The sequence below is a fragment of the Paracoccus sp. TRP genome (assembly GCF_000185925.1).
Taxonomy (GTDB): Bacteria; Pseudomonadota; Alphaproteobacteria; order Rhodobacterales; family Rhodobacteraceae; genus Paracoccus; species Paracoccus kondratievae.
Genome location: NZ_AEPN01000009.1, coordinates 1 through 56,130, shown reverse-complemented (window position 1 = coordinate 56,130; position 56,130 = coordinate 1). Strand labels below are relative to the sequence as shown.

At 62.6% G+C, this 56,130-nt stretch carries 50 protein-coding genes and 1 pseudogene (1 of these 51 only partly in view); 25 read left to right on the top strand and 26 right to left on the bottom strand.

Annotated elements, in window-relative coordinates:
• Nucleotides 1–78, bottom strand: partial view of a glycosyltransferase gene (locus PARACOCCUSGL_RS0107615; RefSeq protein WP_010394874.1) — the beginning only. The gene continues 762 nt to the left of window position 1, outside the view; the window shows 78 of its 840 coding nt (coding positions 1–78); its start codon is at nt 76–78; the stop codon falls past the left edge of the window.
• Nucleotides 79–339: 261 nt separating this feature from the next.
• Here PARACOCCUSGL_RS0107615 and PARACOCCUSGL_RS0107610 point away from each other — a divergent pair, with 261 nt between their 5' ends.
• The 8 genes from PARACOCCUSGL_RS0107610 to PARACOCCUSGL_RS0107575 all read left to right on the top strand — a co-directional run bounded on the left by PARACOCCUSGL_RS0107610 (nt 340) and on the right by PARACOCCUSGL_RS0107575 (nt 9,554).
• Nucleotides 340–1,374 (top strand): rod shape-determining protein, encoded by a 1,035-nt coding sequence (locus tag PARACOCCUSGL_RS0107610; RefSeq protein ID WP_010394872.1) that lies wholly within the window; start codon nt 340–342, stop codon nt 1,372–1,374.
• A 14-nt stretch (nt 1,375–1,388) separates the two neighbouring features.
• The gene (gene mreC / locus PARACOCCUSGL_RS0107605) at nt 1,389–2,336 is read left to right on the top strand and encodes a rod shape-determining protein MreC (RefSeq protein WP_010394870.1); all 948 of its coding nucleotides are present in this window, start codon (nt 1,389–1,391) and stop codon (nt 2,334–2,336) included.
• Nucleotides 2,329–2,859 (top strand): rod shape-determining protein MreD, encoded by a 531-nt coding sequence (locus tag PARACOCCUSGL_RS0107600; protein WP_010394868.1) that lies wholly within the window; start codon nt 2,329–2,331, stop codon nt 2,857–2,859. Before mreC ends, PARACOCCUSGL_RS0107600 begins: the two co-directional genes overlap by 8 nt.
• 3 nt (nt 2,860–2,862) lie before the next feature.
• Nucleotides 2,863–4,806 (top strand): penicillin-binding protein 2, encoded by a 1,944-nt coding sequence (gene mrdA, locus PARACOCCUSGL_RS0107595; RefSeq protein ID WP_010394866.1) that lies wholly within the window; start codon nt 2,863–2,865, stop codon nt 4,804–4,806.
• A gap of 3 nt (nt 4,807–4,809) precedes the next feature.
• Entirely contained in the window at nt 4,810–5,952 is a 1,143-nt protein-coding gene (rodA, locus tag PARACOCCUSGL_RS0107590; protein ID WP_010394864.1) for a rod shape-determining protein RodA, read from the top strand.
• Nucleotides 5,953–5,956: 4 nt separating this feature from the next.
• The gene (locus PARACOCCUSGL_RS0107585; protein ID WP_010394859.1) at nt 5,957–6,877 is read left to right on the top strand and encodes a glyoxylate/hydroxypyruvate reductase A; all 921 of its coding nucleotides are present in this window, start codon (nt 5,957–5,959) and stop codon (nt 6,875–6,877) included.
• Between the two features lie 154 nt (nt 6,878–7,031).
• Nucleotides 7,032–8,453 carry a mannose-1-phosphate guanylyltransferase/mannose-6-phosphate isomerase gene (locus tag PARACOCCUSGL_RS0107580; RefSeq protein WP_010394858.1) on the top strand — a complete coding sequence of 474 codons (1,422 nt, stop codon included), beginning with the start codon at nt 7,032–7,034 and terminating at the stop codon, nt 8,451–8,453.
• 84 nt (nt 8,454–8,537) lie between these two features.
• Nucleotides 8,538–9,554, top strand: a complete 1,017-nt coding sequence (locus PARACOCCUSGL_RS0107575; RefSeq protein WP_010394855.1) for an ABC transporter substrate-binding protein — start codon at nt 8,538–8,540, stop codon at nt 9,552–9,554.
• Between the two features lie 18 nt (nt 9,555–9,572).
• On the opposite strand, the gene PARACOCCUSGL_RS0107570 is transcribed toward PARACOCCUSGL_RS0107575, so the two are convergent.
• Together PARACOCCUSGL_RS0107570 and PARACOCCUSGL_RS0107565 are read right to left on the bottom strand one after the other, a co-directional pair.
• Entirely contained in the window at nt 9,573–9,917 is a 345-nt protein-coding gene (locus PARACOCCUSGL_RS0107570) for an arsenate reductase family protein (protein WP_040601853.1), read from the bottom strand.
• Nucleotides 9,918–10,007: 90 nt separating this feature from the next.
• Nucleotides 10,008–11,303, bottom strand: a complete 1,296-nt coding sequence (locus PARACOCCUSGL_RS0107565; RefSeq protein ID WP_029371764.1) for a DUF3422 family protein — start codon at nt 11,301–11,303, stop codon at nt 10,008–10,010.
• 179 nt (nt 11,304–11,482) lie between these two features.
• Here PARACOCCUSGL_RS0107565 and PARACOCCUSGL_RS0107560 point away from each other — a divergent pair, with 179 nt between their 5' ends.
• Together PARACOCCUSGL_RS0107560 and PARACOCCUSGL_RS0107555 are read left to right on the top strand one after the other, a co-directional pair.
• Entirely contained in the window at nt 11,483–11,992 is a 510-nt protein-coding gene (locus tag PARACOCCUSGL_RS0107560; protein WP_010394850.1) for a murein L,D-transpeptidase family protein, read from the top strand.
• 148 nt (nt 11,993–12,140) lie between these two features.
• Complete coding sequence (locus tag PARACOCCUSGL_RS0107555) at nt 12,141–12,410, top strand: hypothetical protein (RefSeq protein WP_010394847.1); 270 nt, start codon at nt 12,141–12,143, stop codon at nt 12,408–12,410.
• 79 nt (nt 12,411–12,489) lie between these two features.
• Here the strand turns inward: PARACOCCUSGL_RS0107555 and PARACOCCUSGL_RS0107550 are convergent, their stop codons facing one another.
• The 4 genes from PARACOCCUSGL_RS0107550 to PARACOCCUSGL_RS0107535 all read right to left on the bottom strand — a co-directional run bounded on the left by PARACOCCUSGL_RS0107550 (nt 12,490) and on the right by PARACOCCUSGL_RS0107535 (nt 18,812).
• Entirely contained in the window at nt 12,490–13,929 is a 1,440-nt protein-coding gene (locus tag PARACOCCUSGL_RS0107550) for an NAD(P)(+) transhydrogenase (Re/Si-specific) subunit beta (RefSeq protein ID WP_010394844.1), read from the bottom strand.
• 13 nt (nt 13,930–13,942) lie between these two features.
• Nucleotides 13,943–15,517: a Re/Si-specific NAD(P)(+) transhydrogenase subunit alpha gene (locus tag PARACOCCUSGL_RS0107545; protein ID WP_010394842.1), complete on the bottom strand. Its 1,575-nt coding sequence runs from the start codon at nt 15,515–15,517 to the stop codon at nt 13,943–13,945.
• A gap of 280 nt (nt 15,518–15,797) precedes the next feature.
• Nucleotides 15,798–17,948, bottom strand: coding sequence for a malate synthase G (locus PARACOCCUSGL_RS0107540; RefSeq protein WP_010394841.1), 2,151 nt, complete (start codon nt 17,946–17,948; stop codon nt 15,798–15,800).
• A gap of 174 nt (nt 17,949–18,122) precedes the next feature.
• Nucleotides 18,123–18,812, bottom strand: coding sequence for a hypothetical protein (locus tag PARACOCCUSGL_RS0107535; protein WP_010394839.1), 690 nt, complete (start codon nt 18,810–18,812; stop codon nt 18,123–18,125).
• Between the two features lie 152 nt (nt 18,813–18,964).
• On the opposite strand from PARACOCCUSGL_RS0107535, the gene pepN reads away from it, so the two are divergent.
• Both pepN and PARACOCCUSGL_RS0107525 read left to right on the top strand, forming a co-directional pair.
• Entirely contained in the window at nt 18,965–21,514 is a 2,550-nt protein-coding gene (gene pepN, locus PARACOCCUSGL_RS0107530) for an aminopeptidase N (protein ID WP_010394837.1), read from the top strand.
• A gap of 53 nt (nt 21,515–21,567) precedes the next feature.
• Nucleotides 21,568–22,473, top strand: a complete 906-nt coding sequence (locus tag PARACOCCUSGL_RS0107525; protein ID WP_010394834.1) for a 1-acyl-sn-glycerol-3-phosphate acyltransferase — start codon at nt 21,568–21,570, stop codon at nt 22,471–22,473.
• 56 nt (nt 22,474–22,529) lie between these two features.
• On the opposite strand, the gene proB is transcribed toward PARACOCCUSGL_RS0107525, so the two are convergent.
• Nucleotides 22,530–23,633 carry a glutamate 5-kinase gene (proB, locus tag PARACOCCUSGL_RS0107520; protein WP_010394831.1) on the bottom strand — a complete coding sequence of 368 codons (1,104 nt, stop codon included), beginning with the start codon at nt 23,631–23,633 and terminating at the stop codon, nt 22,530–22,532.
• A complete protein-coding gene (gene obgE, locus PARACOCCUSGL_RS0107515; RefSeq protein WP_010394829.1) occupies nt 23,630–24,661 on the bottom strand; it encodes a GTPase ObgE in 1,032 nt (343 codons plus the stop codon). The genes proB and obgE overlap by 4 nt, the downstream gene beginning before the upstream one ends.
• Nucleotides 24,662–24,788: 127 nt before the next feature.
• Between obgE and PARACOCCUSGL_RS0107510 the strand changes: the two genes are divergently transcribed.
• From PARACOCCUSGL_RS0107510 to eno, 4 genes are all read left to right on the top strand, one after another.
• Complete coding sequence (locus PARACOCCUSGL_RS0107510; RefSeq protein ID WP_010394827.1) at nt 24,789–25,127, top strand: multidrug efflux SMR transporter; 339 nt, start codon at nt 24,789–24,791, stop codon at nt 25,125–25,127.
• A gap of 63 nt (nt 25,128–25,190) precedes the next feature.
• Nucleotides 25,191–26,606 (top strand): YdiU family protein, encoded by a 1,416-nt coding sequence (locus PARACOCCUSGL_RS0107505; RefSeq protein ID WP_010394825.1) that lies wholly within the window; start codon nt 25,191–25,193, stop codon nt 26,604–26,606.
• A gap of 17 nt (nt 26,607–26,623) precedes the next feature.
• Nucleotides 26,624–27,406 (top strand): endonuclease/exonuclease/phosphatase family protein, encoded by a 783-nt coding sequence (locus PARACOCCUSGL_RS0107500; RefSeq protein WP_029371755.1) that lies wholly within the window; start codon nt 26,624–26,626, stop codon nt 27,404–27,406.
• Nucleotides 27,407–27,471: 65 nt separating this feature from the next.
• Nucleotides 27,472–28,749 (top strand): phosphopyruvate hydratase, encoded by a 1,278-nt coding sequence (eno, locus tag PARACOCCUSGL_RS0107495; protein ID WP_010394821.1) that lies wholly within the window; start codon nt 27,472–27,474, stop codon nt 28,747–28,749.
• A gap of 51 nt (nt 28,750–28,800) precedes the next feature.
• Here eno and PARACOCCUSGL_RS0107490 read toward each other — a convergent pair whose 3' ends face one another.
• From PARACOCCUSGL_RS0107490 to cysS, 3 genes are read right to left on the bottom strand one after another with little or no spacing between them, the layout of a single operon-like run.
• Complete coding sequence (locus PARACOCCUSGL_RS0107490; protein WP_010394818.1) at nt 28,801–29,580, bottom strand: squalene/phytoene synthase family protein; 780 nt, start codon at nt 29,578–29,580, stop codon at nt 28,801–28,803.
• The gene (cimA, locus tag PARACOCCUSGL_RS0107485; protein WP_029371753.1) at nt 29,577–31,199 is read right to left on the bottom strand and encodes a citramalate synthase; all 1,623 of its coding nucleotides are present in this window, start codon (nt 31,197–31,199) and stop codon (nt 29,577–29,579) included. The genes PARACOCCUSGL_RS0107490 and cimA overlap by 4 nt, the downstream gene beginning before the upstream one ends.
• A gap of 29 nt (nt 31,200–31,228) precedes the next feature.
• A complete protein-coding gene (gene cysS / locus PARACOCCUSGL_RS0107480; protein ID WP_010394815.1) occupies nt 31,229–32,617 on the bottom strand; it encodes a cysteine--tRNA ligase in 1,389 nt (462 codons plus the stop codon).
• Between the two features lie 155 nt (nt 32,618–32,772).
• Here cysS and PARACOCCUSGL_RS0107475 point away from each other — a divergent pair, with 155 nt between their 5' ends.
• Nucleotides 32,773–33,114, top strand: coding sequence for an MmcQ/YjbR family DNA-binding protein (locus PARACOCCUSGL_RS0107475; RefSeq protein WP_010394813.1), 342 nt, complete (start codon nt 32,773–32,775; stop codon nt 33,112–33,114).
• 88 nt (nt 33,115–33,202) lie between these two features.
• On the opposite strand, the gene PARACOCCUSGL_RS0107470 is transcribed toward PARACOCCUSGL_RS0107475, so the two are convergent.
• The 6 genes from PARACOCCUSGL_RS0107470 to rmuC all read right to left on the bottom strand — a co-directional run bounded on the left by PARACOCCUSGL_RS0107470 (nt 33,203) and on the right by rmuC (nt 38,539).
• Nucleotides 33,203–33,622: a pore-forming ESAT-6 family protein gene (locus PARACOCCUSGL_RS0107470; RefSeq protein ID WP_010394812.1), complete on the bottom strand. Its 420-nt coding sequence runs from the start codon at nt 33,620–33,622 to the stop codon at nt 33,203–33,205.
• A gap of 96 nt (nt 33,623–33,718) precedes the next feature.
• Nucleotides 33,719–34,816 carry an ABC transporter ATP-binding protein gene (locus PARACOCCUSGL_RS0107465; protein ID WP_029371751.1) on the bottom strand — a complete coding sequence of 366 codons (1,098 nt, stop codon included), beginning with the start codon at nt 34,814–34,816 and terminating at the stop codon, nt 33,719–33,721.
• A gap of 53 nt (nt 34,817–34,869) precedes the next feature.
• Complete coding sequence (locus tag PARACOCCUSGL_RS0107460) at nt 34,870–35,676, bottom strand: ABC transporter permease (protein ID WP_010394807.1); 807 nt, start codon at nt 35,674–35,676, stop codon at nt 34,870–34,872.
• Nucleotides 35,673–36,542, bottom strand: a complete 870-nt coding sequence (locus PARACOCCUSGL_RS0107455) for an ABC transporter permease (RefSeq protein WP_010394805.1) — start codon at nt 36,540–36,542, stop codon at nt 35,673–35,675. The genes PARACOCCUSGL_RS0107460 and PARACOCCUSGL_RS0107455 overlap by 4 nt, the downstream gene beginning before the upstream one ends.
• 114 nt (nt 36,543–36,656) lie before the next feature.
• The gene (locus PARACOCCUSGL_RS0107450; RefSeq protein ID WP_010394803.1) at nt 36,657–37,082 is read right to left on the bottom strand and encodes a secondary thiamine-phosphate synthase enzyme YjbQ; all 426 of its coding nucleotides are present in this window, start codon (nt 37,080–37,082) and stop codon (nt 36,657–36,659) included.
• Complete coding sequence (gene rmuC, locus PARACOCCUSGL_RS0107445; protein ID WP_010394801.1) at nt 37,079–38,539, bottom strand: DNA recombination protein RmuC; 1,461 nt, start codon at nt 38,537–38,539, stop codon at nt 37,079–37,081. Before rmuC ends, PARACOCCUSGL_RS0107450 begins: the two co-directional genes overlap by 4 nt.
• Before the next feature lie 148 nt (nt 38,540–38,687).
• On the opposite strand from rmuC, the gene PARACOCCUSGL_RS0107440 reads away from it, so the two are divergent.
• A complete protein-coding gene (locus PARACOCCUSGL_RS0107440; RefSeq protein ID WP_010394799.1) occupies nt 38,688–39,236 on the top strand; it encodes an NADPH-dependent FMN reductase in 549 nt (182 codons plus the stop codon).
• A 66-nt stretch (nt 39,237–39,302) separates the two neighbouring features.
• Here the strand turns inward: PARACOCCUSGL_RS0107440 and rpoD are convergent, their stop codons facing one another.
• From rpoD to PARACOCCUSGL_RS0107425, 3 genes are all read right to left on the bottom strand, one after another.
• The gene (gene rpoD / locus PARACOCCUSGL_RS0107435; protein ID WP_010394797.1) at nt 39,303–41,285 is read right to left on the bottom strand and encodes an RNA polymerase sigma factor RpoD; all 1,983 of its coding nucleotides are present in this window, start codon (nt 41,283–41,285) and stop codon (nt 39,303–39,305) included.
• Between the two features lie 139 nt (nt 41,286–41,424).
• On the bottom strand, nt 41,425–43,350 hold the full coding sequence (dnaG, locus tag PARACOCCUSGL_RS0107430; RefSeq protein ID WP_010394795.1) for a DNA primase: 1,926 nt from the start codon (nt 43,348–43,350) through the stop codon (nt 41,425–41,427).
• Between the two features lie 16 nt (nt 43,351–43,366).
• Nucleotides 43,367–43,975: a TetR/AcrR family transcriptional regulator gene (locus PARACOCCUSGL_RS0107425; RefSeq protein ID WP_010394793.1), complete on the bottom strand. Its 609-nt coding sequence runs from the start codon at nt 43,973–43,975 to the stop codon at nt 43,367–43,369.
• 101 nt (nt 43,976–44,076) lie between these two features.
• On the opposite strand from PARACOCCUSGL_RS0107425, the gene PARACOCCUSGL_RS0107420 reads away from it, so the two are divergent.
• Nucleotides 44,077–44,412, top strand: a complete 336-nt coding sequence (locus tag PARACOCCUSGL_RS0107420) for a hypothetical protein (protein ID WP_010394790.1) — start codon at nt 44,077–44,079, stop codon at nt 44,410–44,412.
• A 10-nt stretch (nt 44,413–44,422) separates the two neighbouring features.
• On the top strand, nt 44,423–45,586 hold the full coding sequence (locus PARACOCCUSGL_RS0107415; RefSeq protein WP_010394788.1) for an alpha-hydroxy acid oxidase: 1,164 nt from the start codon (nt 44,423–44,425) through the stop codon (nt 45,584–45,586).
• Between the two features lie 9 nt (nt 45,587–45,595).
• Here PARACOCCUSGL_RS0107415 and PARACOCCUSGL_RS0107410 read toward each other — a convergent pair whose 3' ends face one another.
• The gene (locus PARACOCCUSGL_RS0107410; RefSeq protein WP_010394786.1) at nt 45,596–46,597 is read right to left on the bottom strand and encodes an acyltransferase family protein; all 1,002 of its coding nucleotides are present in this window, start codon (nt 46,595–46,597) and stop codon (nt 45,596–45,598) included.
• A gap of 184 nt (nt 46,598–46,781) precedes the next feature.
• On the opposite strand from PARACOCCUSGL_RS0107410, the gene PARACOCCUSGL_RS0107400 reads away from it, so the two are divergent.
• From PARACOCCUSGL_RS0107400 to gluQRS, 3 genes are all read left to right on the top strand, one after another.
• A complete protein-coding gene (locus PARACOCCUSGL_RS0107400; protein WP_010394783.1) occupies nt 46,782–47,405 on the top strand; it encodes a 50S ribosomal protein L25/general stress protein Ctc in 624 nt (207 codons plus the stop codon).
• A gap of 115 nt (nt 47,406–47,520) precedes the next feature.
• Nucleotides 47,521–48,879 carry a methylenetetrahydrofolate--tRNA-(uracil(54)-C(5))-methyltransferase (FADH(2)-oxidizing) TrmFO gene (gene trmFO, locus PARACOCCUSGL_RS0107395; protein ID WP_010394780.1) on the top strand — a complete coding sequence of 453 codons (1,359 nt, stop codon included), beginning with the start codon at nt 47,521–47,523 and terminating at the stop codon, nt 48,877–48,879.
• Nucleotides 48,876–49,721: a tRNA glutamyl-Q(34) synthetase GluQRS gene (gluQRS, locus tag PARACOCCUSGL_RS0107390; RefSeq protein WP_010394778.1), complete on the top strand. Its 846-nt coding sequence runs from the start codon at nt 48,876–48,878 to the stop codon at nt 49,719–49,721. Before trmFO ends, gluQRS begins: the two co-directional genes overlap by 4 nt.
• Here the strand turns inward: gluQRS and hisI are convergent.
• The gene (gene hisI / locus PARACOCCUSGL_RS0107385; RefSeq protein ID WP_029371747.1) at nt 49,703–50,071 is read right to left on the bottom strand and encodes a phosphoribosyl-AMP cyclohydrolase; all 369 of its coding nucleotides are present in this window, start codon (nt 50,069–50,071) and stop codon (nt 49,703–49,705) included. The two genes, gluQRS and hisI, sit on opposite strands and share 19 nt — an antisense overlap.
• 57 nt (nt 50,072–50,128) lie before the next feature.
• On the opposite strand from hisI, the gene PARACOCCUSGL_RS0107380 reads away from it, so the two are divergent.
• Nucleotides 50,129–50,566 (top strand): iron-sulfur cluster assembly scaffold protein, encoded by a 438-nt coding sequence (locus tag PARACOCCUSGL_RS0107380; protein WP_010394774.1) that lies wholly within the window; start codon nt 50,129–50,131, stop codon nt 50,564–50,566.
• Nucleotides 50,567–50,871: 305 nt separating this feature from the next.
• Here PARACOCCUSGL_RS0107380 and recG read toward each other — a convergent pair whose 3' ends face one another.
• From recG to PARACOCCUSGL_RS0107360, 3 genes and pseudogenes are all read right to left on the bottom strand, one after another.
• Nucleotides 50,872–52,986: an ATP-dependent DNA helicase RecG gene (recG, locus tag PARACOCCUSGL_RS0107370; RefSeq protein ID WP_029371802.1), complete on the bottom strand. Its 2,115-nt coding sequence runs from the start codon at nt 52,984–52,986 to the stop codon at nt 50,872–50,874.
• Nucleotides 52,962–55,415 carry an NAD-dependent DNA ligase LigA gene (gene ligA / locus PARACOCCUSGL_RS0107365; protein WP_010394767.1) on the bottom strand — a complete coding sequence of 818 codons (2,454 nt, stop codon included), beginning with the start codon at nt 55,413–55,415 and terminating at the stop codon, nt 52,962–52,964. Before ligA ends, recG begins: the two co-directional genes overlap by 25 nt.
• 160 nt (nt 55,416–55,575) lie before the next feature.
• Nucleotides 55,576–55,773: pseudogene (locus tag PARACOCCUSGL_RS0107360) on the bottom strand (helix-turn-helix domain-containing protein); the annotation flags it as partial.
• Between the two features lie 107 nt (nt 55,774–55,880).
• Here PARACOCCUSGL_RS0107360 and PARACOCCUSGL_RS20395 point away from each other — a divergent pair.
• A partial coding sequence (locus PARACOCCUSGL_RS20395) for a hypothetical protein (RefSeq protein WP_010394763.1) occupies nt 55,881–56,130 on the top strand: 250 nt, incomplete at its 3' end.

The following is a 56,130-nucleotide window of genomic DNA, read 5'->3' as shown; positions in this document are numbered from 1 at the left end:
CTTTTTCCCGGCAGTCTCGGCCCAGTCACAGCGGCCAAGAAAGGAAAAGCGGCAGATCCCCACGATATCGTCCCGCAAAATCCTGCCCCTTTTCTGTCGGTCGTATCCGCGCGGAGCCTAACAACCTGCACGGTCGGGTCAAGCCGCACCGAGCGGATTGCGGATTGCCGCCCAACGCCTCATATGCAACGCAATTTTCGGGTTCCCCCGCGCGGGGTCAGGGCCTATATCTCCGACACCTTCGCCGGGGCGACTCGGCGGGGCAATCGGGCAATGACCGTCTGTATGGGACGGCAAGAACGGCCGTCATGGCAGGGACGGCAGAAGGGGTAAGCTGACATGGCCTTTGGCGGCTTGTTTTCCACCGATATCGCGATTGACCTCGGGACCGCAAACACCCTTGTCTATGTGAAGGGCAAGGGGATCATTCTGAACGAACCCTCGGTCGTCGCCTATCACGTCAAGGACGGCAAAAAGCAGGTCCTGGCAGTGGGCGAGGATGCCAAGCTGATGCTCGGCCGTACGCCCGGCAGCATCGAGGCCATCCGCCCGATGCGTGAAGGTGTCATCGCCGATTTCGACAGCGCCGAAGAAATGATCAAGCACTTCATCAAGAAGGTCTTCCGGCGCACGACCTTTTCCAAGCCCAAGATCATCGTCTGTGTGCCCCATGGTGCCACCCCGGTTGAAAAGCGCGCTATCCGCCAGTCGGTCCTTTCTGCTGGCGCCCGGCGCGCCGGGCTGATTGCCGAGCCAATCGCGGCAGCCATCGGCGCAGGGATGCCGATCACCGAGCCGACTGGCAGCATGGTCGTGGATATCGGCGGCGGAACAACCGAGGTTGCAGTGCTGTCCCTTGGCGACGTCGTCTATGCCCGCTCGGTCCGCATCGGCGGCGACCGCATGGATGATGCGCTGATCAACTACCTGCGCCGCAATCACAACCTGCTGATCGGTGAATCGACCGCTGAACGGGTCAAGACCCAGATCGGCACCGCACGCATGCCCGATGACGGACGCGGTGCCACGATCATGGTGCGCGGCCGCGACCTGCTCAACGGTATCCCAAAGGAAATGGAAATCACCCAGGCCATGGTCGCCGAGGCGCTGGCCGAGCCGGTGCAGCAGATCTGCGAGGCGGTGATGATCGCACTCGAAGCGACACCGCCCGATCTGGCCGCCGATATCGTCGACCGGGGCGTGATGCTGACCGGTGGCGGCGCCATGCTGGGCGAACTGGATCTGGCGCTGCGCGAGCAGACCGGGCTGATGATCAGCCTTGCAGACCAGCCGATGAGCTGCGTGGCTCTGGGAACCGGCAAGGCGCTGGAATACGAAAAGCAACTGCGCCACGTCATCGATTACGATAGCTGATCAGGATCAGGCCCATGGCGCGCAAGGGCCCAGATTACGCGGCTCCGGTCCGTCGCATCCTGGTTTCGCTGCTGGTGCTTGTGCTGCTGGGGCTGTTTCTGTTCTGGCAGATCGACAGCCCGCGCGCCGAGCGGATGCGCGCGGCCTTTATCGACCGCTTTGTCCCCAGCTTTGACTGGGTCATGGCCCCGGTGACCAAGCTGTCGCGCATGGTCGCGGGTTTCCAGTCCTATGCCCGGCTTTACGAGCAGAACCAGGAATTGCGCCGCGAGCTGCAAAAAATGGCCGCCTGGAAAGAGGCGGCCGTCCAGCTTGAACAGGAAAACGCCAAGCTGCTGGCCCAAAACAACGTGCGCATTGACCCTGCCCTGACCTCGGTTTCGGGGGTGGTTCTGACCGACAGCGGCACGGCCTTTCGGCAATCGGTGCTGCTGAATGTCGGTCAGCGCGACGGGATCGTCGATGGCTGGGCAACCATGGACGGGCTGGGGCTGGTCGGGCGCATCTCGGGCGTTGGTCAGACCACCAGCCGGGTCATTCTGCTGACCGATCCATCAAGCCGTATCCCGGTGACGATCCAGCCTTCGGGTCAGCATGCGTTGATGGTCGGGGACAATACCACCCTGCCCGCGCTTGATTTCATCGAAAGCCCCGAAAACCTGCGCCCCGGCGACCGGGTGGTCAGCTCGGGCGACGGGGGAGTGTTCCCGCCAGGCCTGCCGGTCGGTCAGGTGGCGCTGGCAAATGACGGGCGGCTGCGGGTGCGTCTGGCTGCCGACTATGGCCGGCTGGAATTCCTGCGCGTCTTGCGCAGCCATCCGGCCGAGCAGATCGCCGATTCAGGGTTGCTGATCCCCCCGCCTCCGGCTGATTTCATCGGGCCGCGGATGCCCTCGGTCGCCGATATGCCGCCTGACACGGAACCCGGCGCAGCGGCCGAAACCGGGGCCGGAGATGACTGAGCACGCCCGCCGCCTGCGGATATTCGGTCAGGTGCTGTTCATCCTGCTGTTTCTTGCCATTCTGTTCTGGCGGCTTTTACCGCTGTCACCGGGCAGTATTGGCTGGCCCGGCCCCGATCTTGCGCTTTGCCTGACGGTTTTCTGGGTACTGCGTCGTCCCGAACAGGTGCCGGTCCTGACCATCGCCGCCCTTTTTCTGATCGAGGACATCCTGCTGATGCGCCCCCTTGGTCTGAATGCGGCGCTGGTCGTGATCGCAACCGAGGCCGCACGAAAGCGCGAGCAGCGTTGGCGAGAGCTGCCGTTCATGATTGAATGGCTGCGTGTGAGCATGCTTCTGGCGCTGATGATGTTATCCTATCGTATCCTGCTGGCGGTATTTTTCTTGCCCCTGCCCCCATTGGGGCAGGTGATCTTGCAGTATATCGCCACGGTCGGTTCTTATCCCATTATCGCGGGGCTGGTTGGCTATACGTTTGGTCTGTCGCGCACCCGCGCCGAACGCGATCAGAGGCTTCGCTGAGCCATGCGCAAATCAGAACGCGAAGTCGTCGAAAGCAGCCGTCTGATCACCCGCAGGGTGTTGATGCTTGGGGTAATCCAGGCAGGGATCGTCTCGGCGCTGGGGCTTAAGCTGCGCTCGATGCAGATCGAACATGCCGATGAATATCGCATGCTCTCGGACGGCAACTCGATCAAGATCCGCCTGTTGCCGCCGGCGCGCGGACTGATCCTTGACCGCAACGGCACCATCATCGCCGGGAATGAGCAAAACTATCGCGTCACCCTGACACGTGAAGAGGCGGGCGACATCTCGGCCGTTATTGCCCGGCTGCGGCGCATCATTCCGATGTCGGACCGCCAGGCGGCCGATATCCTTGAAGAAATCCGCAAACGCAGCGCCGTGACCCCGGTCCTTGTCGCTGACCGGCTAAGCTGGGACGAGTTTTCCTCGATCGCGCTGAACGCGCCTGCGCTGCCAGGGGTCACGCCCGAATCCGGCCTGTCGCGCAGCTATCCGCGCGCCGGGGATTTCGCACATGTGCTGGGCTATGTCGGCCCGGTTTCGGACTATGACCTTTCAAAGATCGAAAACCCTGATCCAGTCCTGCGCCTGCCCGAGTTTCAGCTTGGCAAGGTCGGGCTTGAAGCCAAGATGGAAGAGGCTCTGCGCGGCAAGGCCGGTGCCCGCCGGGTCGAGGTGAACAGCGCCGGGCGCGAAATGCGCGAACTGTCCCGGCAAGAGGGACAGCAGGGCGCGACAGTCCAGACCACCCTGGACGCCGAACTGCAGAACTTTACCAGCCAAAGGCTTGGCAGCGAAAGTGCCGCCGCTGTGGTGCTGGATGTCACGAACGGCGATATCGTCGCGATCTGTTCATCGCCGACCTTTGACCCGAACAAATTCGTGCGCGGCATCTCGGCCCCCGATTACCGGGCATTGATGGAGCATGACCACCGCCCGCTGGCCGACAAAACCGTGCAGGGTGTCTATCCGCCCGGCTCGACCTTCAAGATGGTGACGATGCTCGCCGGACTAGAGGCAGGGGTGATCACCCCCGGTACGCGCTTTTATTGCCCGGGCTATGTTCAGGTCGCCGGGCGACGTTTCCACTGCTGGAGCCGGGGCGGCCATGGTATGATCGACGCCGTTCACAGCCTCGAACATTCCTGCGACGTTTACTATTACGAACTGGCACAGCGCGTAGGCATCGACCGTATCGCCGCGATGGCACGCAAGCTTGGGATCGGGGTCCGTCACGATCTGCCCATGTCCGCCATCGCAGAGGGCATCGCCCCCGACCGGGCATGGAAACGGGCGCGCTATGATCAGGAATGGCAGATCGGCGACTCGCTTAACGCCTCGATCGGTCAGGGTTATGTGCTGGCCTCTCCGCTGCAGCTTGCGGTGATGACGGCGCGGGTTGCGACAGGCCGGGCTGTCGCGCCGCGCCTTGTCCGCGCCATTGATGGTCAGGCCGAGGCGGTGCCGGACTGGCCGGAACTCGACATCAACCCGCTGCATCTGCGCACGGCCCGCGCAGGTATGGATGCGGTGATGAACAGCAGCCGCGGTACCGCAAGGCGCGCCCGTATTCTTGCTGCGGAGTGGCGGATGGCGGGCAAGACCGGCACCAGCCAGGTACGTAACATCACCGCCGCCGAGCGCGCGCGGGGCGTGATCTCGAACGACCAGTTGCCGTGGAGCCGACGCGACCACGCCCTGTTCGTCTGCTTCGCCCCTTACGAGATGCCGCGCTATGCCGTTTCCGTCGTGGTCGAACACGGCGGCGGCGGTTCAGCTGTGGCCGCCCCCATCGCCCGCGACATTCTGCTGTTCGCACTTGCTGGGGGGCTGCCCCCCCTGACCGCCTATCCCGAGGCCGAACGCGCCAAGGTCCAGGAGATCTGGTCGCGTATGAGCCTGACCCCCTCGGCCCGCAAGGGCGAGGGCCGTGCGAGGGCCTGAGCCATGGGCTATCTGAATTATCACGTTGTTCAGGTACCGACCGGCTGGCGCAAGATCCTGCATCTGAACTGGCCGCTGGTCTTTCTGATCACCGCCGTCAGCTGTATCGGCTTTCTGATGCTCTATTCCGTCTCGGGCGGCGATATCGACCGCTGGGCCGGCCCACAGATGGAGCGTTTTGCCATCGGCATGGTCGCGATGTTCGCGCTGTCCTTTGTGCCGATCTGGTTCTGGCGCTCGATCTCGGTCGTTTCTTACGTGATCTGTGTGCTGCTGCTGATCCTCGTCGAGCTGATGGGGCATGTCGGTATGGGGGCACAACGCTGGCTGGTGCTGGGTCCCATCCGCATTCAGCCCTCTGAGCTGACCAAGGTTGCCTTTGTGCTGACGCTTGCCGCCTATTACGACTGGCTGCCAGTTGAAAAGGTCTCGCGCCCGCTTTGGGTGCTGATCCCGGTGATCCTGATCCTGCTGCCGACCGGGCTGGTGTTGATGCAGCCCGACCTTGGCACCTCGATCATGCTGATCGCGGGCGGCGGTATTGTCATGTTCGCGGCCGGCGTCAGCCTGTGGTATTTCGGGGCAGTCATCGCCATCGTCGTGGCGGGTGTCACCGCCGTGATGGAAAGCCGCGGCACCGACTGGCAGTTGCTGCATGAATATCAGTTCAAGCGTATCGACACCTTTCTTGATCCCGGGTCAGACCCTCTTGGGGCGGGCTATAACATCGCCCAGGCGCAGATCGCGCTGGGGTCTGGCGGGTGGTCTGGGCGGGGCTTTATGCAGGGCACTCAGTCTCGGCTGAACTTTCTGCCCGAAAAGCACACGGACTTTATCTTTACCTCACTGGCCGAAGAGTTCGGCTTTGTCGGTGCCTTCAGCCTGCTGATGCTATATGTGCTGATCCTTGGCTTTTGCATGTATTCGGCGCTGACCAACCGCGACCGCTTTGCCAGCCTGTTGACCATCGGCATCGCCGGAACGTTCTTTTTGTATTTCTCGATCAACATGGCGACGGTGATGGGGATGCTGCCCGCCAAAGGCTCGCCGCTGCCGCTGGTCAGCTATGGCGGCACCTCGCTGATGATCCTGCTCATGGCCTTTGGGATCGTGCAATCGGCCCATGTCCACCGTCCCCGGAGCTGAGAAGATGAAGGTTCTCTTTGCTGCGCCTGCACATTATTGGCAGCCTTGGGCGCCACATCTTCGCGCCTCATGCCCCGAGATGGAGCTTGCGCGCGAGGGCGACCCCGCCGGTTTTGATGCGCTGATCTATGCCCCCGGTTACCCCGAAGGCGGCCAGGCGCTGGATTTTCGCCCCTTTACCCGCGCCCGGCTGGTGCAAAGTCTTTGGGCGGGCGTCGAGCGGATCGTTGCAAATTCGACCCTGACGCAGCCCCTGTGCCGGATGGTGGATCCGGGGCTGGCCGAAGGCATGGCGGATTATTGCACCGGCTGGGCGTTGCGGGCGCATCTGGGCATGGACCACTACGCACAGGACGGTGTCTGGCGTCATGACCAGACCCCGCCCCTTGCCCGTGATCGCAACGTTGTGGTGCTGGGGATGGGAGAGCTGGGCCGCGCGGTCGCAACCGCACTGGCGGGGTTGGGCTTTCGGGTGACCGGCTGGTCGCAATCTGGCCGTCCGCATCCCGGGATCGAGGTTCTGGCCGGTCCCGCCCTGCCCAAGGTGCTGGCCCGGGCGGAAATCCTTGTCAGCCTGTTGCCCGACACGACCGGGACCCGCGATCTTTTGAATGCCGCGCGACTCGCGCTCTTGCCCCGAGGCTCGACGATCATCAACGCCGGGCGCGGCACCCTGATTGATGAGGCCGCGTTGATCTCTGCCTTGGATCAGGGGCAGGTCGGCCATGCGGTGCTGGACGTCTTTCGTACCGAACCTTTGCCGCCCGAACATCCCTTTTGGGCACATCCTGGGATCACGGTCACACCGCATGTCGCGGCCGAGACGCGTCCCGCGACCGCCTCGCCGGTGGTGGCCGAAAACCTGCGGCGCGCCATGCGGGGCGCGCCGCTTTTGCATGTCGTGGATCGGGCGCGCGGCTACTAAGACACCCGCCCGTGCGGGTTTGTCCGCCCCGATGCGCCATGCTATCTGGCACAAATGCCCGGACTCCTGTCGTTTTGCGCAGCTTGCGCAGGTAAGAGAGCGGGCAGATAACGAGAACGGATGAAAGCGGCCTCGTGCCGATGGAGCGATTTGCATGACGATCACCCCTGTTCTGCTGGCCGGAGGCTCGGGCACCCGGCTCTGGCCCGTCTCACGCAAAAGTTTTCCCAAGCAGTTCGCACCGCTGGTGGGCGAAGAAAGCCTGTTTCAGGCCTCGGCGCGCCGCCTGTCAGGGCCGCGCTACGCTGCCCCTCTGGTGATGACCAACGCCGATTTCCGTTTCATCGTCGCTGAACAGCTGGATCAGATCGGAGTCACTCCGGCGGCTATCCTGATCGAACCCGCGGGCAAGAACACCGCCCCCGCGATCCTTGCCGCCGCGCTGGCCGCAGTCGAAAACGACCCGGATGCAATCCTGCTGGTCGCGCCCTCGGACCATGTCGTCCCCGATGCCGAGGCCTTTGGCCGCGCCGTCGATCTGGGCCTGCCCGCTGCCCGCGCAGGGCACATCGTGACCTTTGGCATCGCGCCGACCCGCCCCGAGACCGGCTACGGCTATATGGAGGCCGAGGGTGAGGGCGAGGGGCCGCTGCTTTTGCGCCGCTTTGTAGAAAAACCCGATGCCGAGAATGCGGCGCGGATGATCGCTCAGGGCAATTATCTGTGGAACGCCGGCATCTTTCTGTTTGCCGCGCAAACCATGATCGAGGCGTTCCGCGCACATGCTCCCGAATATCTGGAACCCGTACAGGCGGCGCTGAACGAGGCACAGACTGACCTTGGCTTTCTGCGTCTGGCACCCGAGCCCTGGGACAGGCTGCCCGATCTTTCGGTCGACTATGCCGTGTTGGAAAAGGCCGACAACCTTTCGGTGGTACGCTATTCGGGCCATTGGTCCGACCTTGGCGGCTGGGATGCCGTCTGGCACGAAACCCAACGCGATGACCCCGCCGAGCGCGGCGCGGTGACCGACGCCCATTCGACCGCCATCGACTGTGACAACGTTCTTTTGCGGGCGCAGGACGAAGGGATGGAGGTCGTGGGTATCGGCCTTAAGGACGTGATGGTCGTGGCCACCCGAGACGCGGTTCTGGTCGCCGGGATGGACCGCGCGCAAGAGGTGCGTCGCGCCGTTTCGGCGCTAAAGGACAAGGGCGCGCGTCAGGCTGAACAGTTCCAGCGCGACCATCGCCCGTGGGGCTGGTTCGAGACGCTGGCGCTGGCAGACCGCTTTCAGGTCAAGCGCATCGTCGTGAACCCCGGTGCATCCCTGTCGCTGCAATCGCATTTCCACCGGTCCGAACACTGGATCGTCGTTTCGGGCACGGCACGGGTCACGGTCGATGACACCGTTACCCTGCTGACTGAAAACCAGTCGATCTACGTGCCCCTTGGCGCCGTGCACCGGCTCGAAAACCCCGGCAAGGTGCCAATGGTGCTGATCGAGGTTCAGACCGGCGCCTATCTGGGTGAAGACGATATCGTCCGCTACGAGGATATCTATTCACGCGACTGATTCCGGCTCGCGGTATCGTGTGTATCCCGGCGGCTTGCGGCACCGGTGCCAGCCGTCTAACCATGGCCAGCGATGAGGTGGATGATGAAATCGCTGATCCCGGCCGTGCTGATACAGGCCCTTGCCGCATTTGGGGCCGGGGCTGATGAGCTGACGGTGCAGTTGCGCGGCACGTCCCCCAGCACCTCTGCTGGCTTTCTGCTGGCCGAGGCACGGGGGTATTACGCCGATGAGGGGCTGACCGTCCGGCTGCTGCCAGCCGATGACGCGCCGCCCTTTGAAAGTATCGCCCGGGGCAATGCCGATCTGGCGGTGGAATGGATGCCTGTCGCGCTGGTTGCCCGCGAAAACGGCCTGCCGCTGGTTAATATCGGCCAGATCTTTGCCCGCCCGGCCCTGCGCCTGACCTGCCTTGCCGAGACAGGCGTGACCAGCGCAGCTGATCTGGGCGGCAAAACCATCGGCAGCTGGTTTCACGGCACGGAATATGCATTGCAGGCGTGGCTGAACCGGCTGAACCTGATCCCCGATGACAGCCTGTCGGGGGTAAGCCTGCTTTCTCAGTGGCCTGGGAGTGAGATGCTGAGCCACAAGCAGGCCGCCTGTATCAGCACGCTTAGCGACGATCCGGTGCCGGGCGACGGGCTGGTCGAGCTTGACCCGCAGGCGCAAGGCGCAGCAGTGCTTGAGGACGGGCTTTACGTCCTTTCATCCGCACTTACCAACGAAGATGCCGAGGAACGGCTGGCCGCCTTCCTGCGTGCCAGTATGAAGGGCTGGCGCGAGGCAACCTCTGCGCCCGATGAAAGCGCCCGCCTGCTGCTTGGCCCTGATCCCGACCCTGACGCGCTTAGGCGTCACGCGGAAATGCTGCGCCGGATGGGTGCGCGCCTGTCCGCAGACGGAGCTTTAGACGAGGCAGAGTATCGTCGCACGGTTGCTGCGCTGCGTGCGGGTGGTGCGCGGGCCGTGCTGCGTCACGATCCGCAAGATGCATATACGACCCGGATCAGTGCCCGTGCCAACCGGCCCGAACCTGCGCCACCTGCCCCCACCCCAGCCGCCAGCGGCGCAGCCGAGGCCGCCCCGCAACAGCAGTGAACCACGGGCGCGGCGGTCCTAGACCGCCACACCCAATGCGCGTTTTACATTTGCGGTCCAGCCAAGCAGGCGCTTGTCCTCCTCGATGATCGCAGGACGTTTCATGAGTGAAGGCTTGGCAGAAAGCATCTGCAGCGGGGTGCCGGCACGCTCGGCCTCGGACATGCCGCGCCAGGTCAGGCTGGCACGGTTCACCAGTTTTTCACCAAACTCGGCAATCATCTTTTTCCATTCGTCATCGGACAGCGGCGCTTTCGAGACATCGCGGAAATCAACCTGCCAACCGGCGGCCTCCAGCTCGGCCTGTGCCTTTTGGCAGGTCGAGCAATGGGCAAGCCCATACATGCTGAGTTGTCCTGCCATCAGACCCGCCCTCCGATCCGCGTATCGGCCAGGAAAAGGACATGTTTCATCAATCTGCTCCTTCTGTTCGGATATTCGCGGGCGTGGGCGTCAATGCCCGCCGTCATGCAGCCGGGCGCGGATGCGCCGCATGGCAATCCAGACAAGCAGGATCACGACCGGCGTCAGCCCCGCGCTCAGCAGCGCCTTGTCCACATGCAGCGCCTTGGCGACGGGGGTCAGAACATAGCCCATCAGGCCAACAGCATAATAGCTGATGGCCACAACTGACAGCCCCTCGACCGTATGTTGCAGCCGCAATTGCAGATCGGCGCGGCGATCCATTCGCTGCATCAGCTCCTGGTTCTGGGCCCCGCGCCAGACATCAACACGGGTGCGCAGCAATTCGGCGGCTCGTTCGCTGCGGTCCAGCATCGCCGCCAGCCGGTTTTCAGCTGACTTGGCCGTCCGCATGGCGGGCAGATAGCGACGGGCCATGAACTCGCTCAGCATCTGACCACCTAAAAAGCGTGTCTCGCGCAGCGAGGCAACGCGGTCCATGACGATCGCCTCGTAGGCCGCGTTGGCTCCGAAACGGAACGCATGCTGGGTCGCCGCGCTTTCCAGCCGGGACGAGACCGACAACAGGTCGTGCAACACCGTTTCGGCGGGGCGGCTATCATCGCTCATCCCCTGCACGATCGCGTTAAGCTGGGGGTCCAGCGCGTTAAGCTGTTCGGTCAGGTCACGCGCCCGGCCAAGGCCCAGCATCGACATGGCACGGTAGGTCTCAAGCTCAAGCAGGCGCTGGACGATACGACCGATGCGACCCGATTGCGTGCCCGGTTTGACAAAGACCGCAAAGCGCATCCACCCTGCCGGATCAATGCGGAAATCACCAGCAACGACCGCCGCCTCTTCCAGCACCCAGACCGAGGCCAGGCTGTCGGCTGCGAACCATTCCGAAAGGCGTGGCAGCACATCGGCCGGATTCTCGGGCAGAAAGTCGACCTGAATCATCACCGCAGCGATACGCTTACCCGGCGCGTGGTGCTGCCAGTCGCGTGGAAAAATCTCACCCGCCGAAGGGTCAAAGGGCCGGGGTGGCAGGCCCGGCGCAAAGGCGGCATAGGTTACGAATTCGGTATGGCTTTCCCAGCGCAGCTGATGCCGGCCCAGCTGCGCGGCATAATGGCCAGCACTGGTATCAGGGCGCGGCGCGCCGTGGCGGGCGCAAAGCTCGGCCAGATGCGCGACATCGTGCGACCGGTCGCGGTTGGCCGCATCCTGCGGCTCTTTGATCGCCAGATAGACCGCTGTGCAGGGCGCCTTAAGCCGCGGCGAGGGCCGGGCGTGCAGTTCATTGACCAGGGCGTAACGCTGGGGGTGTTCGTCTTCGTCATCCATCAGCGCATGATTAGCCGGCCTTCTGCGTCCCGCAACAGGAAAGCGAGCGGTTTCACCGCTTTGGCAGAACAGCCGTGCCATGGCTGCACCCATCAGGATTTCGTGAAGGCTGCGCGCATTGCCGCAAGCCCGCGCGCAAGGCAAAATGGCACAAACTCGGGATCAAGGGACAGGAACGCATGGCTCGCTGGTTAGGACGTATCGTCGCGCTTGTGCTCTTGCTGGGGATTGCCGCCTGTGCGCCCAGCAAGTTCAAGACATATTCGGGACCTCCGGTCACGCAAATCGTGGTCAACAAGGGCGCGCGGCAGATGCAGCTTTTAAGCGGCAACACGGTGCTCAAATCTTACCGGATCGGTCTTGGCAATGAGCCGATTGGCCATAAGCAGTATGAGGGCGACGGCAAAACCCCCGAGGGGCTGTACTATATCGACCGCCGTAACCCCGACAGCCGCTATTACCTCTCGGTCGGGATCTCGTATCCGAATACAGAAGACGCCGCCCGCGCCGCGGCGCTGGGGCGCAGCGCAGGCAGCGACATCTTTATCCACGGTCAGGGCCCCGAAGGACGCGTCCTTTCCAAGCAGCGCCTTGACTGGACCGCAGGCTGCATCGCCGTCACCGACGACGAGATCGAGGACATCTATGCCATGGTCCGCGACGGCACTCCGATCCTGATCACGCCCTAAGTGCTGATCGTTCCGCCAGTGGTCGAAGCGGGCCGCTGCCATACGCGCAGGGCGCGTATGGCAGACCTGTGCAAAAGGGTATATATTCTTTGGCTGCGCAAGGGATTAACAGGAGGCGTAAATTGTTGATCCCAACGTGCCCGGTCCAATGTACCTGCCCCCTCTCATCCACGATGCACTGATCGATTCGGCCGAGACAGAGGGTTATGTTCCGGGCGCAATCGAGACCGTCATGCGCTTTGATCTGCATTCGCGCTGGTGCGCCGGGGTGATAGCCGAGTGTTGCGTCACGCGCTCCCGCGCTATCGCCACGCGCTGCGTGCTGTTACTGCCGCCCAGGGGACGCCGCATCCGCAAGCTGGCGCTGCATCCCGTCCTGCCCGCCGATGTGGTGAAATCCATGCTGGGCGCCCATTGACGCCATAGGGTAGCGGACAAATGGAAAAGGGCGGGTCAATGACCCGCCCTTTTCCATTGGATATGACCTCTTTCTGCGCTCACTCGACGAGTGGCAGAAGCTGGTCGATGGATTTTTTGGCATCGCCATAGAACATGCGGGTGTTCTCTTTATAGAACAGAGGGTTCTCGATGCCCGAATAGCCGGTACCCTGACCGCGCTTGCTGACAAAGACCTGCTTGGCCTTCCAGACCTCCAGAACCGGCATACCGGCGATGGGGCTGTTGGGATCCTCTTGTGCCGCTGGGTTCACGATGTCGTTCGAGCCGATCACGATCACCACGTCGGTCGAGGGGAAGTCCTCATTGATCTCGTCCATCTCAAGCACGATGTCATAGGGGACCTTGGCCTCGGCCAGCAGCACGTTCATATGTCCCGGCAAACGCCCCGCAACCGGGTGGATGGCAAAGCGTACGTTCTTGCCCCTGGCGCGCAGCTTGCGGGTCAGCTCACTGACCGATTGCTGGGCCTGAGCAACTGCCATGCCGTAGCCCGGAACAATGATGATCTCATCAGCATCGTTCAGAGCTGCTGCGACACCGTCAGCATCAATGGCGACCTGCTCGCCCTCGATCTCCATCGCCGGCCTCGTTTCGCCGCCAAAGCCGCCCAGGATCACGCTGACAAAGTTGCGGTTCATCGCCTTGCACATGATGTAGCTCAGGATCGCACCCGACGAGCCGACCAGAGCACCGACCACGATCAAAAGGTCATTGCCCAGCGTAAAGCCGATCGCCGCCGCCGCCCAGCCCGAGTAGCTGTTCAGCATCGAAACCACCACCGGCATATCCGCCCCGCCGATGCCCATGATCAGATGGTAGCCGATGAAAAGCGCAAAGATCGTGATCAGCAGCAGCCACAGAACCGGTGCGCCGGCGGTGCAGTAAAGGATTACCGCCAGCAGCGACAAAAGCGCCGCACCCGCGTTCAGCGCATGACCGCCCGGCAGTTTTTTCGGCTTGCCGTCGATCTTGCCCGCCAGCTTGCCAAAGGCAACGACCGAGCCGGTAAAGGTCACCGCGCCGATAAAGACGCCAAGCGCGACCTCGACCTTGAGCATGGCGATCTCGGCTGGGGTCTTATGGGCCAGCACCGCGGCAAAGCCATGAAACTGCGCCGCCGCATCAGCAGCACGGGCACGCAGGACGCGGCCCAGCTCGAACTGGGCGTTAAAGCCGATCAGCACTGCGGCAAGACCGACGAGGCTGTGCATGGCGGCGACAAGCTGCGGCATCTCGGTCATCTGCACGCGCTTGGCGACAACCCAACCACCAGCACCGCCGATGGCCAGCATGACAAGCGTCAGCCCCCAGTTGCCATAGCCCGGCCCCACCAGCGTGGCGGCCACCGCCAGCGCCATGGCGGCAATGCCGTACCAGACCGCGCGCTTGGCGCTTTCCTGGCCCGAAAGCCCGCCCAGGGACAAGATGAACAGGACAGCCGCGACCACATAGGCAGCGGTGGTGAATCCGTATTCCATACGCCCCTCTCCCTTACGACTTCTGGAACATGGCAAGCATCCGGCGCGTAACCAGGAAGCCGCCAAAGATATTGACCCCGGCCATCAGCACCGAAAGCGCAGCAAGCAGCACCACCAGCCAACCACCCGAGCCGATCTGCAACAGCGCACCGACGATGATGATCGAGGAAATGGCGTTGGTGATCGCCATCAACGGCGTGTGCAGCGAATGGCTGACGTTCCAGATCACCTGGAAGCCGACAAAGACCGACAGCACGAAAACGATGAAGTGCGAAAGGAAGCTTGCCGGGGCAAAAACACCGACCAGCAGCATCAGTACCGCGCCGACGACCAGCATGGTCACCTGCGAGCGGGTCTGCGCGCGGAAGTCCGCCAGCTCTTTTTCGCGTTTCTCTTCCGGCGTCAGTTCCCTGGCCTTTTCGCGCGGCTTGGCCGCTGCGATCGCCTGCACCTTGGGGGGCGGCGGAGGCCAGGTCACATCCCCGTCAAAGGTGACGGTGGCGCCCCGGATCACGTCATCCTCCATGTTCTGGACGATGATACCATCCTTGCCCGGCGTCAGGTCCGTCAGCATGTGACGGATGTTGTTGCCGTAAAGCTCGGACGCCTGCGCGCCCATGCGCGACGGGAAATCGGTATAGCCGATGATGATGACGCCGTTTTCGGTGACGACACGCTCATCGGGTACGGTCAGGTCGCAGTTGCCGCCACGTTCGGCAGCAAGGTCGATGATGACCGAGCCGTTCTTCATCGCGGCGACCATGTCCCCGGTCCACAGCTTGGGTGCGTCGCGGCCCGGGATCAGCGCCGTGGTGATGACGATGTCCATATCGGGCGCAAGTTCGCGGAACTTCTCAAGCTGTTTCTCGCGGAACTCGGGCGAGGAAGGCGCGGCATAACCACCGGTCACAGCACCATCCTGGGTCTGGTCCTGAAAGTCCAGATAGACGAATTCCGCGCCCATGGATTCGATCTGTTCGGCCACTTCGGGACGGACGTCGAACGCATAGACCTGCGCGCCAAGGCTGACTGCCGCGCCAATGGCGGCAAGACCCGCGACACCGGCACCGACGACCAGAACCTTGGCCGGAGGAACCTTGCCCGCTGCCGTCACCTGACCGGTGAAGAAGCGGCCAAAGTTGTTCGCCGCCTCGATCACCGCGCGGTAGCCGGCGATATTGGCCATCGAGGACAGCGCATCCATCTTTTGCGCGCGCGAGATGCGCGGCACCATATCCATGGCGATGGCTGTGACGCCCTGTTCGCGCGCCAGTTCCAAAAGATCCGGGTTCTGTGCGGGCCAGAAATGCGAGATCAGCGTCTGACTGCGCCGCATTTGCCGCAGCTCGCCCTCGCTCGGGGCGCGGACCTTGACCACCACATCGACCGCGCCGATCAGCGCCGCCGCATTGGGCTGGACGGTGACGCCCGCCGCCTCATAGGCCGCATCGGAAAAGCCCGCGCGTACGCCAGCCCCCGATTCGACATGGACCTCATGGCCCAGCTTCTGCAGATGGACCGCAGAAGAAGGCGTGACAGAAACCCGCGCCTCCCCCTCGTAACTCTCCTTCAAAGCGCCGATCTTCACCAGGCGATCTCCCCTGTTAGCGACTTTCAGCGTCCCCCATAGCAGAGCGCAATAATCTTTCACAAGGGCGTGACGTTCGGTGCTTTCCCGAAATATTACGCCGCGTCACAGTCGCAATCCCAACTATTACGCCGCCCGGCCACGGCAATTTCACCACATGGGGCCACCAATCGGGCCCGGAAATACCCGCGCATAAGGTATGAAAAAGCCACCCTGGCACCCTGCCTGGCCCAAAACCAATGCAGAAATGCCAGAGTGGCGGCCAGATTGTCAGGCGCGATCAGGCTGCGCGGCTTTTCTGTTCGGCCTTGGCCTGCAAGCGCCGGGCGTGCAGAACCGGCTCGGTATAGCCCGAGGGCTGAACCCGGCCCAGAAACACCAGATCACAGGCCGCCTGAAAGGCCACCCCGTCATAGCCCGGCGCCATTGGCACATAGGCCGGGTCACCTTCGTTCTGACGGTCCACCACAACGGCCATCTTGCGGAAAGTGTCCATGACCTGGCTGTCGCTGACCAGGCCGTGATGCAGCCAGTTCGCCAGCGACTGGGCCGAAATCCGCAGCGTGGCGCGATCCTCCATCAGGCCGACATCGTTGATATCCGGAACCTTCGAGCAGCCGACGCCCTGATCGATCCAGCGCACGACATAGCCGAGGATACCCTGACAGTTGTTCTCCAGCTCGCGGGTGATCTCGGCCTCGCTGTAGTTGCGGCCACCGGCCAGCGGGATGGTCAGCAGATCCTCCAGCCGGGCGGGACGGCGCGCCGCAGCGATCTGTGCCTGACGGGCAAAAACGTCGACCTTGTGATAATGGGTCGCGTGCAGAGTCGCGGCGGTCGGGCTGGGCACCCATGCGGTATTCGCGCCAGCCATCGGATGGGCGATCTTTTGTTCCAGCATGTCGGCCATCCGGTCAGGGATCGCCCACATGCCTTTGCCGATCTGCGCTTTGCCCGAAAGGCCGCAGGCCAGACCGATGTCAACGTTGCGATCCTCATAGGCCGAGATCCAGGGTTGCGATTTCATCTCACCCTTGGCCAGCATTGCGCCCGCCTCGATCGAGGTGTGAATCTCATCCCCGGTACGATCAAGGAAACCCGTGTTGATGAAGGCCACGCGGTGCCTGGCAGCACGGATGCATTCCTTGAGATTGGCCGAGGTGCGACGCTCTTCGTCCATGATGCCCAGCTTGACGGTATGGCGCGGCAGGCCAAGCGTGTCCTCGACGAAATCAAAAATCTCGCAGGCAAAGGCGACCTCTTCGGGGCCGTGCATCTTGGGTTTGACCACATAGATCGACTGGGTGACCGAGTTCCTGACCCCTTCCTTGCGGTCAAGATCGCGTTTCGCGCAAAGCGCGGTTACCATCGCGTCAAGCAGGCCCTCGTAGACCTCATTTCCTTCACGGTCGAGCACGGCGGGCGTGGTCATCAGATGGCCAACGTTACGCACCAGCATCAGCGCCCTGCCCTTATGCGTCACGCATGAGCCGTCGGGCGCCGTAAAGCTGACATCCGGGTTCAGGCGGCGGATGAAGGTCTTGCCGCCTTTTTCAACCTCTTCGGTCAGGGTGCCGTCCATGAGGCCAAGCCAGTTGGAATAGGCAAGCGCCTTGTCCTCACCATCGACGCAGGCGACCGAATCTTCGCAATCCATAATCGCCGACAGCGCCGATTCAATCACGATATCCGAGATACCAGCCCGGTCCTGCCTGCCAACCGGAGTCGAGGGATCGATCACGATACGGATAAACAGGCCGTTGTTTTTCAGGAAAACATCCGAAGGCTGCGCCGCATCGCCGTTATGGCCTGCAAATTTCGCACTATCGCGCAGTGCCGGAACCAGCGCGCCGTCCCTGACCGAAAGCGCGTCGATATCGTTCCACGAACCCGAGGCAAGCGGCGCTGCCTCATCAAGGAAATTGCGCCCCCAGGCGATCACACGGCCACCACGTTCGGCGTCATAGCCTTTGCCCCGGGGCAGATCGCCAAGCGCGTCGGTGCCGTAAAGCGCATCATAAAGGCTGCCCCAGCGGGCATTAGCAGCGTTCAGCGCATAGCGCGCATTGGTGATCGGCACCACGAGCTGCGGCCCGGCGACATTGGCAAATTCCGGGTCGGTGACGGATGTCTCAATCTGGAAATCCTCGCCTTCGGGAACCAGATAGCCGATCTCGGTCAGGAAATCGCGATAGGCCCCGGCATCGACCGGTTTGCCACGATTAGAGGCATGCCAGCTGTCGATTTGCGATTGCAGCGCATCACGCTTTTCCAAAAGTGCGCGGTTACGCGGACCAAATTCATGAAGCAGGGTCGAAAGCCCTTCCCAGAACCGGCGCGGCTCAACCCCGCTGCCGGGCAGCGCACGCTCGTTGATGAAGGCAGCAAGCGTCTCGTCTACCCGCAATCCTGCTTTTTCCACGCGACCCATGGCACTTCCCCTTACTACTATCATGTCCGGCTGGTTTGGTGCACCGTGGTATGCGAAACGCCCCGCTTATTCAACCGGGGCGACTTTTAATAAATCGAAAACTCTGTGTTTCGCAAAAATTGAAAATCCGCCGCCCGGGAGTCCGGACGGCGGAGCATATCTGTCAACCTGCGATCAGTTCGCGGGCGGAGTGGTGGTTTCCGTACCAGCAGCCGGCGGCGTGGTCGGGGCCGGTTCCTCGACGCTGATCGCGTCATCAAGGGCCTGACCGGCGTCCTGCATCGCCTCGCTTGCGGCGTCGGCGGCGCTTTCAGCAGCGTCCTGCGCGGCAGCCGCAGCGTCGCTGGCGGCATTAGTGGCATCCTCGACCGCCTCATTCACAGCCGAGCCGACCGCATCAGCGGCATTGCCGGCAGCAGCGGCTGCGTCATTGGCTGCATCAGCCGCAGCGTCAGCAGCGTTGCCGGCGGCTTCTGCCGCATCGTTAGCCGCATCGGCGGCGGCATCCGTGACCGGCTCGGTGGCGGCGGGTTCAGTGGCGGCGGGCTCGGTCGCGGCCGGCTCTTCCATCGTCGTGGCCGGTTCGGTCGTGGTGCCAGTCGCAGCCGGTTCGGTGGTGCTGCTGTCAGCCGGTTCCGTGGTCGTGACGGCCGGATCCTCGCCGGTGGTGGCGGGCTGGTCACGGTTCATGAAATACTGCAGCGCAAAATAGGCGATCGCCAGCGCCAGCAGGATGCCGATGATCAGCGGCAGCGGCGAGGCCCGGCGCTCTACCGGCTCGACATAGGTTTCGGGCGCTGCGGCCGGACTTTGCGGGTCAATGCCTTCGGTCCGCTTCGGGTCGTTAGGATCGTAATTGGCCATTGCGGGCTCCTCGCTCTTCTGGTTTTTCATCTGGCTGGGCGATAGGGGGCGCGGCCCCGGCTTGCGACCCGGCTGTCCTGCGACTAACACTTGTGTTCCGCGCAAGTTCCCTGCCTTGCCAATTTTTTTCACCTGCCCATCAAGGTGTTCTCATGACCGTCACGCAATATCTTGCCGACTGGCGCCCATATCCCTTCGAGATTGCCGAGACCCGGCTGGAGTTCGATCTGGCCCCAAAGGGTACCCGTGTCCGATCCCAGATCGACTTTCGCCGCAAGGGTCCGGGTGATCTGGTGCTGGACGGCGCGGGGCTGAGGACGCAATCGCTGGCGATTGACGGCAAGCCGCTGGACCTGTCCCTGATCAGCAAGGATGACGAGCGTCTGGTTGTCCCGGCCTCTGCCCTGCCCGACAGCTTTACCTTTGCAGCCGAGGTCGAGATTGACCCCGAGATGAACACCGCTCTTGAGGGGCTTTATCTTTCCGGGGGCATGTTCTGCACGCAATGCGAGGCCGAAGGTTTCCGCCACATCACCTGGTATCCCGACCGACCCGATGTGATGGCGCCCTTTCGCGTCACCATCCGCTCGGACAAGCCGGTGCTGCTGTCGAATGGCAACCCGGTCTCGCGCGGGCAAGGCGAGGCGGTCTGGCACGACCCGTGGCCTAAGCCTGCCTATCTGTTTGCGCTGGTCGCGGGTGATCTGGTCGCCATTCCCGACAGTTTCACCACCATGTCGGGTCGTAAGGTCGAACTGAATGTCTGGGTGCGGCCGGGCGATCAGGACCGTGCGGGCTATGCCATGGAATCGCTTATCCGGTCGATGAAATGGGACGAAGAGACTTACGGTCGCGAATATGATCTGGACGTGTTCAACCTTGTCGCAGTCGATGACTTCAACATGGGCGCGATGGAGAACAAGGGGCTGAACATCTTTAACTCCAAGCTCGTCCTTGCCAGTGCGGAAACCGCGACTGATGGCGATTACGAGCGTATCGAGGGCGTGATCGGCCATGAATATTTCCACAACTGGACCGGCAATCGCATCACCTGCCGCGACTGGTTCCAGCTGTGCCTGAAAGAGGGTCTGACGGTCTTTCGCGATCAGCAGTTCACCAGCGATATGCGCTCGGCGGCGGTCAAACGCATTCATGACGTGCAGACCCTGCGGGCACGCCAGTTCCGCGAGGATGCGGGGCCGCTGGCCCATCCGCCGCGCCCGGACAATTATCAGGAAATCAACAACTTCTACACCGCCACCGTCTATGAAAAGGGCGCCGAGGTCATCGGTATGCTCAAGCGGCTGGTGGGCGAGGACGGCTATCGCAAGGCGCTGGACCTTTATTTCATCCGCCACGACGGTCAGGCCTGCACGATCGAGGACTGGATCAAGGTCTTTGAAGATGCGACCGGCCGCGACCTTACCCAGTTCAAACGCTGGTATACCGACGCAGGCACGCCGCGCCTGACCCTGTCCGAGGACTGGCAGGACGGCCGCCTGACCCTGCATTTCCGGCAAGAAACCGCGCCGACCCCCGGCCAGCCACAAAAGCCGCCACGTGTCATACCCATCGCGCTTGGCCTTATCGGCCCGAATGGCGATGAGGTGCTGCCGACCACGGTGCTGGAAATGACCGAGGCCAGTCAGAGCTTTACCTTCGACGGGCTCGGGGCGCGGCCGGTGGTCTCGCTTTTGCGCGGTTTTTCCGCCCCGGTGACTGTAGCCCGAGAGATCACCGCAGATGAGCAGGCGCTCCTGCTTGCCCATGACACCGACCCTTATGCGCGCTGGCAGGCGGGACATGATCTGGCGCTGGACGCCCTGATCTTTCGCGCCACTTCCGGGACCGGCGGGGCCGAGTTCGGACAGGCAATCGGCGGCCTTCTGACCGATGCTGCGGCCGACCCCGCCTTTGCCGCCCTGTGCCTGTCGCTGCCGGGCGAGGAAGAGATCGCGACCACCATCGCCGCCCGCGGCGGGGTACCCGATCCCGACGCAATCCGCACCGCACGCGAGGCTCTGGCCCAAGACATCGCCACCGCCCATGAGGCAGAGCTGGCGCGGCTTTATGATGCGATGGAGACCCCGGGCCCCTATCGCCCCGATGCCGAGGGCGCGGGGCGGCGCAGCCTGCGACTGGCCTGCCTTGGCCTTTTGACGCGCATTGACGGCGCGGCGCGGGCGCAAGTACTATTCAACAGTGCCTCAAACATGACCGAGCGGCAGGGCGCGCTGGAGTGCCTGATCGCTGCGGGCAAAGATACCGAGGCTCTGGCCGCCTTTGCACAAGAGTTTGGTTCCAACCGGCTGGTCATGGACAAATGGTTCATGGTCCAGCCCCTGCGTGCCACCCCCGATCAGGCGGTTGCGCGGGCGCGCGATCTGGCAGAACGGGCAGATTTCGACTGGAAAAACCCCAACCGCTTCCGCGCGCTGATCAGCGGACTTTGCGCGAACCATGCGGCTTTCCACGCCGCCGATGGTTCGGGCTATGCCTTCACCGTAGACTGGCTGATGCGGCTTGATCCGGTGAACCCCCAGACGACTGCGCGCATGTGCTCGGCCTTCGAGACCTGGACGCGCTATGACGCTGACCGTCAGGCCCATGCCAAGGCGGCGCTTGGTCGTCTTGCCGCCATGAAAGGGCTGTCGCGCAATACATCCGAGATGGTTACGCGCATCCTTGCCGGTGGTGCCTGAGCATGCGCAAACCACTCTTGCGGGGATCCCGGAGGCACGGCAATACTGCCTTTATGGATGCCCGCGAGGACATGAAACTGCGTCTTGATCCGCTGATAGCCGAGCGGGCGCCATGGCTTTTTTCGGGTCGCCGGCACCATGCGCTGGCCCGGCAGGTACTGATGTGGCTGCTGCGCTATCCGCGCACGCTGGATCTGGCGGCCGAATACCGCGACCTGCCCACCGACGAGATCATGCGCCGCCTCGCCAGCCTGATCCTGCGCGATCTGCGGGTCGAGGGGCTTGAGCATATCCCGGCCACGGGACCGGCGCTGATCGTCTCAAACCACCCCACGGGGATTGCTGACGGCATCGTGCTGAATGCGGTGATTTCGGCGGTCAGGGACGATCTGTTCGTCTACGCCAACCACGACATCCTGCGCATCCTGCCGCAATTTGACAGCCTGATCGCACCAGTCGAATGGCGGGTCGAAAAACGCTCACATGCCAAGACCCGCATGACCATGGATTACACCCGCACCGCGCTTGAGCGGGGACGGATCGGGCTGATTTTTCCCTCGGGGAGGCTGGCCAAGCGTCAGGGCCTCAGCCTGCATGAGCGCCCGTGGATGGCCAGCGCAGCCATGATCGCGCGCAAGTTCGACGCCCCTATCATCCCGCTGAAGATACGGGCGCGGAACTCGGCTCTCTTTTATCTGCTGGACGCGATCCATCCGACCCTGCGCGACGTGACGCTGTTCAACGAGGTGCTGAACAAGGCAAGCCAGCCCTTCCGCGTCACGATCGGTGAATCTATCCCCGCCTCGGCCCTGCCCACCCGCAGCGAGGACGGGATAGCCATGCTGCGCGAGACAGTGCTGAGCCTGCCGCAGCCGGGGCCGAATGCAGTCCGCATGTCCCATATCCGCGGCCTTTCACAGCGCCGCCGCGCCGTGGCCCGTCCCCGGGCAATCGAATAAGGAAAAACGCCAGCCCGAGCGGACTGGCGTTTCATATCTTTGGTCAAAGCCAGGGATTAGATCACCATATCGTCGCGATGGATCAGCGCCGCGCGGCCAGGATAGCCAAGGATGCTTTCAATCTCGTCGCTGCGGTGCCCGGCGATGGCGCGCGCCTCGGTCGAGGCATAGCGCACCAGCCCGACTGCCAGCCGCGCCCCGCGACCGTCCAGAACGACCACCGGATCGCCGCGCCCAAAGCGCCCCGAGACAGCAGTCACCCCGGCAGGCAGTAGTGATTTTCCCTGCCCCAGCGCCCGCGCCGCGCCGTCATCAACGGTGATCTCGCCTTTGGGCTTCATCGCCGCAATCCAGCGTTTGCGGGCGGCCTGTGGGTCGGTATCGGGCAGGAACCATGTCGTCCGGGCCCCGTTCGCCACCGCCGACAGCGGCTTTAGCACCCAGCCTTCGGCAATCGCCATGGCACAACCCCCGGCAACGGCGGTACGCGCCGCCATCAGCTTGGTCTTCATGCCGCCTTTGCTGACGCCGGAAATCGGGTCTCCGGCCATTGCCTCGATCTCGGGCGTGATCTGGCTGATCACCGGCAGGTGGCGCGCATCCGGGTCAGTCTTGGGATTGGCGGTATAAAGCCCGTCCACATCCGAAAGCAGCAACAGCTGATCAGCACCGCAGGTGACTGCGATCTGCGCCGCCAGCCGGTCGTTATCGCCAAAGCGGATTTCGTCGGTGGCAACCGTGTCGTTCTCGTTCACGATTGGCACCACGCCCAGCCCCAGCAGCGTCTGCATCGTGGCCCGGCTGTTAAGATATCGCCGCCGGTCGGTCGTGTCGTCCAGCGTCACCAGCAGTTGCGCGGTTTTGACCCCATGCGGCGCCAACGCCTCTTCATAGGCGCGGGCCAGTTTGATCTGACCGACCGCGGCGGCGGCCTGCGACTGTTCGACCCGCAGCGGCCCGGCAGGCAGGCCCAGCACCTGCCGTCCCAGTGCGATTGCGCCAGAGGAAACCAGCACCACATCGGTCCCCCGCGCCCGCGCCTCGGCCACGTCATCGCAAAGCGCGCGCAGCCAAGACTGACGCAGACCATCTGCGTCCACCAGAAGCGCCGAGCCTATCTTGATCACCAGCCGCTGCGCGCGGACAAGTTGCGGCCTCATGGCTGCCACGGCTTGTCTTCCTCATCCCCGGCGGGTTTGCGCGACGGCGCTATCCCGGACCAAAGCGCCCGCAAGACATCGGTCACGCCTTCGCGTGAAACGCCGGACATCAGCATCACCGGCCCGCCGATCTCAGCTTCCAGTGCCGCCTTGCGCTCGGCGAGGCTGTCGGGATCCAGCGCATCAATCTTGTTCAGCGCGGTCACCCGGGGCTTTTCAGCCAGCGCAGGAGAATAGGCGGCAAGCTCGGTCAGGATGATACGAGCATCCTGCGCGACATCCTCGGCCGTGCCATCGACAAGATGCAAAAGCACGCGCGAACGTTCGACATGGCCAAGGAACTGGTCACCAAGCCCCCTGCCCTCGGATGCACCTTCGATCAGGCCCGGGATATCGGCCATGACGAATTCATGCCCGTCAACGCCGACCACACCAAGGTTTGGGTGCAGCGTCGTAAACGGATAATCCGCGATCTTGGGCCGCGCGTTCGACACAGCGGCAAGGAAAGTCGATTTCCCCGCATTGGGCAGTCCCAGCAGCCCGGCATCGGCAATAAGCTTAAGCCGCAGCCACAGCGTCCGCTCGATCCCCGGCTGGCCGGGATTGGCGTGGCGAGGCGCGCGGTTGGTCGAGCTTTTGAAATGCAGGTTGCCAAAGCCGCCATTGCCACCCTTGGCAAGCAGCACACGCTGGCCGGGCGCGGTCAGGTCGGCGATCACCGTCTCCTGATCCTCCTCCAGGATCTCGGTCCCGACCGGCACGCGCAGCACAATATCATCGCCCGAGGCCCCTGTGCGCTGCGCACCCATGCCATGACCGCCCGACTTGGCAAAGAAATGCTGCTGAAAGCGAAAGTCGATCAGGGTGTTCAGCCCCTCGACCGCCTCGGCCCAGACATCGCCACCATTGCCGCCGTCGCCACCATCTGGCCCGCCGTATTCGATGAATTTCTCACGGCGAAAGGAAACGCAGCCCGCGCCTCCGCCGCCCGAGCGGACATAGACCTTGGCGAGATCGAGGAATTTCACGGGCGTCATCCTTGCGGAAAATATCAGGCAGAGGGTGGGATACGCGCTTGACGCAACTGGTTCAAGGGCAGCGTGACTTTTGCTTCGCGCCAAGGCTAGATGGGCGCGACCAATGATTGGAGTCCCCATGCCGATCCTGACCTATGCCACGCTTATCGCCGCCATTGCACTTGAGGTCGTGGGCACCACCTGCCTGCAACACAGCCAGCAGTTCACCCGCCCCCTGCCGACGATATTGATGGGGATCTGCTATGCGGGCTCATTCTATTTTCTGTCGCTGGTCCTGCGCGCCATGCCACTGGGCATCGCCTATGCGATCTGGAGCGGGCTCGGCATCGTCCTTGTCTCAATGATTGGTCTGGTCATCTTTGGGCAGAAACTGGATCTGCCGGCGGTGATCGGGCTGTCCATGATCGTTGCCGGTGTCGTCATCGTGAACCTGTTCTCGGCCAGCGTGACACATTGAATCTGTTCCGCCCTTAACTTTTTGGCAATCGGATATAGATAATGTGGGGCAAGGAGGGCCGCGATGATCCACTTTGACAACAGCTATGCCCGACTGCCCGAGGGGTTCTTTACCCGTACCCGGCCAACCCCGGTGCGCGATCCCAGGCTGATCGCGCTGAACCGGCCGCTCGCAGAGCGTCTTGGGCTTGACGCCGAGTGGCTGGCAAGCCCCGCAGGCATCGCCATACTTGCCGGAAACGACCTGCCCAAAGGGGCCGAGCCGATTGCCCAGGCCTATGCCGGCCATCAGTTCGGCGGTTTCGTGCCCCAGCTTGGTGACGGGCGCGCAGTCCTTCTGGGCGAGGTTGTGGCCCCCGATGGCGCGCGTTTTGACATCCAGCTCAAGGGGGCGGGGCCGACGCCCTTTTCGCGGCGCGGTGACGGGCGGGCGTGGCTAGGCCCTGTCCTGCGGGAATATCTGGTCAGCGAATTCATGGCCGCCGTCGGTATCCCGACAACGCGGGCGCTTGCCGCCGTCACAACGGGTGAGACAGTAATCCGCGAAACCCTGCTACCCGGCGCAGTGCTGACCCGCATCGCCTCTAGCCATATCCGCGTCGGCACATTTGAATTCTACGCTGCACGCGGGGATCGTGAGCGGTTGGAGCTGCTGACCAAACATGTCATCGCCCGCCATTACCCGCAGGCCGCAAACGCCGGCGACTTGCTTGAGCTTGTGGTTCGACGGCAGGCAGCCACCATCGCCGGCTGGATGGCGCTTGGCTTTATCCATGGGGTGATGAACACCGACAATATGTCGGTTTCAGGCGAGACGATCGATTATGGTCCCTGTGCCTTTATGGATGGCTATCATCCGGACAAGGTCTTTAGCTCGATCGACGCCTATGGACGCTATGCCTGGAGCGAGCAGCCAAAGATTGCGGTCTGGAACCTTGCCCAACTGGCCAGTTGCCTTGTGCCATTGATGGGCAACGATGATGCTTCCATCGCCGAGGCGACACGCATCGTCCACAGTTTTCCGGAAATATATCAGGCCGAATGGCTTGCGCGCTTTGCGGCCAAGCTTGGCATTTCGACCCCGCGAACCGGGGATCGGGTGCTGATCGAGGGGCTTTTGACCCTGATGGCCGCTGATGAGGCCGACTTCACCCGGGTCTTTGCAGGCCTGTCGGATGGCAGCGCACGGGCGGAGTTTGCAGACCCAACGTCTTTTGACGCATGGGCCAAGGATTGGCACGCGCGCATACGTAATCTGGCCGACGCCCCCCAGATCATGGGCCGGGCCAACCCGCGCCGCATTCCGCGCAACCACCGCATCGAAGAGGTGATTGCCTCCGCACGCGAAGGCGATTACGCGCCCTTCCACGCGCTTGAGGCAGCACTTTGCGCGCCATATGAGGATCGGCCGGACTGGGGTGATTACGCCCAGGCCCCGCGCCCCGAAGAGATCGTTCACCGCACCTTCTGCGGCACCTGACCAGCAGCGAAAGGCCCATGCCCAGAAGTTCTGACCACATAAGACTCGCCAGCTATAACCTGCACAAATGCCGCGGCATGACCGGCCCGCATGCCCCCGAACGTAATCTGCGCGTTATCGAAGAGCTGCAGGCCGACGTCATCGCCCTGCAAGAGGTGGATTTCCGTTTTGGCGCCCGCCCCGAGGCCCTGCCCCGGGCACTGATCGAAAAAACGACGGGGATGGTGCCGGCCCCTTTTATCGGCACGGGTGAGAATTCACTGGGCTGGCACGGACAGACCATCCTGTTGCGCCCCGAGTTGCGCGACAAGGCCGAGATCCGCCGCCTGCCCCTGCCCGGGATCGAGCCACGAGGCGCGCTGGTGCTGCGCCTGCCGGGGCTGACGGTGGTCGCGGTTCATCTGGGGCTGATCCGCTCATCCCGGCGGGCGCAGCTGTCACGCATCATCGCTCAGGCCCGTCGCATCGGCCATGACCGCATGGTTCTGACCGGGGATTTTAACGAATGGCACGATTCGCGCGGGCTTGAGGCGCTTGAGGCGCTGCGCATCGTCACCCCGGGTCCCAGCTGGCCTGCACCCTTTCCGCGTCTGCGCTATGATCGTTTTGCCGTCTCGCGCAGTATCGAGGTGCTTGACTGCGGCGTTCTTGACAATGAGACCGCGCGGCAGGCCTCGGACCACCTGCCGGTCTGGGCCGATCTGGCCATCAATGTCCACGAAGAGGTGCCGCGCGGCTATCATCCGGCCCGGATCACCTCTCGCATTCCGGGCGAGGATGGTGTCGCAGGCGCAGAATGATGCTTTCCCGCCCGATCCCTGTGGGCTAAACAACGCCCAAACTCGTCAGGAAGAGGGACGCAGACATGACGGCCATCATCGACATTTTCGCGCGCGAGATTCTGGACAGCCGGGGTAACCCGACAGTCGAGGTCGATGTCACGCTGGAAGACGGCACCATGGGCCGGGCAGCAGTGCCCTCGGGCGCCTCGACCGGTGCTCATGAAGCGGTTGAAAAACGCGACGGCGACAAGTCCCGCTATATGGGCAAAGGCGTGCTCGAGGCCGTGGCCGCCGTCAATGGCGAGATCGCCGAGAACCTGACCGGCGAGGATGCAACCGAACAGGTTGCCATCGACCGCATGATGATTGAACTCGACGGCACCCCGAACAAGGGGCGGCTTGGCGCGAATGCGATCCTTGGCGTATCGCTGGCGGTGGCCAAGGCCGCGGCCGAAGCAAGCGCCCAGCCGCTTTACCGCTATGTCGGCGGCACCAATGCCCGCATCCTGCCCGTCCCGATGATGAATATCATTAATGGCGGCGAACATGCCGACAACCCGATCGACATTCAGGAATTCATGATCATGCCGGTCGCGGCAGAGAACATCCGCGACGCTGTCCGCATGGGCTCGGAAGTTTTCCACACGCTGAAAAAGGAACTGTCGGCTGCCGGCCTCGCCACCGGCGTCGGCGATGAAGGTGGGTTCGCCCCGAACCTCAGCAGCACCCGTGATGCGCTGGATTTCATCCTGAAAGCCATCGAAAAGGCCGGCTACAAGCCCGGCGATGACATCATGCTGGCGCTGGACTGTGCCTCGACCGAATATTTCAAAGGCGGCAAGTACGAGATGACCGGTGAGGGTAAGTCCCTGACCCCGGCCGAAAACGTCGCCTACCTGGAAGCTCTGTGCAACGATTACCCGATCCTGTCGATCGAGGACGGCTGCGCCGAGGACGACTGGGAAGGCTGGAAGCTTCTGACCGATACGCTGGGCAAGCGCGTGCAGCTGGTCGGCGACGACCTGTTCGTGACCAACCCGGCCCGTCTGGCCGAAGGCATTGCCAAGGGCTGCGGCAACTCACTTCTGGTCAAGGTGAACCAGATCGGCACCCTGACCGAGACTCTGGACGCGGTGCGCATGGCCGACCGCGCGCGCTATACTTCGGTGATGTCGCACCGCTCGGGCGAGACCGAGGATGCAACCATTGCCGATCTTGCCGTGGCGACGAATTGCGGCCAGATCAAGACCGGCTCGCTGGCCCGTTCGGACCGGCTGGCGAAATATAACCAACTGATCCGTATTGAGGAAATGCTGGGTGCTGCGGCAGAATACGCTGGCAAGTCCATCCTGCGCAGCTAAGACTGTGACCCACCGTGGAATGCAAAGGGGCGGCTGTCACGGCCGCCCTTTTCATATCCACCAGCGATGGGTCAGAGAAAACGCGCCAAGCGTAAACCGGCGACGGAACTCAGACGGCACGGCACTGGCCAAAGCCTCAATCCCCTTCGGCGCCGCGTCAAGAACTGCACGCAGACCAGCGCCGGGGAACAGGACCGGGGCAAGGATGCGCGGCAACTGGCGGCGTTGCGCCTTGGCCTCGGCCAGTTTCTTTCGGGCCCTGGCAGCAATCTGCGCCAGCACCTGCGGCGACGGGTCCCAAAGCCCAAGTCCCAACCCCTGCAGAGCAGGCAGCGCAGCAAGCCAATGGGCAAGGCCCACGCCCTCGGCCTGCGCGGCGATGATACGCCCCTCTGCCGTCGCGGCAGGATCAGCGATGGTGCCATTCAGGGCCTCGGCAGCAAACAAGGCCAATGCCACCGTCGTATCACGAACATAAGCAGCGACTGCCTCGGGACCCTCAAGCGGCTCGCGCGCAGCATCACGGCGACGTGCCCCGGCGAGAGCGGCAAAAGCAGCGGCGCGCGGCCCCCAAGCCTCGGCCAAAGGGGTAAGCAGCTCATGCGATTGCGGCTTGCCTGCACCGATATCCTCAAGCCGCTCGATCCACCATTGCAGGCGCATTTCGGCGATCAGCGGTTCATTCGAGGCGAGCGGCGCCCGCGCAAGCTCAAGGTTCAGCGCATAAAGCGTCATCAGCCCAGGCCGCGCTTTGGCTGGGGCCATCAGGCAAATGCCAAAGCGGTCGGGGTCGTGATCGCGCAGCGCGGCGGCACAGTCCTGCAAGCTCATGCCGGCGCGACCCCGTCACGGATCAGTTTCCAGCGGATGGCATCAACCAGCGCCTCAAAGCTGGCATCGACGATATTCGGCGAGACACCGACAGTCGACCAGCGGTTGCCATGGGCATCGGCACTGTCGATGATGACACGCGTTGTCGCCTCGACCCCCTCTCCGGTGATACGGACGCGGAAATCGACCAGATGCATGTCGTCGATGGCCGACTGATAGGGGCCAAGATCCTTGGCCAGCGCGCGCCATAGCGCGTTCACCGGGCCGCGGTCATGCCCCTCCGCATCGACGCTTTCACTGACCGAAAGCATGCGCGCACCGCCGATCTGGACAACAACCACCGCCTCGGACACCGATATGCGCTTGCCAAGGGCGTTGCGCCGCCGCTCGACCGTGACGCGGTAACGCTCAACGGTAAAGTAATGCTGCATCCGCCCCAGTTCCGACAGGGCCAGCAGCTCAAAACTCGCCTGCGCGCCGTCATAGGCATAGCCGGCGTCTTCACGCATCTTGACCATATCCAGGATGCGGGCCAGGGCCGGATCGTCACGGCCAACCTCGATACCGGCATCAGCAAGACGGGCGCGCAGGTTCGATTGCCCAGCCTGGTTCGACATGGGGATGATCCGCTCGTTCCCGACGGTCGCGGGATCGACATGCTCATAAGTCGCTGGGTTTTTCAGGATGGCGCTGGCATGCAGCCCGGCCTTATGGGCAAATGCCGAGGTGCCGACATAGGGCGCGGGCCGCGCAGGCGGGCGGTTCAGGATTTCGTCCAGACGGCGTGAAAGACGGGTCAGCCCGGCCAGCCCCTCGACCGAGACACCCGTTTCCAGCACCGAACGATAGGGTTCTTTCAGCAGAAGCGTCGGAATGATGCTGGTCAGGCTTGCATTGCCACAACGCTCGCCCAGACCGTTCAGCGTTCCCTGCACCTGCCGCGCACCGGCGTCGATGGCGGCCAGCGTGCAGGCAACGGCATTTCCGGTATCATCGTGGCAATGGATGCCAAGCCGTTCACCGGGAATCCCGGCGGCGATAACGGCGCGCGTCACCTGCCCGACCCGGTCAGGCAAAGTGCCGCCATTCGTGTCGCAAAGCACGATCCAGCGCGCCCCGGCCTCAAGCGCCGCCCGCAGGCAGGCCAGGGTATAGTCCGGGTCATCCGCGTAGCCATCAAAGAAATGTTCGGCGTCAAACAGCGCCTCGCGGCCAGCCGCCACAACATGCGCAACCGAGGCGCGGATATTGTCGAGGTTATCTTCAAGCGAGATTCCCAGCGCCTCGCGGACGTGAAAGGGGTGGGTCTTGCCGACAAGACAGACCGCCCGCGTGCCCGCATTCATCACCGCCGCCAGCACATCATCATTCTCGGCCGAGCGTCCGGCACGCTTGGTCATGCCAAAGGCGGTCATGATCGCGCGGGTCGCAGGAGCCTGGGCAAAGAAGTCGCTGTCAGTCGGATTGGCGCCCGGCCAGCCGCCCTCGATGTAGTCGACGCCCAGCCGGTCCAGCATCTGCGCGATCTCGGCCTTTTCTGCCGCCGAGAATTGCACGCCCTGGGTCTGCTGCCCGTCGCGAAGCGTGGTGTCATAGATGTAAAGGCGCTGGCGCGTCATCGGGGCAACCCCTTTGGCTGGCTGATCGGTCATTGCGGCAGTTTTGCTGCGTCAAAATCCGGGCCGGGCAAAAGCTCGACCCCCAAGGGACCCATGCGGACCTCGACCCCCGCAGCAATCAGGCTTTGCTTGAGCGCATCGACCGCCGAGAAGTCCTTGCTGGCCTTGGCCTCGGCACGCAGCGCGGTCATACGCTCGGCAAGGTCCGAAAGGTCAGGGCCAGAGGTAATCCAATCGCCCAGTTCATCGGTCAAAAGACCCAGCATCTGCGCCCCTGCCAGCAAGCCCGGGCCGTCGCCCCGACCTGCAAGCTCGTGCAAGGCCGCAATTGCCCCCGCGGTATTAAGGTCATCAGCAAGCGCGGCGATGACAGCGGGGGCCGGGCTGGGCGCGGGGTCGATCCCCGCGACAAGCCCGCGCCAGCGACGCAGAACTGCCTCGGCCTCGCGGGCCTTTTCGGCAGTCCAGTCCATCGGTTTGCGATAATGGGTCGACAGCAGGACAAAGCGGATCACCTCACCCGGGATGCCCTGATCCAGCAGATCGCGGACGGTAAAGAAATTGCCCAAGCTCTTGGACATTTTCCTGCCTTCGACCTGCAACATCTCATTATGCAGCCAGACACGGGCAAAATCGCCATGCGGATGGGCGCAGCAGCTTTGCGCGATCTCATTCTCATGATGGGGGAATTGCAGGTCGATCCCACCGGCATGGATGTCAAAGCTTTCCCCCAAAAGCTCATAGGACATGGCCGAGCATTCGATATGCCAGCCCGGCCGCCCACGTCCCCAGGGGCTGTCCCAGCCCGGCAGATCATCGTCCGACGGCTTCCACAGGACGAAATCCATCGGATCTTCTTTAAAGGGCGCGACCTCGACCCGTGCCCCGGCGATCATATCATCAACCGAGCGCCCCGAGAGCTGGCCGTAATCAGCAAAGCTGCGCACCCGGAACAGCACATGCCCGTCCCGCGCATAAGCATGACCGCCCTTGATCAGCGTCTCGATCATCAGGACCATCTCGCCGATGTAATCCGTCGCGCGCGGTTCATGATCCGGACGCAGTGCGCCAAGCGCGTCCATATCGGCGTGATACCAGCCGATTGTCTCATGCGTGCGCTCGCGGATCAGCTCTTCCAAAGTACCGGGCGCGCCAGCCTCTTTGCGAGCCAGAGCGGTCGCGTTGATCTTGTCATCAACATCGGTGAAGTTGCGCACATAGGTCACGTGATCCGTGCCATAAGCGTGGCGCAAAAGCCGCACCAGAACGTCGATCACCACCACCGGCCGGGCATTACCCAGATGCGCGCGGTCATAGACTGTCGGGCCGCACAGATACAGGCGCACATTCTGCGCATCTATAGGCCGAAAAAGCTCTTTTCGGCGTGTTCTGGTGTTCGTCAGCCTGATTTCGACCATGACTTCCCCTTTGCGGGCGTCGTCAGGTCACCATGAACCGCCCGCCTGAAATTTCAGCCGGTAATGGTGCAACGGATAGTGGCGGTTCCTGCCTTCATGCGCCCGCCTTAAACCATTGCCTTGCCTCTGCCAAGAGAGGCTGCAAAACTCATTTCATGAGCCGAGATCTGGTCAATGAAATCTGTGCCGCACAGCCCGGGGCCGAATGGTCCGACCCTTGGGGTGGCGGCCATGACTGCTGGAAGGTGGCGGGCAAGATCTTTGCCCTGACCGGTGCGGTCGGCACCCATGTTTCGGTCAAGACCGACAGTATCGAGGTTGCCGAATTCCTGATCGAGACCGGGGTCGCTGACCGGGCGCCCTATATGCACCGCAGCTGGGTGGCGATGCCGCTTGATTCGGCCCCAGATGAGCTGGCGCATCGCATCCGCCACTCGTACCGGTTGGTGCGGGGTGCACTGACCAAAAAGGTGCAGGCAAGCCTGCCCCCGTTGTAATCCCCGGAAATGAAAATGGCCGGCCCGAAGGGACCGGCCAGAGGCGGAGGGCGAGCGACTGCCCCCCTTTCCTGTCATTCCAGCAAGATCAGGCCGGAACCTGCGACGCGAGTTGCTGCAGCAGGCCGTCCATTTGCTTGCAGAGCGCCTCTTCGGTGGTGTTCTGTTCCTTGGCGGCGTCCGACAGCGAACGCTCGACACCCATGGCCGACACGGTGCCTTCTTTGCCTTTGGCTTCGGCGGCGTCGCCCTTGGCGGTGTCACCGGCCGGGATCATCGCCAGCAGTTTGGTCTGAACCTCGACAGCCTTGCCGTCGATATAGCCTTTTTCCTGGCAATAGCTCAGCACACCCAGCTGGTTGCGCGCGCTTTCATAAGCAGCACCGGCGTCCTGGCCCGGGATGGCAGCAGGTGCCTCCGGGGCGGCCGGGGCAGCTTCTTGCGCCAGCGCGATGCCAGCGGACAGGCCCAGGGCCAGAGCGGACACGGTTGCGAAACGTGCGATCATCTTGATCTCCGTTGGTTGTGTTGTGCCCAAGTTGTGGCACGCGCCGAAACCGGCCGCAAATCGCGTCGGCGGATTGCCGCTTTCAGAAAAAGAGATTCAGCGGAAAAGCACCAGAGACCCGGGGGACCAGCTCACATTCGCGCGGGTCCCGACATCCTGGACCTCGCGGCCAAAAACGTTTCGCATGGCGATTCGGACCGGGCGGGCCTTGCCGTCAAAGCTGCCAGATCCATCCAGACGGACGTCGTAATAGGTCATGTCCCCGTAATAGACGACCTCGTCGATCACCCCTTCGGCAACGCGATTTGCCCCCTGAGCCCCAGGGGCGATCAGAGACACCGCCTCGGGCCGGAACCCGACCGAAGGGCCCTCATCCCCCGGATCGGCACGGCTGACATTCGCCATGGGAATATCGACCCGCCCCAGTCCCGGGGCCTCGATCTGCACTGCATCGGCGGTTTCACCCAGCACCCGCGCCGGCAGAAAGTTCATCACCCCGATGAAATTCGCGACCCGGCGGCTGGTCGGACGGGCGTAAAGCGCCTCGGGCCCGTCAAGCTGGGCGATCTGGCCCTCGAACATGACGGCGATACGGTCAGACATGACCAGCGCCTCTTCCTGGTCATGGGTGACAAGGACAAAGGTGATGCCGACCTGACGCTGCAGCTTGATCAACTCGACCTGCATCTGCTCGCGCATCTTGCGATCCAGCGCCGAAAGCGGCTCGTCAAGCAGCAGCACCTTGGGCTTAAGGATCAGCGCCCGTGCCAGCGCCACCCGCTGACGCTGCCCGCCGGAAAGCGCGTGGCTCGCGCGCGCACCATATCCTTTCAGGCCGACCATCTCTAGCGCCTCTTCGACCGCAGCGGCCTTCTCAGTGCGCGAGCGGGGATCACGGCGCAGCCCGAAACCCACATTCTCGGCGACAGTCAGATGGGGAAAGATCGCATAGGACTGAAAGACCATGTTTGTCGGGCGGCGGTTTGCGGGCACGCCCTCCATGTCCTGCCCATCAATCAGCACCGCGCCTGAGGAAATATCCTCAAAACCCGCAATTGTGCGCAAAAGCGTGGTCTTGCCACAGCCCGAGGGGCCAAGCAGCGAAAAGAATTCGCCTGCACGAATGGTCAGGTCGATCCCCCGCAGCGCATGATAATCGCCATAATGTTTCTGCACCCCCCGGCATTCGATCATCGGCTTCGCGCCGGCTACAGAGGCGCGATGGGCGGTGGAGCTTTTCGGGGTGGTCACAGGAAGCCTCCGGTATCCTTGGCGCCGGTCCGGGCAATACCACGGCGGCGGAAATATTCGGCGATGGTCAGCAACACGACCGACAAAAGCACCAGGACCGTGCCCAGGGCCATGATCGCCGGAATCTGCTTGGGGAATCGCAGCTGGCTGAAGATATAGGTCGGCAGCGTCGGTTCATTCCCGGCGAGGAAAAAGGCGATGATGAATTCATCAAGGCTGATCGTAAAGCTCATCAGCAGCGATGAGATGATGCCCGGCATGACCAGCGGCAGGATCACCAGTCGAAAGGCGCTCCAGCGCGTCTCGCCAAGATCATAGGCCGCTTCTTCCAGCGAACGGTCAAGCGAGTTGAAGGCCGTCGACAAGATCACCGTCGCATAGGGCATGCAGATCAGCGTATGGCCGATAATGACCGTCAGCACGCTGAGCTTGACCCCAAGCGACAAGAGCACAACCAGAAGCGAGATCGAAACGATGATCTCGGGCAGGACCAGCGGCAGCATGATCAGGCCCATGATCGGCCCCTTGCCCGGGAACTCGAACCGGGTCGAGGCCCGCGCGGCAAAAATGCCAAGGCAGGTCGCAAGGACCGACGAGCTGACCGCGATGGTCAGCGAGTTGAACAGTGCGCGACGCAACGAGGCATTGCCCCACATCTGTGCGAACCATTCGGTCGTAATCCCGCGCAGCGGAAAAGCAATTACCGTACCCGAGTTAAAGGCAAAGATCGGCAACAGCAGGATCGGCGCATAAAGAAACAGCAGATAGATCAGCGCATAGGCGCGCAGGCCCCGGCCCTTCATTGCCGCACCTTCAGGAAACGCCAGTTCAGTGCAAGAAAGATCAGGCTGATCAGCGCGACAATCAGCATGGCCGTGACCGCCAGCGCCGAGCCAAGCGGCCGGTTGTCGAGATCAAGCATCTGCGCCTGGATCATATTGGCGATCATCGGGATCTTGCCCCCGCCGATCAGTGCCGGGGTGACGTAATCGCCGATGGTCGGGATAAAGACGATCAGCGACGCTGCCACCACCCCGGGCATCGCCAGCGGCAGGGTCACCCGCCAAAAGGTCATGGCCCGGCTTTCGCCAAGATCGCGCCCGGCCTCCAGCAACGAGCGGTCGATCTTTTCCAGCGCGATAAAGATCGGCAGGATCGCAAACGGGGCATAGGCATGCGCCAGCGTGATCACCATCGAATTGACGTTATAAAGGATAAAGGTCAGCGGCTGCTCAATGATCCCCAGCGTCTTGAGCCCCGAATTGATGACACCGTTATAACCAAGGATCACCTTCCACAGGAAAACCCGGATCAGGTAGCTGGTCCAGAACGGGATCGTGATCAGAAACAGCCACATCGACTTGCGTTGCGGCGCGACCACAAAGGACAGGAAATAGGCGACCGGAAAGGCAAGCACCACAGTGACCAGCGTCACCAGCGCCGCCACCACCAGCGAACGCAGCATGATGCGATGAAAGATCGGGTCCGCCCAGACGGTGCTGTAATTTTCCAGCGTAAATTCACGGATTACCGTCAGATAGCCATCCTTGAAAAAGGAATAAGCCAGAATGGTCAGCAGCGGCGCGGCCAGAACCAACACCGCATAGGCAAACGGAGGCGTAATCAGGGTAAGGCCCTGAGCCGTCTGAGATCGGTTTCCTGAGGCCATGCCCTGCCCTGTGAATCCCTGTCGTCCAGATTACAGGTTTCCATATCCGGACCGTCAGGAAAAGGGTTTTCCCATCGCCCGGGCACCTGTCTGGCCCTGTTTGAAATAACGCTCTTACCCTGCCTGAAAATGCGCCGCCACTTCACGCAGGTGCGGGCGGGCGCGATGTTCGACAAGATAAATCCCCTGCCAGATGCCAAGCTCCATCCGGCCGTGTGCGACCGGGACCTGCAAGCTGACTGGCAGGATCGCGGCCTTAAGATGGGCTGGCATATCATCCGGTCCCTCGGCACGATGCGTCAGATAATCCATTGAGGGATGATCGGCCGAAGGCGCGATACGCTCAAGCCAAGCCAGCAGATCGCGCTGAACATCGGGGTCGGCGTTCTCTTGAATAAGCAGTGAACATGAGGTGTGGCGTACGAACAGCGTCACCACCCCGTCCCCTGCCCCAAGCGCGCGCAGCCAGGCTGCGACCTTGGCAGTGAATTCATAGCAGGCCGGCCCGTGGGTGCGGATGGCAAAGCGGGTCGCGCTCATTCCGCCGCCTCGCCGGGTGCCTCGATCAGTGGCGCCGGGCCGTCATGGTCCAGCCCGATGCGTTTTTGGGTGCGCGCGCCCAATTCGCGCAGCATCTCGGCCTGACGGATGACGTTGCCGGGACCGCGCGTCAGCCGGTCCATGGCGGTGGCGTGGCTTTTCTGCGCCCGCTCCAGCGCCGCGCCGACCTCTTCGATCGAGGAAACGAACCCGTGCAGCTTGTCGTAAAGCTGACCGGCACGGGCGGCGATCTGCATGGCATTCGTTTCACGCCGCTCGACCGTCCAGATGTGATCAACGGTACGCAGGGTCAGCATCAGCGTCGTCGGCGTGGCCAGACCGACGCGGTTTTCCATCGCGTAACGCGCAAGATCCGGATCGACGCGCAACGCCTCAGAGAAAGCACCTTCGACCGGAATGAACATCAGCACATAATCAACCGAGCCCTGATCCAGCGCCTGATACCCCTTGGCCGCAAGGCTTGCGACATGGGTGCGGACGGCCGCGACATGGCGGCGCAAGGCAGCCTCGCGCGTCGGCATATCCTCAGTGTTCACCGCCTCTTCATAGGCATTGAGCGACACTTTGCTGTCGATCACCAACAGCTTTTTCTGCGGCATTTTTACGATTACGTCCGGCCGCCACAGCTTGCCATCGGCATCGCGGTGGCTGACCTGCGTTTCGTAATGAGTGCCGGCGATCAGACCTGAGTCCTCAAGGATCCGTTCAAGGATCATCTCACCCCAGGCACCACGCTTCTGGCTGTCACCCTTAAGCGCGCGGGTCAGCGCCACCGCCTCGCGCGAGATCTCTTCGGAACGTTTGTGCAGATATTCGATCTGTTCGCGCAGGCGGGCGCGTTCCTCGTCGGTGGCCTTGTTGCGGGCCTGAAGCTCGGTCTGGAACCGGTGCACCTGCTCGCGGAATGGGGTCAGCAGCGCCGACAGCTGTTCGCCATGCGTTTTTTGCATCTCACTACCCTGAGATTTCAGGGTCTCGGTCGCAAGCAGGCGAAACTGGCCGGTCATCTCTTCGCGCAACTCTCGCAGGGTGGCGATGTCACGTTCGGCCGCCTCACGGTCCTTTTGCGCAGCAAGCCGGGTTTCGGCCAATTCACGCTCCAGCCGCGCAATCGTCTGCCGTTCGCCATGCAGAGCGTCGATCAACTCATCCCGCTCTTCCATCAGCTCTTGCAGGCGCTGGCTCTGGACCTCGGTCTGCGCCTCAAACCGGCTGACAGCCTGAAGTTGCGTTCGCAATTCGCCCGATTCGGCCTCAATGCGTGCAAGCAATTCCGCCTCGCGCCGGGCAGCTTGCGCCGCCGCCTCATCCGCCGAACGTCTGGCCCGCCAAAGCGAAAAAAGCGCAAAGGCCAAAATGACCAGCACCCCGATCAGGAGCAGTCGCAAATTGCCTGCATCCGCCAGCCATGTCTGGATTTTTTCCGCCTCGCCCATCGGATGCCGTGCCTTTCCGGTGCGCGGTCATGCGCCGCTTGTCGGCGACTGTTCACCTTTTTCCCCAAGAATGCAAGTGTGGGACCCTCTTTCCACAGGGCGAATACGCTCCTAGCTTAGCCTGGAAAGGCACAAGAGGAGGTCGGGAATGGTCAAGTCCGTTGCCGTTATGGTTGGCTCGCTCCGCAAAGAGTCGCTCAACCACAAGCTGATGAAAGTCCTTGAGAAACTGGCCGAAGGCCGACTGCAATTCCATTTGCTGCATATCGGAGACCTGCCCCATTACAACGAGGATCTGTGGGCCGATCCGCCCCAGTCCGTGCTGCGCCTTAAGGACCGGGCCGAGCATTCGGACGCCGTGCTGGCGCTGACGCCGGAATACAACCGCACCTATCCGGGCGTCATCAAGAACGCGCTGGATTGGGGCACCCGGCCATACGGGCAGAATTCGTGGAAGGGCAAACCGGCGGCGGTGACCGGCACCTCACCCGGCGTGATCGGCGCAGCCATGGCGCAGGCACGGCTGAAAAGCGATATGGTTCATGTAGGCATGGTGATGATGAGCACCCCCGAGGCCTATATCCAATGGCATCCCGAAGCCTATGCCGCCGACGGCACCATCACCGACGAAAAGACAGACAAGTTCCTGCGCGGCTTTGTCGATTCCTTCGTGAACTGGATCGAAAAGCACGGCTGACCCGGACCAGAAACGCCAAAGGCCGCGCCCATGACAGGGCGCGGCCTTTTCCGTTGTCCTGACCGCTTACTGGTCGAGGAAGCTGCGCAGCTTGCGCGACCGGCTGGGGTGTTTGAGCTTGCGCAGAGCCTTGGCCTCGATCTGGCGGATCCGTTCGCGGGTCACGCTGAACTGTTGGCCGACCTCTTCCAGCGTGTGGTCGGTGTTCATACCGATACCGAAACGCATCCGCAAAACCCGTTCCTCACGCGGGGTCAGGCTGGCCAGAACCCGGGTCGTGGTCTCCTTGAGGTTTTCCTGAATGGCGGAATCCAGCGGCAGGACGGCGTTCTTGTCCTCGATGAAATCACCAAGCTGGCTGTCCTCTTCGTCCCCGATCGGAGTTTCAAGGCTGATTGGCTCTTTGGCGATTTTCATCACCTTGCGAACCTTTTCCAACGGCATCTGCAGCTTGTCGGCCAGTTCCTCGGGCGTGGGCTCGCGGCCGATCTCATGCAACATCTGGCGACCAGTGCGCACCAGCTTGTTGATCGTCTCGATCATATGCACCGGGATACGGATGGTGCGCGCCTGGTCCGCGATCGAGCGGGTGATTGCCTGCCGGATCCACCAGGTCGCATAGGTCGAGAACTTATAGCCGCGGCGATACTCGAACTTATCCACGGCCTTCATCAGACCGATGTTGCCTTCCTGAATAAGATCAAGGAATTGCAAGCCCCTGTTCGTGTATTTCTTGGCAATCGAGATCACCAGCCGCAGGTTCGCCTCGACCATTTCCTTTTTGGCCTGACGCGATTCCTTTTCGCCGCGCTGAACCTGCGAGACGATGCGGCGGAATTCCTCGATATCGACACCGACGTGCTGGCCGACCATGGCCATTTCGCCGCGCAGGTTTTCGACCTGAGTGCGGGATTTGTCGAACAGCGCCTGCCAGCCGCGGCCCTTGTTCTGCATCATGCGGTCAACCCAGGTCGGATCAAGTTCGCTGCCGCGATAAGCGTCGATGAACTCGCGCCGGTTGATACGCGCGGCATCGGCCAGTTTTACCATATTCGAGTCGATGGTCACGATCCGGCGGTTGATACCGTAGATCTGGTCAACCAGCGCCTCGATACGGTTATTGTGCAGGTGCAGCTCATTCACCAGCGCAACGATACGCGAGCGCAGCTCCTGATAGGCCGATTCCTGCGCGGCCGAGAAAGTCCCGTCCTCGTTCAGCGTCGCCGACATGCGGTTATCCTGCATGTGCGACAGCTCTTCATAGCCGCGGGCAATGGCTTCCAGCGTCTCAAGCACCTTGGGCTTCAGCGAAGCCTCCATGGCGGCAAGCGACAGGTTCTGACCGTCGTCCTCGTCCTCTTCGTCGTCGCTGCGGCTCATCGGGTTGCCGTCGGCGTCGAGCTCTTCTTCGTCGCGGGTGGCGGCAGTGCCGGCAGTACGCGTAGCGGTCGGAAGGACCTCTTCCTCTTCGCCCTCTTCATCCATCGAGCGGCCGAAGGTCGTCTCAAGATCAATCACGTCGCGCAGCAAGATCGCCTCTTCCAGAAGCTCTTGCCGCCACATGGTGATGGCCTTGAAGGTCAGCGGGCTTTCGCAAAGCCCGGCGATCATCGTATTGCGGCCAGCCTCGATCCGTTTGGCGATGGCGATCTCGCCCTCACGCGACAACAGCTCGACCGAGCCCATCTCGCGCAGATACATGCGCACCGGGTCGTCGGTCCGGTCCAGCTTTTCCGTCTCGGTCGTGGCGACGGCCAGCTCACGCGAGGTCGAGCCGGCAACGGTCAGCTCGCCGCCGGTCTCGGCCTCTTCGGCCTCTTCGTCGTTTTCGACCACGCGGATATCCATTTCGGACAGCATGGACATCACGTCCTCGATCTGGTCAGAACTGACCTGTTCGGGCGGCAGGACGGCGTTCAACTGGTCGTAGGTGATATAGCCGCGCTCACGCCCTTCGGCGATCATGCGCTTGACCGCGGCCTGCGACATGTCCAGCGAATGATCGTCATCCTTGGCGTCGGGCTTCTGGTCGTCGTCGTTGGCTGCCATGCTGGCTCCCTTGAAGCGGTGATTCGCGAATCAGCGAATCGGGATCGGCTGATCGGTCGGTCTTAGCCCGAATCGCGAGCGATTCAAAGCCCGCAGCCCGGAACCGGCCAAGTGATTCGGCGCAAGTGATTCGCGCCGGTCAGCGGCGCGGTTTGCGCCAGATCTCGTTTTTCAGCGCCGCATCGAGAATAGCCCGATAGGCGTCGCTGTCCTCGCCCAGATCCGAAAGGTCGGCCAGCGAAGGATGGTCGGCCTGCTGCCTTGCACGGGTGGATTGCGCCACGCGCCAGGTCAGCCCCTCATCTGCCAGCCCTTCGATCTCGGCCTCGGCGCGGGCGATTTCTTCGCGCACAGCACGCCGCGCCTCGATCCGGTCCAGGGCATTGGCAAGAATACCCGCAGCAGCATCGCCGTCATGCGGGCGCAGGATGGCTGGAGCCGTCTTCACATGGGGGTCGGCCATGATGCTTTCAAGGGCGCGCTGCCCCGCCTGCGATTGCGTGCCCGACAACAGATCATGTATCAGCGCAGCCCGGTCAGCATCTTGCGGCTCAAGCCGCTCAAGCCGGGATTCGACAGTACTGATCAGTTCGGGATGGGTTGCGCAGATAGCCAGCACCATTGCCTCGATCAGCCCTTCGGCGTCCTGCTCGTCCAGATCACCGGACGACAGGCGCGAAGCCCTGGTCGGAGGCGTCGGCGCCTCGGGCTGGAAACGGGCACCACGTCCGCGCCAATTATCACGCGGCGTGCGGGCCGTTTGCGCGGCATCGCGCCGGCGAGGGCCGAAAAGCTCCCATTTCAGGTTGCGCAGGACTGAATGGTAATGGTCGCGGGTATCCTTGTCCGGGATCCTGCCGACCGCCTCGGCCAAGGTCTTATCAAGTGCCGCGCGCCGTTCGGGACTGTCGAAAACCCGCCCCTCGGTCTCGCGCCGCCAAAGCAGATCGACCAGCGGTCGCGCCTCATCCAGAATGGCGGCCATGGCGCTGGCGCCCTTGGCGCGGATCAGGTCATCCGGGTCCAGCCCCTGCGGCAGAAAGGCAAAGCGCAGCGCCTGCCCCGGCCCCGTCATCGGCAGCGCCAGGTCAATCAGCCGTATCGCCGCGCGCAAGCCCGCCTCATCACCATCAAGGGCGATGACCGGCTCGGGCGAGATGCGCCACATCAGCCGCAACTGATCCTCGGTGATCGCGGTGCCCAGCGGGGCAACCGCACCCTCGAACCCTGCGCGGACCAGCGCGATGACATCCATATAACCTTCGGCCACGACCAGCGGCTTGCCCTTGGCCACCGCCGCCCGCGCCGGGCCGATGTTGTAAAGGTTGCGCCCTTTGTCAAACAGCGGCGTCTCGGGGCTGTTGAGGTATTTCGCCCGCGCATTTGGATCCATCGCCCGGCCGCCAAAGGCGATACAGCGCCCACGCCCGTCACGGATCGGAAAGGTGATGCGACCCCGGAAGCGGTCAAAAGGCGCGCCGCCATCATCAGGCTTGGCGGCAAGCCCGGCCTCAACAATCAGCTGTTCAGAAATCCCTTTTGAACGAAGGGCTTTGAAAAGCCCCTGTCGCTGGTCGGGGGCAAAGCCAATGCCAAAGCGTTCGCAGGCAGCCTCGTCAAGGCCGCGACGCGCCAGATAGGCACGGGCCGGTTCCGCTGTGCCGGTGCTTAGCTGCATGCGGAACCAGCGCGCCGCCTGCTCCATCACCTCGACCAGTTCGCTACGCCGGTCGGCACGCTGCACGGCGCGCTGGTCGCGTTCGGGCATGGGCAGGCCGGCCTCGGCGGCCAGGAATTCAACCGCTTCGATAAAGCCCATACCTTCGGCCTCGCGAAGAAAGGTCAGCGCGTCGCCTTTAGCATGGCAGCCAAAGCAGTAGTAAAAGCCCTTTTGATCATCGACGTGAAAGGACGGAGTCTTTTCGCCGTGGAACGGACAAGGTGCCCACCAGTCCCCCTTGGCCTGGTTCGAGCGACGCAGATCCCAGACGACCTTACGGCCGATCACGCGTGACAAAGGCACGCGGGCACGGATCTCATCGAGGAACTGGGGCGGCAGGCTCATGCCCTTCTATATCGGATCAGGACTGCCAATTGAAAAGGGGATTCGCACCCACGGCCCCGCGCACGAGGTCCCAATAGACCTCAACGACCCGTTCCTGATCCAGGCGCCCACCCTCACGATACCAGTTGGTCACGCCGGTCAGCATGGCGATCAGAGCCATGGTTGCCAGCCGCGTATCGGGCACCGTCATCACGCCTTCGGCCTCTCCGGCGATCAGGATCGCCTCAAGCGCATCCTCATAACGACGGCGCAAGGCGGCAATCTCGGCCCGGTTCCCGGGCGTCAGGTTGCGCAGCTCCATATAGGACAGGAACACAGCCTCGGGCCGCTCAAGACTGGTCTGGATATGAAAACGCAGAAAGGACTCGAGCCGCTCAAGCGCCGGCCGCGCGGGGTCGTCCTGCCAGGCGGCCAGCAGCTCTTCCATATGGACGCGCAGCAGATCAGCCAGCAGCGCCTGTTTGTCCGCCGTATAGGCGTAAAGCGCACCAACCTGCACCCCGACCCCGGCCGCGATCTGGCGCATCGAAACCGCAGCATAGCCATGGCGCGCAAACAGCCTGCGCGCCGTATCGCGGATCAAGGGTCCGGTAATCTCTGCCTTCGAGCCCTGCGTTCTTGCCATGCCGCCTTCTAGGCGGCGCGGGCCGCCAAGGAAAGAGCGCATCTTGCCCCTGCCGCCCCTGCGGGCCTATGGTCCCGCCCATGAATCGGCGGGGGTATGGGATGGTGCGGATCTGGGGCGCGCTTGCATTGGCGATGCTGGCAGGATGCGGCGATGGCGGGGACGACTATCCCAAGCTGATGCCCACGGATCAGGTGCTTGCCCCACCTGCCCTGCCCGGCCACGCCGCCGATGCTGCCCGCGACCCCACATCGGTCAGCGACGCGCTGAACGCGCGCAGTCAGGCCCTTGCCGGTCGCGCCGGGGTCACACCCGTTGCCAATGACGCCGATCTGCAACGCCGGGCCGACGCGCTGCGTGCACGCGCCCGCGCTTTGTCGCAGCAATCGCTTTCCGCCGACTGCCCCGAGGGCAGCCCCAATTGCCCGCCGAACTAAGGAGAGCCCGATGCCGGTCATCACCTGCATAGATGATCTTAAGGCCATCTACCGCCGCCGCGTACCGCGGATGTTCTACGATTACGCGGAAAGCGGCAGCTATACCGAAGGCACCTTCCGCGAGAACTCGGCGGATTTTCAGCGCATCAGACTGCGCCAGCGCGTCGCGGTGGACATGACCGGACGAACCACCGAAAGCACCATGGCCGGGCAAAAGGTTGCCATGCCTGTGGCCCTTGCCCCGGTCGGGATGACCGGCATGCAAAGCGCCGATGGCGAGATCAAGGCGGCGCGTGCAGCCAAGGCTTTTGGTGTGCCCTTCACGCTTTCCACGATGTCGATCTGTTCGCTCGAAGATGTGGCCGAGGCGATCCGGGCCCCCTTCTGGTTTCAGCTTTATGTCATGCGCGACCAGGAGTTCCTTGAGGCGATTATCGAACGGGCCAGACGCGCCAATTGCTCGGCGCTGGTTCTGACGCTGGACCTTCAGATCCTCGGCCAGCGGCACAAAGATCTTAAGAACGGCCTTTCTGCCCCACCGCGCCTGACCCTGCCGGTCATGCTGGATCTCGCGACGAAATGGCGCTGGGGGCTTGAGATGCTGCGCACCAAGCGGCGTTTCTTTGGCAATATCGTCGGCCATGCCAAGGGCGTGGGCGATCCGTCCTCTCTCGTTGCCTGGACGGCCGAACAGTTCGACCCACAGCTTGATTGGGACAAGATCGCGCGCATCCGCGACCTCTGGGGCGGCAAGCTGATCCTTAAGGGGATCAATGACCCCGAGGACGCCCGTATGGCCGCCGGTTTCGGGGCCGATGCAATCATCATCAGCAACCACGGCGGGCGGCAACTTGACGGTGCGGTCAGTTCCATCCGGATGCTGCCCGAGATCGTCAAGGCGGTCGGTGACCAGATCGAGATCCATCTCGACAGCGGCATCCGCTCGGGTCAGGACGTGCTCAAGGCGCTGGCATTGGGGGCCCATGCCACCTATATCGGGCGCGCCTTTATCTATGGGCTGGGCGCCATGGGCGAGGCAGGCGTCACCGCCGCGCTTGAGGTCATCCGCAAGGAACTGGACGTAACCATGGCCCTTTGCGGCGAGCGTGACGTCAAAAACCTTGGCCGCCACAATCTGCTGATCCCGCAAGAGTTCCTGCAGCCCTGGGCCTAGGACGCCGGTTCAAGGTGCCGGGTTGGCGTGGACATGTTCACCCTGTTCAGGCCGCCCGCCCTTTTCAAAACCGCGGATCGGCAAACGCCTCAGCACCAGTGCTGCCAGAGCCGGCAGGCCAACGGCAAAGGCCATCAGCCCGGCCAGCCCCTGCACCCCCAGCGCATGGGCAAGATGCAACGCCAGCACATGCATGAAATAGATCATCGCCGAAATCGGATCGAGCCGGATCGGAGGGCGCGGCATCGCCGTTCCCAGCACTGCCAGAAACAGTGCTGGCGCCGCGATATATGAGGTGACCGGAATATCCAGCATCACCTGATCGCTGCGCCATGCCTGCACAAACCACGCCTCTGCCATCAAAAGCGCCGCCCCGACACCGGTCAGCGCCAGTACCAGCCAACGCGGCGGCAGTCCCTGCATCCCCAGCCGCGCAACCCTGCGGCCGCAAAGACAGCCTATCGCGACAAAGGGAAAGCACATGAAAAGACCGTTCGAGAACTTCTTGACCCCGATCTGGGCGATGCCCGACAAGGCGATATATTGCAGTGTGACCCCGATCACAGCGCAAATCGCCGCCGCCGCCATAAGCAGCCGGTATTCCCGCGCGGGCGCAATCCGTCGCGCAAAGCTGCAGACCAGCAGGACCACCATCCCGGCAACCAGAATGCCGGCCATGAACCATAGGTGGAAATAACCCCAGACCAGGGTCTTGATCAGCGAGACAGGCCCGTGCACCTCGTTCAGCCAGAAAGGCAGATATACCGCCATCCAGAACAGATAAAGCATTCCCACACGGTACAGCCACTTGCGGCCCTTGCCCCTTTCCACTGCCGAGTAAAGAAAATAGCCGGCGATGATGCAAAAGGTCGGAACCATGACGCGCATCAGACCGTTGCCGATCATGAACAGCCCTGGCGTCATATTGGTCTGTAACCAATAGGTATGCGCAAAGGCGACCAGCACCGCCAGCGCAAGCTTGAGGTAGTCAAGCGAATAGATACGATGCAACTCGAAAGGCCCCGACCTGTATCGAGAAATGCTCTGCAACCATCAGAGCCTATCTGACAAGCATTTTTCACCTAACATGCGAACGATTTTTCACTTCACTTCCCGCTGACACCGCGCTATAGGCCCGTCCTCGGCCATGCACCCTTGGAGGATGGCCGCCATTTGTAGCACAAGGATACCAACCATGGCCAAAGAGATCCCGAATCTGGTGGCCGAGGCACGCACGGGGACAGGCAAGGGGGCCGCCCGTCAAGCTCGCCGCGAAGGCAAGGTGCCCGGCATCGTTTATGGCGACGGCAAAGAGCCGCAGCCGATCGCCCTTGAATTCAACTACCTGTTGACCAAGCTGCGCGCCGGTCGCTTCATGTCCACGCTGTGGAACCTGAAAGTCGAAGGCCAGGAAGACGTCCGCGTCGTCTGCCGCGGCGTTCAGCGCGATGTGGTCAAGGACCTGCCGACGCATATCGACTTCATGCGCGTGCACCGCAACACCCGGGTGAACCTGTTCATCAACGTACATTTTGAAAACCACGAGCAGGCCCCTGGCCTGAAGCGTGGCGGTACGCTGGTCGTGGTGCGCCCCGAGGTCGAACTGATGGTGACCGCCTCGGATATCCCCGAGCAGATCACAGTTGACCTGACCGGCCGCGAAATCGGTGAATCGATCCACATCAACGACGTGCAACTGCCGCGCGGTGTGAAGCCGACCATCGACCGCAACTTTGTCATCGCCAATATCGCGGCTCCTTCGGGCCTGCGCTCCAGCGACAACGAAGAAGCTGCCGAGGAAGAGGCTACCGAGGCCTGATCGCCGGCAAGGCATCGAAACTGATCGGGCGGCTCCCCCTGCGGGTGCCGCCCTTTCTCTTGCCGTTTTGGCGCGCCATTGTTAGGACAACGCGCCTGAGGCAAAGGGGACAAGCATGGAACCGATCCACATCATTGGCGCGGGCCTTGCCGGGTCCGAGGCCGCCTGGCAAATCACCCGCGCAGGTGTTCCGGTGGTGCTGCACGAGATGCGGCCCGAGGTTGCAACATTCGCGCATCGTACCGGCGATTGCGCTGAAATGGTATGCTCGAACAGCTTCCGCTCGGACGATGATCGCATGAATGCCGTGGGCCAGTTGCATTGGGAAATGCGCGCGGCAGACGGGCTGATCATGCAAATGGCCGCCCGTCACCGCCTGCCTGCTGGCGGCGCCCTGGCCGTCGACCGCGACGCATTCTCACAGGCTGTAACGCAGGCTCTGCGCAACGAGCCTCTGGTTTCTTTCCAGCCCGGTGAGATCCGCGAATTGCCGACCGAGGGTCGCTGGATCATCGCGACCGGCCCGCTGACCTCGGCCGCGCTTGGCCAGTCGATCCGGGCGCTGACCGGCGAGGGTTCGCTCGCCTTTTTCGACGCCATTGCTCCGATCGTCCATGCCGACAGCATCGACATGTCGATCTGCTGGCGCCAAAGCCGCTACGACAAGGGCGACACCGAGGAAGAGCGTACCGCCTATATCAACTGCCCGATGACGCGCGAGGATTACGACGGCTTCATCGACGCCCTGCTCGCCGCCGAAAAGACAGAGTTTCATGAGGGTGAGACCGGCTCTTCGCCCGACCCCACGCCTTATTTCGACGGCTGTCTGCCCATTGAGGTCATGGCCGAGCGTGGCCGGGACACGTTGCGTCATGGCCCGATGAAGCCGGTCGGGCTGACCAATGCACACCGGCCTGAAGAAAAGCCCTATGCCGTCGTACAGTTGCGCCGCGACAATGCATTGGGAACGCTTTATAATATCGTCGGCTTTCAGACGAAAATGAAGTATGGTGCGCAAGTCGATGTTTTCAGGCGCATTCCCGGATTGCAGAACGCCAGCTTTGCCCGACTTGGCGGCATCCATCGCAACACTTTCCTGAACTCGCCTCGTCTGATCGACGACCGGCTGCGGCTGCGTTCGCATCCGAACCTTCGCTTTGCCGGTCAGGTCACCGGGGTCGAAGGCTATGTTGAAAGCGCCGCCATGGGCCTGCTTGCTGGTCGCATGGCGGCTGCCGAGGCACTGGGTCGCGACCTGCCTCCGCCCCCCGCCACAACCTCGATGGGGGCGCTGGTTAACCACATCACAGGCGGAGCGGACGCCAAGACCTTCCAGCCGATGAACGTGAACTTTGGCCTATACCCTCCGCTTGAAGAGATGCGCGGTGGCCGCAAAGGGCGCAAGGATCGCTATCCGGCCTATACAGACCGAGCAAAAGCCGATTTCAACCAATGGCTTGCAGGACAGGTTTGAAACGCACGCGCTTTGCCCCCTCTCCGACGGGCCCGCTGCATCTGGGCCATGCCTTCGCGGCGCTGACAGCTGCGAAACTGGCCGACCCGGGTGAGTTTCTGCTGCGTATCGAGGACATCGACCAATCGCGCTGTCGCCCGGAATACGAGGCTTTGATCGTCGAAGATCTACACTGGCTAGGCCTTGACTGGCCCCAGCCCGTAATGCGCCAATCCGAACGGCTGTCCGCCTATCAGGCAGCGCTGGACCGACTGGCTGCGCTGGGGCTTATCTATCCTTGCCGTTGCCGGCGTGCCGATATTCGCGCCGCGCTTTCCGCACCGCAAGAAGGCGCCGAACCGGTGATCGGCCCAGACGGCCCGGTCTATCCCGGCACCTGCCGCCATCGAAACATGGCTGAAATGGGACCGGACGACGCAATCCGCCTGAACGCCGCCCGCGCCTTTGACTATCTCGACCTCGAAGAAATCGTGTTTCTGGATGAAAATATCGCCCCCGGCCTGCCACATCGGCTGGCAGCGCAGGACTTTATCTCCGGCGTCGGGGATGTGGTTCTTGCACGACGTGGCATGGGGACAAGCTATCACCTTGCCGTTGTGGTCGATGACGCCGCACAAGAAATCACGCTGGTGACACGCGGAAAAGATTTATTAGATTCAACATTGATACATGTATTACTTCAGAAATTGCTTGAGCTTCCGACGCCGCGTTATCACCACCACCGGCTGATCCGGGATGAACACGGCAAGCGCCTGGCAAAGCGCGACGATGCCCGTGCACTAAAGCTTTATCGCGACGACGGCGTTTCTGCTGCCGAGATCCGTCAACTGCTGGGATTCTGAGGTTCCATAATGATCACCTCATCCCCGCCCCGGATCGCGGTGTAAAAGCAGCTTTGCCGGTTCGTGTGGCAGGCAGGGCCGGTCTGATCGACAAGCACCAACAGGCAATCCCGATCACAATCAACCCGCAGCTCGACCAGCTTTTGGACGTGGCCGGAGCTTTCGCCCTTAATCCAGAACGCCTGACGGGAACGCGACCAATAAGTGACCTTGCCCGTGCCAAGTGTCTGCGCGACCGCTTCGGCATTCATCCAGGCCATCATCAGCACCTCGCCCGTGTGATGATCCTGCGCGATGGCCGGAATCAGACTATCGGCGTCATATTTCAGGCTGGCGGGGTCGAACATCAGCTTTCCTTTCGGCTGCACCGCACCTATCTAGACCCAGTAATCGAAAGGGAAAAGACCATGTCCGACAGTGACCTGATGCAGCTTTACTCGCGGCGCATCCTGGCGCTCGCCTCGGACATCCCGCATCTGGGCAAGCTCGGCAACCCGACGGGCAGCGCGCATCGTCGGTCGCCTCAATGCGGCTCGTCGGTCACCGCCCATGTGGTGATGCAAGACGGCCGCATCGTTGATTTTTCCCAAGAGGTGCGGGCCTGTGCGCTGGGTCAGGCATCGGCCGGGGTGCTGGGGCGCACCGCGCTTGGCCGTTCGCGGGATGAGATCGCCCGGGCCCGCGACGAGCTGCAGGCAATGTTGAAAACTGATGGCCCTGCCCCCGCTGCACCTTTTGATGAGCTTGAGACGCTGCTGCCCGCGCGGGAATTCCCTAACCGCCACGCCTCCATTCTGCTGGCGTGGGAGGCTCTTTTGGGTGCGATCGACGCATCGCCTGCCTGAGAACCCGTCCCGCAAAAAGAAAAGCCGGTCCGCAGGGGACCGGCAGTTGCGCGCATGATCGACCGAGGGGAAGGTTGCAGCCCCAGGCGAAGGGCCGCCGATTGCGCGGGGCAGTGAAAGTCAGAAATCAGGCTGCCAGAATCGAAGGCAGCGAGAACAGAATGATTGCCGTCACCGAGATGGCGACCGTGCCGAGCAAGTCAGAGAGGGATTCGCGGGTCATGGGGCTCTCCACAGTTCGTTTACCGTTTGTTCTCATGATGCGAGAACAAAGTAAAGAACTTTTTAAGAACATCTGGAGAACGCTATCCTGAGTTGATCAACCGTATGGCGCGATCCTGCTCCATCAGCCACAAAAGAAGGCGAACAGCGCGTCCTCTCTCGCTTGCCATTTCGGGGTCTCGCTCAAGAAAACTTTGTGCGTCCTTGCGGGCCAGGGCCATCAGGCCCGACTGCCGCTCAAGGTCGGCGATGCGGAATCGTGGCAGACCCGATTGCGCCGTACCGATCACATCGCCCGCCCCGCGCATCGCCAGATCCTCCTCGGCGATGCGGAAACCGTCCTCAGTCTCGCGCAGGATCGAAAGGCGCCGCCGCCCCGTTTCGGAAAGCGGCTCGTGATACATCAGAAGGCAACTCGACGCGCCCGAACCACGCCCGACACGGCCACGCAACTGGTGCAATTGCGCCAGCCCAAAACTTTCTGCGCGCTCGATCACCATGATCGTTGCCTCGGGGACATCGACGCCGACTTCGATCACCGTGGTCGCGACAAGGATGTTCGCCCGGCCGGCGGCGAAGTCAGCCATTGCGGTGTCACGCTCATCCGCAGGCATCTGACCGTGAATCAGTCGGACCTGTTCGCCGAAACGGGCACGCAGTTCCTGAAAACGCGCCTCGGCGGCGGTCAGGCTGACAGCCTCACTTTCCTCGACCAAGGGGCAAACCCAATAGGCCCGTGCCCCGGCCGAGATCGCCCGGGCCAGATGTTCCACCACTTCGCCCATCCGGGAATCGGGGATCACCGTAGTCCGGATCGGCTGGCGACCAGCGGGCTTTTCATCAAGCACCGACAGATCCATATCGCCGAACTGCGCCAACGCCAGCGAACGCGGGATCGGCGTAGCCGTCATCACCAGCATATCAGGTGGTAAATGTCCGCCTTTAGCCACCAGCTCCATACGCTGATTGACGCCAAACCGATGCTGTTCATCGACAACAGCCAGCCGCAGATCGCGGAATTCGACAGTTTTCTGGATCACCGCATGGGTGCCGACGAGGATGTCGATACGCCCCTCTGCCAGATCGGTCAGGATATTCGTGCGCGCATCACCCTTATCCCGGCCCGTCAATGCCTCAAGCCGGATGCCTGCCAGCCGCGCCAAAGGTTCAAGCGCCCTGAAATGCTGACGTGCAAGGATTTCGGTCGGGGCCATCAGCACGCCCTGCCCGCCTGCCTCGACCGCGATCAGCAGCGCCAGAAAGGCGACGAGCGTTTTCCCCGCGCCAACATCGCCTTGCAGTAACCGGTTCATTCGCCGCGGCGAAGCCAGGTCGGCGGCGATCTCTTCGACCGCGCGGCGCTGCGCGTCTGTCGGCGGCCATGGCAGCCCCGCCAGCACCTTGTCGCGCAAATCTCCGCTGCCTTGCGTCACCTGCCCAGCCTGCCTGCGCCGGTCACGACGCAACAGCGCAAGCGTCATCTGATGTGCGAAAAGTTCATCATAGGCCAGCCGCGCACGCGCCGGATCGGTGGAGGACAGGTTGGCCGGCCCTGTCGGAGCATGGGCACGGTGCAGCGCCTCGGCCCAGCCCGGCCAACCCTCGCGCGCGACAAGGGCCGGGTCGATCCATTCTTCCGCTTCGGGCAGGCGGGTCAGTGCCACCTGCGCTGCCTTGTGCACGACCCCCTGGGTCAGCCGGCCCGACAAGGGGTAGACCGGTTCAAAATCCGGGGGCGGCTCTGACCCCTCGGGGCCAATATGGTCGGGATGGACCATCTGCGGCATGCCGTCGAACAGCTCGATCTTGCCCGAGACAAGCCGCCTTTCGCCCACCGGCAGCTGGCTTTCAATCCAGCCCTTGCGAGGGTGAAAGAAAACCAGCTGCAAATCCGTCCGGCCATCACTGCAGTGCACACGCCAGGGCCGTCCCTTTGCGGTTGGCTGGCTGTGACGCTGAACGGTGATCGTGACCGTGACAATCTCGGGGGGGATCGCATCGGCCAGATGGGTAATGCGCCGACGGCGGATACCCGAATGCGGCAGGTTCAGGATCAGATCGCGCAGCCGCGTCACGCCCATTTGGGCAAAGGCCTCGGCCGCGCGCGGGCCAACGCCCGGCAACGTCTCAACGCCCGCGAACAAGGGAAACAGTACCGGCGGGCGGCCCGGCGTTACCCCTGGGCGAGCGTCAGCCATTCGTCCTCATCAATGACCTTGATGCCCAGTTCAGCGGCCTTTCTCGCCTTGGAGCCTGCACCCGGGCCGGCAATCAGCAGATCCGTCTTGGCCGAAACCGAGCCCGCAACATGGGCGCCAAGCGCCTCGGCCCGCGCTTTGGCCTCAGCCCGTGTCATCTTTTCAAGCGTGCCGGTAAAGACCAGCGTCTTGCCAGCGATGGCAGTGCCGGTGGCGCGCGCCTCGGGCGGCAGGATCGAACTTAACTGCGCGATCAGCCGATCAATAGCCGCCCGTTCGCGTTCATTGGCAAAGGCATCCGACAGCGACATGGCAAGGACCGGACCGATACCATCGGCAGCAATAAGGTCGGCCCAGGCGTTCGCGGCCTCGGGCGAAAGTTCGCTCCGGGCAAGAGCCGCCCCCCGCGCCTCGGCCAGCCGGGCGCGACGGCCCTCGGCCTGCGCAGCCTCACGTTCCGCCTGTGCGGCATCCTCGGCAGCGCGATGGGCAATAGCGGCAGGGCGGGCGATGTCCAACGCAGTCTTAAGCGCATCCCAGCTGCCATAGTGGCGGGCCAGATCCTGCGCCGCGACCTCACCAACATGCCGGATCCCCAGCGCAAAAAGCAGGCGGGCCAGCGAAATCTCGCGCCGCTTTTCGATCGCCTCGAAAAGCTTGCTGGCGCTGGTTTCGCCCCAGCCCTTTACCTCGGCCAGCCGACAGGACGACAGCCTATCAAGAGCCTCGGGCAGATCATCGGATCCCTCGATCTCGACACCAAGCGGGCTCAGAAGTTCACGATAATCGGCGAGCAGGGTTTCGGCGCGTTCGATCCTGCTCTCAATCGCAAGAAAGGCGTGGGCATGGTCAGCAAGCATCTTGCGCCCCGCAGCATCACGGGCATGAAGCGTGAAGATATCGGCCGGCTCTGCAACCCAGTTCAGGCGATAGAACACCTCGATCTGCCGGGCGCCCAGACCCTCGATATCAAAGGCGGCGCGTGAAACGAAATGGCGCAGTTTTTCGACTGCCTGCGCCGGACAAATCAACCCACCGGTGCAACGCCGAACGGCATCGCCCTCTTCACGAATGGCTGGAGAGCCGCATTCAGGACAGGTGGTCGGAAAGACGTAAGGCGCGGAATCACCCGGGCGTTTGCTCAGATCCACATCGGCAACTTTGGGGATGACATCGCCAGCCCGATAAACTTCGACCCAGTCGCCGACACGAATATCCTTACCACCCCTGATCTCGCTGCCGTCAGCGCCACGCCCGGCGATGTAATCCTCGTTATGCAGCGTCGCGTTCGAAACCACGACACCACCCACTGTCACCGGATTCAGCCGCGCCACCGGGCTGAGCGCGCCGGTACGCCCGACCTGAATGTCAATGGCCTCAAGCCGCGTCCAGGCGCGTTCGGCAGGAAATTTATGCGCAAGCGCCCACCGCGGTGTCGTCGAGCGCATGCCAAGCCGTGCCTGATAGGCAAGATCATTAACCTTATAGACCACACCGTCGATGTCATAGCCAAGGGTCGAGCGCATCTGCTCGATCTCGGCCCAGGCAGCCAACAGATCCTGCACCGAGTTACAGATGCGTGTCAGTGGATTGGTCTGGAACCCGAAATCCCGCATCCTCTGCACCGCCCCCATCTGGCTACGGGCAAAGGGCGCGCTGACCTCGCCCCAGGCATAGGCAAAAAACCGCAAGGGGCGTGAGGCGGTCACCGCTGCGTCAAGCTGGCGCAGCGAACCCGCCGCAGCATTTCGTGGATTGGCAAAGACACGCCCGTTGTCGGATCGGTTCAGCTGTTCGAAATCCGTATGCGACATGTAGACCTCGCCACGGATCTCAAGAACCTCTGGATAGCCGTCACCAGCAAGGTGTTTCGGAATATCGCTGATCGTAAGGGCGTTAGCCGTCACATTTTCGCCTATGGCGCCATCGCCACGGGTTGCGGCCTGCACCAGTTTTCCACCTTCGTAACGCAAGGACAACGACAGGCCGTCAATCTTGGGCTCGGCGGTAAACTCCAGCGGCACATCCGGCGCAAGGTTAAGAAATGACCGTAGCCGATTAACGAATGCCTCGACATCCTCATGACTGAAGCCGTTTTCCAAAGACAGCATCGGCAGGCGATGTGGAACCTTGGCAAAGCGCTGGTCAGGGGCTGCACCCACCTGGGCGGTCGGGCTTTCTGCATGGGAAAGCTCAGGAAAGCGGGCCTCGATCTCTTCCAGCCGACGCTTTGAGAGATCGTATTCAGCGTCGCTGATAAAGGGCGCGTCCTTTTGGTGATAGGCCAGATTGGCGCGCGAGACCTCATCGCTTAGCCGAGCATGCTCTGCGGCAGCCGCCTTGGCATCAAGACTGGCAACAGGCGGAAGATCAGCTTGTGAGGTGGCTGCCTCTGCCATGCCGGTGTGATTCTCGCCCGTTTCACCCATCTGCGTTCCACCTTCCTGCCGGGCCTATGGCCCCGTTGTCCAGAGACAGGTGATACCGGGGCGAAGGTCGAGTTGTCCAGAACAAGGCCGGACAGGCGGTCACACGCCGGAAGGAGTCCGGCGTAGCAACCTTGGACCGACGCAGCCCTTATCCGGCCAATCAGGCCTCAAGGGCCAGCCGCTCGGCATTCGGCACCGGAATGACCGGATCGCGCAGAACATACCCCCGCCCCCAGACCGTCTCGATATGGCTTTCACCATTCATTGCTGCAGCAAGCTTTTTGCGCAACTTGCAGACAAACACATCTATGATCTTCAGCTCAGGCTCGTCCATGCCGCCGTAGAGATGGTTGAGAAACGTATAGAAACGCCAATGGAATCAATGATGTTGGTTGAAAAAATGGGCGGGACAAAACGTGATCGAATCGGGAATCTTGAAACGCCCCACCACAGAGGGCTGACAGCATGAGCAGCCTGAAACTTTCCGAGCAAATTCGCGTCGGGCTGGCTATCGGAGGTCAGATCACGCTCAGCCGAGAAGCGGCAGTTGCGCTGATCAAGGTGGTTGAAGATCTGGAACAGCACCCCCGTCGAATAAACCTGCTCATGGCAGATATGTCGGCTCGCCAGCGGCGCTTGGAAGAACGGAATGAGCTGCTGATCCGCGACCTGTTCCTGATTGCGTTCTGGACCTGTCGCGTATTTGTGCCGCCCC

Excerpts from the sequence above, each read along its gene's own strand:
- PARACOCCUSGL_RS0107610 (WP_010394872.1), top strand. The coding sequence starts at position 340 with ATGGCCTTTGGCGGCTTGTTTTCCACCGATATCGCGATTGACCTCGGG.
- mreC (WP_010394870.1), top strand. The coding sequence starts at position 1,389 with ATGGCGCGCAAGGGCCCAGATTACGCGGCTCCGGTCCGTCGCATCCTG.
- PARACOCCUSGL_RS0107600 (WP_010394868.1), top strand. The coding sequence starts at position 2,329 with ATGACTGAGCACGCCCGCCGCCTGCGGATATTCGGTCAGGTGCTGTTC.
- mrdA (WP_010394866.1), top strand. The coding sequence starts at position 2,863 with ATGCGCAAATCAGAACGCGAAGTCGTCGAAAGCAGCCGTCTGATCACC.
- rodA (WP_010394864.1), top strand. The coding sequence starts at position 4,810 with ATGGGCTATCTGAATTATCACGTTGTTCAGGTACCGACCGGCTGGCGC.
- PARACOCCUSGL_RS0107585 (WP_010394859.1), top strand. The coding sequence starts at position 5,957 with ATGAAGGTTCTCTTTGCTGCGCCTGCACATTATTGGCAGCCTTGGGCG.
- PARACOCCUSGL_RS0107580 (WP_010394858.1), top strand. The coding sequence starts at position 7,032 with ATGACGATCACCCCTGTTCTGCTGGCCGGAGGCTCGGGCACCCGGCTC.
- PARACOCCUSGL_RS0107575 (WP_010394855.1), top strand. The coding sequence starts at position 8,538 with ATGAAATCGCTGATCCCGGCCGTGCTGATACAGGCCCTTGCCGCATTT.
- PARACOCCUSGL_RS0107570 (WP_040601853.1), bottom strand. The coding sequence starts at position 9,917 with ATGGCAGGACAACTCAGCATGTATGGGCTTGCCCATTGCTCGACCTGC.
- PARACOCCUSGL_RS0107565 (WP_029371764.1), bottom strand. The coding sequence starts at position 11,303 with ATGGATGACGAAGACGAACACCCCCAGCGTTACGCCCTGGTCAATGAA.
- PARACOCCUSGL_RS0107560 (WP_010394850.1), top strand. The coding sequence starts at position 11,483 with ATGGCTCGCTGGTTAGGACGTATCGTCGCGCTTGTGCTCTTGCTGGGG.
- PARACOCCUSGL_RS0107555 (WP_010394847.1), top strand. The coding sequence starts at position 12,141 with ATGTACCTGCCCCCTCTCATCCACGATGCACTGATCGATTCGGCCGAG.
- PARACOCCUSGL_RS0107550 (WP_010394844.1), bottom strand. The coding sequence starts at position 13,929 with ATGGAATACGGATTCACCACCGCTGCCTATGTGGTCGCGGCTGTCCTG.
- PARACOCCUSGL_RS0107540 (WP_010394841.1), bottom strand. The coding sequence starts at position 17,948 with ATGGGTCGCGTGGAAAAAGCAGGATTGCGGGTAGACGAGACGCTTGCT.
- PARACOCCUSGL_RS0107535 (WP_010394839.1), bottom strand. The coding sequence starts at position 18,812 with ATGGCCAATTACGATCCTAACGACCCGAAGCGGACCGAAGGCATTGAC.
- pepN (WP_010394837.1), top strand. The coding sequence starts at position 18,965 with ATGACCGTCACGCAATATCTTGCCGACTGGCGCCCATATCCCTTCGAG.
- PARACOCCUSGL_RS0107525 (WP_010394834.1), top strand. The coding sequence starts at position 21,568 with ATGGATGCCCGCGAGGACATGAAACTGCGTCTTGATCCGCTGATAGCC.
- proB (WP_010394831.1), bottom strand. The coding sequence starts at position 23,633 with ATGAGGCCGCAACTTGTCCGCGCGCAGCGGCTGGTGATCAAGATAGGC.
- PARACOCCUSGL_RS0107510 (WP_010394827.1), top strand. The coding sequence starts at position 24,789 with ATGCCGATCCTGACCTATGCCACGCTTATCGCCGCCATTGCACTTGAG.
- PARACOCCUSGL_RS0107505 (WP_010394825.1), top strand. The coding sequence starts at position 25,191 with ATGATCCACTTTGACAACAGCTATGCCCGACTGCCCGAGGGGTTCTTT.
- PARACOCCUSGL_RS0107500 (WP_029371755.1), top strand. The coding sequence starts at position 26,624 with ATGCCCAGAAGTTCTGACCACATAAGACTCGCCAGCTATAACCTGCAC.
- eno (WP_010394821.1), top strand. The coding sequence starts at position 27,472 with ATGACGGCCATCATCGACATTTTCGCGCGCGAGATTCTGGACAGCCGG.
- PARACOCCUSGL_RS0107490 (WP_010394818.1), bottom strand. The coding sequence starts at position 29,580 with ATGAGCTTGCAGGACTGTGCCGCCGCGCTGCGCGATCACGACCCCGAC.
- cimA (WP_029371753.1), bottom strand. The coding sequence starts at position 31,199 with ATGACGCGCCAGCGCCTTTACATCTATGACACCACGCTTCGCGACGGG.
- cysS (WP_010394815.1), bottom strand. The coding sequence starts at position 32,617 with ATGGTCGAAATCAGGCTGACGAACACCAGAACACGCCGAAAAGAGCTT.
- PARACOCCUSGL_RS0107475 (WP_010394813.1), top strand. The coding sequence starts at position 32,773 with ATGAGCCGAGATCTGGTCAATGAAATCTGTGCCGCACAGCCCGGGGCC.
- PARACOCCUSGL_RS0107470 (WP_010394812.1), bottom strand. The coding sequence starts at position 33,622 with ATGATCGCACGTTTCGCAACCGTGTCCGCTCTGGCCCTGGGCCTGTCC.
- PARACOCCUSGL_RS0107465 (WP_029371751.1), bottom strand. The coding sequence starts at position 34,816 with ATGATCGAATGCCGGGGGGTGCAGAAACATTATGGCGATTATCATGCG.
- PARACOCCUSGL_RS0107460 (WP_010394807.1), bottom strand. The coding sequence starts at position 35,676 with ATGAAGGGCCGGGGCCTGCGCGCCTATGCGCTGATCTATCTGCTGTTT.
- PARACOCCUSGL_RS0107455 (WP_010394805.1), bottom strand. The coding sequence starts at position 36,542 with ATGGCCTCAGGAAACCGATCTCAGACGGCTCAGGGCCTTACCCTGATT.
- PARACOCCUSGL_RS0107450 (WP_010394803.1), bottom strand. The coding sequence starts at position 37,082 with ATGAGCGCGACCCGCTTTGCCATCCGCACCCACGGGCCGGCCTGCTAT.
- rmuC (WP_010394801.1), bottom strand. The coding sequence starts at position 38,539 with ATGGGCGAGGCGGAAAAAATCCAGACATGGCTGGCGGATGCAGGCAAT.
- PARACOCCUSGL_RS0107440 (WP_010394799.1), top strand. The coding sequence starts at position 38,688 with ATGGTCAAGTCCGTTGCCGTTATGGTTGGCTCGCTCCGCAAAGAGTCG.
- rpoD (WP_010394797.1), bottom strand. The coding sequence starts at position 41,285 with ATGGCAGCCAACGACGACGACCAGAAGCCCGACGCCAAGGATGACGAT.
- dnaG (WP_010394795.1), bottom strand. The coding sequence starts at position 43,350 with ATGAGCCTGCCGCCCCAGTTCCTCGATGAGATCCGTGCCCGCGTGCCT.
- PARACOCCUSGL_RS0107425 (WP_010394793.1), bottom strand. The coding sequence starts at position 43,975 with ATGGCAAGAACGCAGGGCTCGAAGGCAGAGATTACCGGACCCTTGATC.
- PARACOCCUSGL_RS0107420 (WP_010394790.1), top strand. The coding sequence starts at position 44,077 with ATGGTGCGGATCTGGGGCGCGCTTGCATTGGCGATGCTGGCAGGATGC.
- PARACOCCUSGL_RS0107415 (WP_010394788.1), top strand. The coding sequence starts at position 44,423 with ATGCCGGTCATCACCTGCATAGATGATCTTAAGGCCATCTACCGCCGC.
- PARACOCCUSGL_RS0107400 (WP_010394783.1), top strand. The coding sequence starts at position 46,782 with ATGGCCAAAGAGATCCCGAATCTGGTGGCCGAGGCACGCACGGGGACA.
- trmFO (WP_010394780.1), top strand. The coding sequence starts at position 47,521 with ATGGAACCGATCCACATCATTGGCGCGGGCCTTGCCGGGTCCGAGGCC.
- PARACOCCUSGL_RS0107380 (WP_010394774.1), top strand. The coding sequence starts at position 50,129 with ATGTCCGACAGTGACCTGATGCAGCTTTACTCGCGGCGCATCCTGGCG.
- recG (WP_029371802.1), bottom strand. The coding sequence starts at position 52,986 with ATGGCTGACGCTCGCCCAGGGGTAACGCCGGGCCGCCCGCCGGTACTG.
- ligA (WP_010394767.1), bottom strand. The coding sequence starts at position 55,415 with ATGGGTGAAACGGGCGAGAATCACACCGGCATGGCAGAGGCAGCCACC.